The following is a 57,671-nucleotide window of genomic DNA, read 5'->3' as shown; positions in this document are numbered from 1 at the left end:
GGTGTTCCCCCGGCATGCACGCGGCCGCGGAAAGATACCCGTGCCGCCACGGACCTCGCCGAGGCGCTCGCCGCAACGGAGGCGTGACATTTCCGAAGTACCCGCGCCGCTCACCGACGACGAGATCACCACCCAGCTCGCCGATCATCCCGGCTGGACCCGGACCGGCGACGAGATCACCCGCACCTTCCGGCCTCGCTACCACGGCTTCGTCGCACTGATCGTCCACGTCGCCGACGTCGAACGCCTCATCGGCCACCACGCCGACATCGACCTACGCTGGGACACCATCCGCTTCGCCATCACCACCCACGACGCCGGCCACCGCCTCACCGCGGCCGACTTCGACCTCGCCACCCGCATCGACGCCCTCGCCACCGCCCACACCGCCACACCGATGTAAGAGGGAAGGGCCAGCGCCGCCGCGCCGGTCATGCTCATCAGCACTGCCGCGACGATCAGCTCGGTCGCCACCCGGGCCGGCCTTCGCCGAAGCGCCATCTCAGCGCCTGGGGATCAGCGTGGCTGTCGTCGGGCTTCGATCAGTCCGCGGTTCGCGAGTTGATCGGCGAGCTCGTTGCCGGGATCGCCGGCGTGCCCACGTACCCACAGCCACTCGACGGTGTGCACACTCGCGGCCGCGTCCAGGCGCTGCCACAGGTCAACGTTCTTGACCGGCTTCTTCTCGCCGGTCTTCCAGCCGTTCCTTTTCCAGCGGGCGAGCCATTCGTTGATGCCACTACGCAGGTACTGGGAGTCGGTGTGGATACGCACGACCGATGGTCGGGTGAGAGCCTCAAGTGCCATGATCGCCGCCAGTAGCTCCATGCGGTTGTTCGTGGTGTCGCCAGGCTCGCCGCCGCAGATGGTCCTCTCGTGCCTGCCATAGCGCAGGACGGCGCCCCACCCTCCCGGGCCGGGATTACCTTTGCAGGCACCGTCGGTGTAGATCTCGACAGCACCCTCGCGGCCGCCTCGCGGACCTCCACCTCCGCCGGCGACTCCGCCCGCCCGGTCGGCCGAGGCCCGGGACCGGGCGACCACAGGTGGTCCCTGCCCAGCCGCACCCACGATCTGCTCATCCCGACCAGTCAATCGCCGTCTCCAATCCTTGTGGCAGGGCCTCGCTGACGATGCGGGTCACGACATCCTGCTGGGCTTCGATGGACGCGATGATCCGTTCCCCGGGAACGCCCAGCACGTCGTTCGGCACGTACCACTCGGCCAGGTCATGTTCGCCGTAGCCGTGGGCGTTCGGCTTTGTCGCGTGCCGGCGCACCGTCTCCTCGAACGGGACGCGGAAGTAGTAGACGTGGGCCGGGTCGGGGTGCGCGGCGATGAGCGATCGCAGCATCGTGCCGTAGCGGGAGGCATCCAGGATGCCCTCGAGGATGACGTCGTAGCCACCGGCCAGACACCGCGTCACGATCATGGCGATCAGGTCGATGTTCAGCGCACCAGGCACGTCCCTCTCACGGAGCAGCTCCCGGCGGATCACGTCCTGCTGCACCACCGCCACCCCACGGCCGRCCACCTCGCGGACCGCGAGCGCAGTCGTCGTCTTGCCGCTGCAGGACGGACCGCGCAGCACCACGAACGACGGCGGCCGATCCGAGTCCCCGCGTGTCACCACAGGTAGCAGCCTAGATCGGCAACGTCGTAGAGGGCGCGGCACCGGACATGGGCTGGGCGACCGCCGCGGGCGACTACTTCGGCTGCTGGTCGCGCCTGGCCTTGTAGGCGGTGACGTCGGCGGCGAGCCAGACCCGGGTGCGCTCGCTGCCGGCGCCCATGGGCAGGGGGTCGGGGAAGTCCTTGCCGCGGGACAGGACGTCCGCCCACTGGCGTGAGACTCCAAGCAGCTCGGCCACGCCGGTGATCGTCACGACCTCTGGCCGGTTGGTCGCTGCGCCCACGTCAGCTACTCTTATCCAAGTCAACTAGCCAAGTCAGAATGACAAGTGCCCGGGCACTGGATGCGGACGAAGTCCTGAAAGTCCTGCCTCCTGGCTCGCCTCGCCTGCCCACGCACCCGCCCCGGGCGATCGCCCGTCGCCGTGATCTCGCGCCAGTTCTGGAGGACGCGATGGCCCAGCCTGAGCCACACCCCCTGCCCGCTCCCGCCCCGGTCGGGTCCGCCGCCGTACCCAGCGCACCGCTGACGCTGGCAGAGCACGCCGGACCGGCACCCACAACCAGTACGCGCCGGGCGCGGCTGACAGCGGAAGGCCTGTTCGAGGTGCTGGTCGAACCAGATGACGACGTCGCCGACGTGATCGCGACGCTGCGCCAACTCCCCGCCGCCGCCCGTTTCCTCGAGGCGCTGGGCGACGTCGAGACGACGCTCGTCTTCACGCCCGCCCCGCCACCGACCCACAGCTCCGGGCGACTCGGCGACCTGGTGCCGTTCGCCTACGCGGTCCCGGCCGGACCGGCCGGTCGGGAGTTGGTCGGCCTCACCGCCGACGACCTCGCCGACAGGCTGCGCACCGCGCTCGCCGAGGTGCCGCTTGGACCGCAGGACGAACGTGTCCTGGCCTGGCTGGCCGCCCAGCCCGCCGACCGCGCTCTCACCATCAGCAGCCTCCTGCTCCGGGCCCGGGCTCACGCGGCCTGACCCGCGGCCGGCATCCCCGCCCGGCCGCCGAACGGGTCCGGCCGGATCGGCGATGCCTGTACGGATGCCCTCGGCGATGACCCAGTTCAGCGCGATGTCGCCAGCGATGACATCCACGGTGACATCGGCGATGGCAGTGCGCTGTAYGGCCGCGTCCGGGACCTTCGCCCCAACCTCCGACGCGGGCTTCCGGAATCGGCCCGCGGATTCGCACTGCCTTAGTAGGAACCCCTACACCTCTGGTAGGCCGCCATGACCGCTCCAACCGCCGCCCAGCCCGATCTCGACCGGCCGACCGTCACGCGAGCTCACCCAGCCGAAGCTGCTGCGACGGCCACGACGACCAATGTCGCCGCCGTCCTGACCACCGGGCCGCGCGACGTGGCCGCCCTCCCGGCCGCCGGCCGCTCGCGCGGGTCGAGGTGGGGAAGCGGGGAACTCTGGATCCGTCTGGCGACCGTCGCCGCTGTCGTCACCGTCGCTCTGATCGCCGGCGCGGTGTCCTATAGACACATGGCCGGCGTCGCCCGCGAGCACGGCGAGGACCGGGTGACGGCGGCGATCGTGCCGATCTCGGTCGACGGCCTGATCGTCGCGGCGAGCCTGACCCTGCTCGCCGACAGCCGCGCCGGCCGCCGCCGCTCCCCACTGCCCTACGCCCTGCTTGCCCTGGCCTCCGCCGCGAGCGTCGCCGCGAACGTCATGCACKCCCAACCCGATCTTGCTGCCAGGGTGATCGCCGCGTGGCCCTCGGTGGCGTTGATCGGGTCGTACGAAATGCTCATGAGCCAGATCCGCAAGGCTCGTCCCCGGTCAGCTGGCCACGCCGGCATGCACGGGCCCGGCTTGGGCAGCGCCCATCCCTTCGTGCCCAGCCGCGTCCACTCGACTGGTTCGAGCCACGACCGCGGCCCCGGCGGCGCTGCCGGGCACGATGTGGACGGACAGCGCGATCTCGACGGCGGACAGCGCGCGGAACCGACCGTCGCGGCCCGCGACGGCGCCCAGCACCCGGCGGTTTCCGGCCCACCGTGCTCAGAGCCAGCCCCGCCCCCAGAGAACAGAGCGCTCCAACCGCTGAGCAGGCGCGACGTGCCCTGGTCGGGCAGCGCTACCGCGTGGGACGCGGCGCCGGAGCCGATCCCGCCGGCCGTGCTCACCCGAGCCCTGCGCACCGCCCGCCGCGGCAGCAAACGCGCCCGCCTCGCTACCCTCCTGCTCCGCGACATCGCCCCCGGCGACCCGCGCACCGACTACGCCCTCGCCCGCGACCTCGCACCCGCCATCAACCTGCACGCAGGCACCGCCCGCCGCTACCTCTCCGAATGGCGCCGCCAAGCCATCACCCAACCCACCGCCGCCTGAGCAAAGCCCGCTGGAATCAGCCAGCCAGACTTCAAGATCCAAAAAGGATAATCGGCCCGGCGACGTCCCGACCGGCGTCCGGCTCGACGGAGACGGCCGATGCTTCACCTGCTGGCGAACGTCATCGACATAGCCCTGGACCACCTTGCGGATGCCGAGGAGACATCACCGCGGACATCGCGGACACCCTCGCGACCACCACCGCGTCGCCGCTGGCGCCGAACGTGTTCCGTGAATGTGGCAGGTCCGACTCACGCGGCCCCGCGATCTCCCGGAGGACCCGCGTGCGGAGAACGGGCCTGGCACCGGTCGAGGGAAAATGTCCGCCATGGCCGAGAATTTGGCGGTGGAGGAGCGTGCTCGCCGGCGGGCCGAGGCCGCGCACTGGCGCGCCAAGGCCGCGGCGGCGCGGGCGCGGGCCCGCGCTCTCTCGTGGGAGTCCGACCCTGAGTTGCGTGCTCAGGTGAAGGCGATCCTGGCGCTCTCGCCCCTCGATCGGGTGCTGGGTCTACAGGCCGAGGCAGAGGTGTTCGCCAGGGCCATCTTGATCAGGGACCGCCCCGCTGACCCAGCCGGGCCTCGCGGAGGTACGGGTTCACGGGCTACGACCTGACGATCCGCTTCAGGGCAGAAGGCTCAGTGTCCGGTTTGCCTTGACGATGGCGAAGTGGCGTCGGTCGACGGTGGCGACCTCGTCGATGCCGAGGCGTTCGGCGCAGGCGATGACGGAAGCGTCGACGGTGCCGAGTGGGAGGTTCTGGTAGCGGCTGACGAGGTCTGCGATGCGGAGCCAGTCGGTGGGATGGACAGGCTCGATATCAAAGGCGCCAGACGCGAGGTCGCCGAGGAATCTCAGTTCGGCGCGGGTGCCGAGACGGGAGCTGAGCAGGTAGACGACCTCAGTGAGGACGAGGGTCGGGACGATCAGTGGGCCAGGATGCGTCTCCAGCAGGTCGGCGCACGCCTCGTGATGCTGGTCGTCGGCGTCGACGTAGGCATAGAGCGGGCCAGCGTCGACGACAAGGGCTACGACGTCACCTCGTTGGCGAGGATCTCCTCGATCCGCTCGGAGATGTCGTGCCGCCCGCTGTGCCCCGCGCCGCGGGCGCCCAGGACCCGCCGGCCGCCACGCGCTTCGCCGCGCTCGATAAGTTCCGCCAGACCTGCCGGCACGATCGCAGCCAACCGCCGACCATGATCGGTCAGGTAGACGACCTGGCCCGACTCGGCGGCCTCGCGGGCCACGAGGGTCAGTTGCTCGCCCTCGGGCAGCGGCATCTCGGTCATGACAACATCGTAACGCCGTCAGCCCACCGCGCCCGAGCGGTGACCGCGACGCGGAGCGGGCAAGAGGTCAGTCGTAGTGAGCCAGTGATCAGATGACGTGGCAGAGCTCGGCGAACATCGCGGCGACTCGGCGTTTGAGCTTGACCCATCAACCGCCTTTGGTCCCCATCAACCAGGGCCAGATGGATTGCACGCCGCTCATAGCGCCAGCTGCCCAGGCAACGTCGCGCTGGTGGCCTCGGCATAGTCGTCGGCGGCTGGGAGAGCATCCGGCCGGGTGCCGAGGGCGTGGACGACGGGGTCGGCTGACGCGGGGTCGGCGGGGGTGCCGTAGGGCAGGCCGAGGTGGCGGTGACGGTAGCGCTCGACCCGGCTGGCGGCCTCGTCCCAGCCCGCGGCGGCCGGGCCGCTGGCTGGCCTGGGACCGAGGAGAACGGTCAGGTAGCCGGCGGGCTCGGCCGCGGCCTGCAGGACCGCGTCGCCGATCTGACGGTCGAGGGCGGTGTTGACTCGGCCAAGCCGCGCTTCCAGGTCGGCCCGCGCACGGATCGCCCCCGCCGGCCCTCCTGGCGCGTTTCCCTCCGGCGTCTGACCGCTGGACGACAGCGCGTCACCGATGTCGAGGATGTCGGGCCGACGGGTCAGCCGATCCTCGAGGCTGCGCCGCTCGACGGCGAGCGCCGCGGTCGGGCTGGTGGCGAGATGGCCGCTTTCGGCACGGCCGAGCAGGTCGGTGACGGTGTTCCAGTCCTGCTGGGCGGTCGTCGCGGCGGGCAGGTCGTAGAGCGCCGGATCCACCCCGGCCTGGCGGCACAGGTCGGCGACACGGTGATCGAGGACGGCCGCGGCGGCGCGGACGGAGTCGACCGGATCCTGGCGCAGCGCAGCCGTGAGCGCGGCGGGAGGGTAGCCGGCGTCGAGGAGGGCGTGCAGGCCGACGACCGCCCGGTCGCGGGGCACAGCCTCGTCGGCGCTGCGGAACCGGGCACGGACGTCGGCGGGTAGGACCGCGGCCCAGGCATCGGCCAACCCGGTGGCCTGGTCGCGCAGCCGCAGCCACGGGTCGCGGACCCGGTCGTCGGGGCGGGCTCCAGGCGGAGGTCCCGGCACGTGGCTGGGGACGTCGGGCTGGTGGCGGGCATGGTAGATCGCGAGGTTGGTCACCGCGCTGTCCCAGAGCGCCCGGTCCGGCGCGGCCGCCGGCGGCGGCCCGATTCGGGCGACGAGAGCGGCCGGCGGATCGGCCAGTGCGGCGGCGCGGATCGCCGCCTCCGCGGCCAGCTCAGCGCGGCGCAGCACCACCTGGCGAGGAGGCTCTTCTGCCGGTCCGCCACCGCCGGCCGGCGCGTCCACCTCAGTGACTCGCGGCGCGGACAGCGGCGTCAAAGGCGCGAACGGCGCGGCCTGGCTCGGCGCGAACGGCGCGCCGTTGTTCGGATCGGCGCGGCGCGGTCCATCCGGCGCGAAGAGTGCCATCGGCGCGGTCGGCGCGAACGGCGCGGCCGGGTCCGGATGGCCGAGGCGGGCGGCGGTGAGGGCGGCGAGCGGGTAGGCCAGGCGCAGTTGATGCGCGGTCGCGGCGATCGGGTCGCGTGCGTCGGCGAACTGTTCCGTGCGGCTCCGGTCGAGCCTGGTCGCGAGCCGGTCGAGCGGGTCGTCAGGTCCGGGGCCGGGGGCCGCGGACAGCCAGGTCTCGTCGTCGTCGGCCTGGTCAAGCTCGTCGCGGCGGAGCAGGTAGGCAGCCAGATCCCTGCGGGCGCGCGACAGCATGACGTAAAGCCCGGCCCTGCTGGTGTCGTCGGTGACGACGGCGCGGGCGGTGTCCATAGTCGAGCCCTGTGCCTTCGCGGCGGTGAGGGCGTAGGCATGGGCGAGACCGCCGTCCCGACCGTCGTCGAACCGGTGCGTCAGATACGCCCACGGCACGGTCACGATGCCCTTGCTCGGGAAGTGGACAGTGACCGTCTGAGTGCCCGGGTCGTCCGGGTCGACGTGGACAGCGGTGACCACACCGACAGCACCGGTCCGGATGTACGCCGTGGCGGGCCGGCCGGCGGGGACCAGGGTGTGCCCCGCCTGGGTGAGGGTCACGACCTCATCACCGGCCTGGAACTCCCGGCCTGCGACGGCCAGGACAGGGCCGGTCAGGGTTCCATCGGCGGTCAGCAGCGCGCGGGCGGCCTGGTTGAGCCGTTCGACGTCGCGGTGCCGCTCGGCCATCAGCCGAACCCGGACCCGCAGCGGTCCGCCGTCCGGTTGCCGTCGGCGCCGTCCGCGGTCGGCCGGCGGGTGCGCGCCGTCGTCATCGGTCCCAGCTCTATCCGCCAGCCCAGCGCCGTCCGCGCCGTCCGCGCCGGTTGGGACGGACGGCGCGGCGCGCTCGGCGTCGAGGTGACGCCGACGTTCGGCGTACCAGTCGGCGACCGCCTGCTCGAGCAGCGCGTCGGGGTCGTCGGCGAGCCGGATCTTGCCGGCGTCGGCGAGCCGGTCGAGGGCGGCGCGCGCCGGGCTAGTCGCATCGGCGCGCAGCGCGTCGAGCGCGGCGCGGACCGCCGCCAGCTCGGGGCCGGCCTGACGGTGCGGCGTCGTGAGCGTGGGAACGTCGGGCAACTGGTGGACGAGGTGTGTGAACCAGCCACCGGCCGCGACCGAGCCGAGCTGCGCCGGGTCGCCGAGCAGGATCACCACCGTCCCGGTGCGGGCCGCGTAGTCGAGCAACCGGGCGGCGTCACGGGTTCCGACCTGGGTCGCCTCGTCGACGATCAGTACCGACCCCTGCGGCCACACCTCGGCAAGGTCGCCGGCCGGGTCGGCCGCGACGGCGTCGAGCAGCGTCAGCCAGCCCGCGACCACCCGGCCCGGCACCCCGATCCGGTCGGCGAGCTCCTCGGTCTGCCGGCCGCCATGCGCGGTCGCGAACACCCGCCGGCCGGCCGCCCGGGCGATGCCGGCCAGGACCCGCATCGCCTCCGTCTTCCCGGTGCCCGCCGCGCCGACCACGAACCGCACCAGATCCCCGTCGGCGACCAGCCGCCGCACCAGATCCGCCTGCTCCCCCGACAATGCCGGCCCGACGGTCGCGGCAGCCAGGTGGGCGTCGACGAGCCCCGGCTCGGCCAGAATGCGCGGCGCCGCACCGGCGACGACCCGGCCTTGCCGGATCAACGCCACCAGCCGCCGCTCCGCGGCCAGCAGGTCCTCGACGGTGTACAGCGGTTCCGGATCCTGCCGACGCCGCCGTCCCGGGGTGTCGGCGAGGACCAGCACCACCCGCCGGTCCGCGAGAAACCGGTCCGCGAGCCGCTCGACCGCCGCGGCGTCCAACCGGTCACCGCCCCAGGCCGCGATCGCACGGACCACGTCGCGGCGGCCGAACGTCGTCACCTTCTCCGTCACCCCTGCCGACCCCGCCAGCAGGTCGAACAGCTCGGCGACGTCGTCGTGGCCGACCGGGGCCGGGCGATGCGCCACTGGCGCGGCAAGCTCCCGGACCTGTTCGACGGTCCAGCCGGCCGCGGCGAGCCGCTCGACCTGCGCCGCATGGACGGTGTCGTCGGCCAGTACCCGCTTCGGCGCGCGCGACCGGCGCTGCGCGGCCGCCATCGTCGCCCCGGACGGTTCCAGCCCTGCCGCGACGAGCTGCGCGAACTCCTCCATCACCTCGCCGTGCCGGGTCGAAAAGGCGGCGAGCAGTTCAGTCGGGAACGCGGCCAGCTCCGCGACCCCGTTGCGCACCGGTCCCCACTCCAACCCTCGCCGCGCCGTCAGCTCATGGCGCAGCACCGCCGCCCCCACGAACCCGGCGGTCCGGATGTGCGGGAGCAGCACCTCACCGTCGACCGCCCGCCACACCCAGCCCGAACCGCCGACCCCGCCGGCGCCAGCCGCCGTGCCCTCCTCCGCACCCCACCTGTCACCCTGGACGCCATCGGCCTGCTCACCCGGCCGACCAGCCGCGTCGCGCGGAACACCGTCGGCGTCCGCGCGCACCGCGACCGCGTTGATCACAATGTTGTGGACGTGCAGGTGCGCCTCGACGCTGCGCGACACGTCGTGCAGGTACGACGCCACCGCCAGGCCCAGCGCCGGCCGGTTACGCCAGCCGACCATCCCGAACGCCGCATGCCGCTCCAGGTAGCCGATCGTCGCGTCGACCGCCGCATCCAGCGCCGCCGCCACGTCCGCCCGCGTCGCCGCGTCCCCGAACGCCCACAGCAGGCTCACCGACTTCGGCGCCGCGCACACCACGTCGTAGCCGAGCACCGTCGCCGGTGCGACCCGCGCGGCCATCCACCGCTCTAGGTCTTCGCGGTGCACCCGCCACCGCCCGTCCGCGCCCCGCTCCCCGGCCAGCAGCCGCCCATCCGGCGGACCAACCGCCTCGGCACTGTCGGCCACGCCGCGCGGGCCGACGACGCCCGCGCTCTCCGGCGAAAGGTCCGCCATCTCGCCGGCCTCGCGTTGCCCCGCTGCTCGGGCGGCCTGGCGGACGCGCAGCCGCAGCAGGTCGACGCTCACGCCGGCGAGTACCGCCGCCTCCGCCAACGTCAACAGCTCGTCGCCGTTGGCCGGCGTCGCCGCGTTCCTTCTCGCCTGGCCAGATCCCGTCCCAACATCCCAGCCGCCGGCCAGCCGACGCCCGCGCGGCCCCGGGCCGTCTCCCAACAACGGTCTGTCCGTCACCGCGTGCCGGCCCTCCAACAGCCGCATCAGCGCCTCCGCCGGCACCGCCCCGCGCAGCCCAACCAGCCCGGCGAGCCGCCCCCTCGACCGGCCCGCCGCCCGGCCGTAGTACACGGCAACCGCAGCGGCCCCCGGCTGTCCGCCCTCCACATAGGCGACCACCGCGCGCGCCGCCCGCCCGACGTCGCCTGGCCTCCGCACGCGCAGCCGCAGAACCCGCGCCGTCGCGATCACCGCCCATCGCCCTGACCAGCAATCCGGCGGCGACCGAGCAGGCGTGTGGGAGGACGATGACAGAAGCACGGCATGAGGAAGCTCCACAAGGCGACGACCGACGGCCCCGCTGAACCGGAAACCGCACGAACAGCCCGCCATCCTGCGAACCGCAGTCACCGCCACAGCCCTCGCGCACGACACCGTGCACGCTCCATCCCACGCCTGGAAACATCGCCACCGCACACGCCCAGATGATCGACCAATGGAAGCACGAGACGTCCTTCGAGGAGAAGTCATGACCGAGGACACCCCGGCGGGCCAGTCGAGGTTCGTTCGCGGCAACGACCATCTCGACCGGCTCCTCACCGATCCCCTGCTCGCGGCCRACGTCGCCGAAGCGGCTCAGGTCTATCTGGAGCAGCCCCACGAGGAGACCGCCCAAGGGACGTTCGCCTCCATGCGTGCCCTCGACGGCTCCCTCTCGGCGAGCGTCGCGGCGCTGACCGGGCTGCCCCCGGAACGGATCGAGCAACTCGGCGGCGCCGGAGACTGGGAAGCCTGATCCCCCTGCCCGTCCACCCCACCCACGCTGCATTCGCGAGGGTCTGCGCAGATCAGCCCAAGGCCAGTACCCCCGCTGGGCTCGTTCCACAGATTGCTGCCCCCGGCCTACAGCCGCGGAACCCGACCGCTCCGCCTCAGCACGACGCGACCGCTGACACCGCTCACCCGCCGCAGGCCCATCTCCTCCGGCACATGTGGAATTCCTGGCTTCGCCAGGAATTCCTAGGGACTCCTGGACCGGTACACCCCACACCGCCCGCACCGTGACCGCCTACCTGCGCCCCCACTTCGCGTCCGGCCCGGTGCCACATGACCAGTCGTCACCTGACGAGCGCGGATTCCACGATGTGTGGCGAACCCGTATGGTTGGCTGGGCTCGCTGGCGCGGCCGAGTCAATGGACGACAGGCGAGGCGGCCGTGTGCGGACAGGTGCTGATCGGCGGCGAGCGCGATCTGCCGCAGTCCAGCGCGGCGAGACCGCGTTCGCCGGCTCACTGGGCCTGACCCTCGCCGCCCGGACAACGGCAGACGCAGTCCCGAAGCCGGCACGCGGGGGAGGCGCCGGAGGACCACCGAAGCCCGAGTTTCGAGATGATCTCGCTGGGGATCGGCAGCGGCGGGGTGGGCAACCTTACCGGCCCGTCACGTGCCCCAAGTGCTCCTGCCCGCTGCCGGGTAGAACGCTCCACCACGGAGGACGCGGTCACGAAGCCAGTTGAGTGGAACGCGAAGATGGCTGTCGTGACGGGCCCTGCCGACGACCAGATCCGCGAGTTCGCCAACCTGTTCTTGACCAGACCGCGGCGCGACAACTGCTCGCACGGTCGGACTTCGAGTTTGGCATGCAACCACCATGGGGCCCCAGCACTGCACTGACGTTCTGGCGCGAGGTGTTCGGCGCTCTCGATCGCGGAGCGGTCGTCGACGGCCTGCGGAAACTCCTACGCAACGCGCGTCAGGAACTCCCTGCCAACAAGATGCTGATCGAGATGGAAGCCGCACTCGACCATGTCGAGAAGCCGACGCTCGCGATGGAGCCGTCGTCCAACGACGGGTCGCGCACTAGGACGCCGACCGCGGCCGTTGGTCGCGAGCACGASAGAAATCGCAACGCTCAGCCCACTCCGGCCGCGCCGGATCCGATACTCACCKACTCCGAAGTACTCGACTGGGAGGATGCCTGGCAGTTTCCGAATAGTTTGATTCAGGTCTGGGTCGACGGCGCTGAAATCGCCTGGGCCGCATGCGCCTGGAGCAAGCTCACCGAGGCGGGTCTGACTCGCTACCGAACCGAGGACGACCGCATCAACTGTCTTCTGCGCGCAGTCGCCCTCGCCGCGTTCTACCGAGACTTCTGCTCCCAAGCCTTCGATGAGGGCCACCTCGGCGGATGGGACGACCTGGTGAACATCGACGTCATCGGTGATTACCCGTTCGACGACTTCACCCTCGGCCAACTGGCCCAGCGACACGACATTGAGATCGACAACCAGTACGACGACGCCCCAGGCATGGTCCTAGCCCTACTCGTACGCAGGCAGTACTGGGTCGTCGCGGGTGCGCTACGCGCCACCTGGGGCGACGCCTACCTCTTCGCCACTCTGTACCACACAAAGAATAGTCTAACCACCTACCCGCTGACCGRCGAGCAGTTCCACGATGCCGTCAACCAGGACGTCACGATCGACGACCCCCGAATCCCCACCTACGACTGGCTCGCCAATCTTCCGTCTCATTGAGGCGAGGGCGATGAATTCTATATCATGYCCCCGATGCCGTTCCTGTTCCACGGCCCCGCGGACCGGTGAACCGCGCACCTTCTCACCTCACGTCGCAGGAGATCTGCCAGGGAATGGCCCCCCCATGCGGGTCCTCGACGGCTCCCTCTCAGCAAGCGTCGCCGCGCTGCCCGGGCTGTCCTCGGAACGGATCGAGCAGCTGGGCTGCGCCGGAGACTGGGAGACTTGACCCCATGCCGGCCGACCTACCCTGCGCTGCCTCCGCGAGGACCTGCGCGTGCCTGCCCCACCGGCCAGCACACCTCTCGCCCAGGTCAACCACCAGCTCCTGCAAGGCGACCGAGCAGTTCGCGGACCCGGATACCCGCACGACGGATCCGCGCCATCGACGACGTCGTTCTCCTCAAAGTAAAGGTCGGCCGTCAACGACCGTATTTACGAGTGACGCCCGGTCGGACAGGGCAAGATTGGCTTGGAGGTCACGAATAATCGTGCCGAGTTGACCTGATGTGAGGAGCCCGGGTCCGAGAGGACCTGACCGATTCTCGCCGACAGGCGGTAGGGCGCGTAGGGCGGCCCGGACCTCCGCCGTCATGTGATTGAGCTGCCAACGGGTCTCGTCGCGGACGGCTCCAGGCCGGCCGGGGGCCGCCAACCCGGCCGCCTTGGCGGCATACGCGGCGGCGCCCAGCGCGTGCGCGCCCATGTGGCAGACGGCTACGGCTTGACCGGCGGCTCGGGCAGCGGCAGCTGCCGCGGGAGCCTTCACATCGCCGGCAGCAACGCCACCCGCGAATCGACGGCGGATCTCCTCGGCAGTGTTCAGCTCYCCCCGAGCGAACGCCCGGCTCCGGGCAATGGCAGCGCGAGGGCGGTCATCCTGGGGAGCTTCGGCCTCAAACAGCCCCAAAACCCGCTCTGCACAATCGGCGGCCCATGCGGCGACAAGACGCCGATCAGCTTCGCTGAGCGTCTGCGGAGATCCCACCACCCCGACTCTACATAGCTGATCAGCGCCACCGAGCGTCATCTCCCAGCAGGCTTCTTGGCGACAGCCGCCACCCCGAGCGACGACGCGGGCCGCCAGTGGGCAGATCCTGGTGGCCACCCACACGCGCCCGTCCGGGAGCACGGCCCGACCGTTCCTGCGGTATCACGGACGGCGGTCTCCGGACTCCCGCAACTTTCCAGAAGCAAGGCGATGCCTTCGACGGACGCGGAATTTCTCGCGATGACGCCGCGAGTGGCTGGCGGGGTGACTGCGGGGACGCATGCGGCTTCGACGCTGCGTCTGTGCGCGTCACCGCGCACCGGTGCCGGTCCCTTCTCGGCTGTGCCCCTGCGGGCCGGTGCCGCCGCGAGGCCACGCGACCCCTGGCGGGTCGACGGGCGGGGATGGGAAGGACAGGTGGTCGGGATGGCGGAGCCGGCGGCGGGCGAGGGGCGGCTGTGGACCGTACCCGAGCTCGCAACGTTCCTGGGCGTGCCGGTCGCGACGATCTACAAGTGGCGGACGACGGGAGACGGACCGACCGGGCTGCGCATCGGCCGGCACCTGCGTTACCGCGAGTCAGACGTCCTGGCGTGGCTGGAGATCCGACGGAACGTGCCCTAGATCATATGCAGGGCCAACAAGAGCGCGCATCCGGTCTTTTGCCAGGTCAGGCCGGGTGCGCGCCACAGGCCAGCAACGCAAAAGATCTTCGTTCTCAAAGTGCGGGGTAAGTACGGGGTGATCTTAATGACCAAGATCGGCCGATCATGAAAAAAGCCCTGCGTTGCAGGGCTTTACGGGTGCGCCGCCAGGGACTTGAACCCCGAACCCGCGGATTAAGAGCTCCGCAGATTTGGTGATAGGTGGTGACACCCGATGACAACCGATGCCGTTCTGCCCGCCCAGCACGGACCCAACCTGCCAGCCGGTACCAGACTGTGCCAGACCTGCCTGACCGGTCCGGGCACACACCGGGCACACCAAGTTGATTCAAGCCGGGCCTCGAGACAGGTCGTCCCGACCCGGCACTCCCCCAGGCCATTTCCAGCRCCCAAGGCTCAGCGCCGATCAAGAGGACCCCGCTATTCGTCGCGTCGCGTCGGAGCAGCCGCGGCGAGGGCCGAGCGTCTGGTTCCGGGTGATGCCGGATGACCACCATCGCCTCCGCCATCCCCCGATCCAGGAGACCGACACACGCCCACAGCGTCGCGTTCCGCGCCGTCACGACGATCATGATCATCGTGATCGGACTGACGTTCACCTTCGGCTTCGGCAACGTCTGGCTCCTCGCCCTCCGCCTCGGCGTACCCGCCTACGTCGCACCCCTCGTCGCACCCGCCGTCGACCTGTCCATCCTCGGCCTGCTCATCGCCATCCGCGAACTCGCCGTCCAAGGAGCAGCCGGCACGGACATCCGACCAGCGCGACGGTTGCTCGTGTTCGCGAGCCTTGTCACCCTCGCCCTCAACATCGCTGAACCCCTCGCCGGYGGCCAGTACGGGAAGGCCGCGTTCGACGCGGTCGGCCCACTCCTCCTGATCGGCTGGGCAGAAATCGGACCCGACCTCCTGCGCACCATGGCAGAACACCTGCCAGCACATGCTGGCCCGGAGGAACCAGCCCACGTCGACAACATCACTGGCACGCTGATGCCTACCGAGCCAACGTCCGAGGCAACTGCAGCCGATCCGGTGCCAGCACTCAAGACCGGATCCGGTGGCACCGAGGCCTTCGTCGGAGAGCACGCCACGGATCGCCGACCAGTCCCTGCCCAACGGGACGAGAGACTGCTAGCGCTGGCGCGCACGCACGACGCCCACCACTGGGCACAACACCACCGCCCGATCTCCGCCGAAGCACTCCGCAAACGCCTCAAGATCGGCGCCGAACCATCCCGAGCCCTCGTCGCGCAGATCCGCGCCGAGACCAGCCACCAATCGCAACTCCGGCACGCTACCGACGATCCGACAAGGACGAGCGAGGTCGAGGCTGGCACCGCTGATTGGACCGCGAGCGGCGCGACCCCGGCCGCACCGGCGCTCGCAAGTCCGGCCTCGGGCGCGGACACGCAGGGATCCTGATCATGGTTCCAGCACGCCGACGTCCGCGCCACCGTTGCCGAGCATCGCCGCCCACCCGACGGCACCGGTGCTTCCTGAGGAACCTCCGCCTATCGCTGGACCAGCTCCTCAATTTTTCAGAACGCGCTCACCTGATCACGTGGGGTGCGTACGCTAAGTGCTGCGTTTGTGTTCGCCGACGGGGAGCGATGGCGTGGCGCAGTCAGGTGGCGGTCAGTCGGAGTGGCAGCGGCGCGCCGCGGCACAGCGAGCCGAGAAAGAGGCCGCCGCCGCACGCCAAAAGCACGAGCGTGAGGTGGCAGCGCGCGCCAAGCAGGAGGCGCGGGAGGGTCGCGAGCAACGCTCGGACGAGCTGGAACGCACCGCCGTGGAGCAGAACGCACAGACCGCTTCCCGCATCGAGGACCTGGGCAGAAATCTGCTACTCAGCGTCCTGAACCTTCCGGTCTTCACCATCCACGCCTTGGAGGTCGCGCCCGAACGGCCGGTCTTCCGGCCAGGAGCGCTGACGGTGGCGGGCACCGCGCCGGACTGGGCGGACTACGAGCCACCTCCTCCTAGCCGCGTTGGCCGGCTCGTCGGTGGATCAGGCCGATACACCCGAGAAGTCGATGCGGCCCGGGTCCGGTGGGAGGCCGACACCGCCGACTTTGAACAGGACGAGGCCGATCGGCTGCGGAAGCTTGCCGCCGCCCGATCGGAACACGACCAGCATGTCGCCGCAGCCTCCGAGCGGGCCGCGGCGCACAACACCAACCTCGCCGTGCAGTGGACGAAGTGYGTTGAGGGAGACCCGGAGGCCATCGAGTGGTTCGTCGGCCAGGCTCTGGCCGCCGCGCCCTATCCGGACGGGTTCCCCCAGACACGAAAGATCGCCTACCGGCCGCAGGAACACGACATCGTCATCGAGATCGACTTCCCTCGACGGTCTGTGATACCCGAGGTCCGGGAATACAAGTTCTACAAGACCGTCCCAGAGATCCGGCCCGTGAAGTGGAAGGAACCCGAAGCCAGGAAGCTCTACGCGCAGCTCGTCGCCTGGATGACCCTGCGCGTCGTGCACGAGGTGTTCACAGTCACGAAGGCCCTCGACCTCGTCGACGTGGTCGTCTTCAAYGGCACCGTCACCGACGTCGACCCCGCGACCGGCAAGGACACCCTGTACCACCTCATCAGCCTCGAACCCGAACGATCTCTCTTCGAAGGAAGCCTCGAGCTCGACCGCGTCACCGACCCGATCCGCTGCCTCCGGGGACTGGATGCGCGTGTCTCGCCGAACCCCTACGACCTCGAAGCCGTCCAGCCGGTTGTCACGTTCGACCTCAGCCGGTTCAGACTCGCGAACGACTCCACAGAACTCGCCGACCTCGACTCCCGAACGAACCTGCTCCAACTCACCCCCACCGAGTTCGAGAAACTCATCGAGAAACTCCTCAAGGCCATGAAATTCGACGCATACCGCACAGTCGACTCGAAGGATGACGGAATCGATGTCGTGGTGACGAGGAACGACGTCATTTTCGGCGGAGTCTGCCTCGTCCAGGCCAAACGCACGAAGAACCGAGTCGAACTCTCCACCGTCCAAGCCGTCGCCGGAGCCATGGCCGACCACAACGCCGCAACCGGCATGGTCGTAACCACCTCCTGGTTCGGCCCCTCAAGCATCGCCTTCGCCAAACGAAACCGCATCACCCCCGTCAAAGGCGCCGAACTGAAACACATGATCAAAAGATATCTCGGTATAGACGTCATCCCGGGCGTGGCCGAACCCCGAGGACGGCGCGCGTCTGAAGGGCGCGAGTAGACGGTTTCGCTGGTCAGTGTCTGCCGAGGTCTCCTGGCGTCGGCTCCGCGAACATGACTGTCCGGCTGAGTGCGTTCGCGCGCTGACTCCCGTCTGGCTATGCAGGTCAGAAGGTTGCCGAGACGTGCATGCTGTCAGCCGTCGGGACCGGAGGCGATCGATCCGTCGGGGTTGAGTCCAAACCGTCGTAGACGCTCCGCGTCGCGTGTGCGTCCTCGGCGAGTGAGCAGGCTGGCGAGTTCGTCACCGGCGAACCTGAAACCCGCATTCGCCACGGCGTGAAGGATCCGCTCAGCTCGCCCGTACTCGCCGCGCCCGGCCAGCAGCCGAGCCAGTTCGCAGGCGGCAGCCTCATCCTCCTCGGCCAGATCCTGCAGCTCATCGAGGTCACCACCCTCGGCCCGTACGTAGATCAGGAGAATCGCCGCGAGATCGTGACCGGCATCGGCCAGGTTCCGCAGGATCTGTTCCGCCTCCTGGAACTCGCCACGCGCAACCAGCAGATCTGCCAACTGCTCCGCGGCGAACATGTCGCCAACCTCGGTGAGGCCCTGAAGGCTGTCGAGATCACCATTTTTGGCGAGCAGCCGGGCAAGGCCGTCGGCGATCTCCCAGTCACCCGCCTCTTCGAAAGCCCGCAGGACTCGTCCGATCTCCTGATAGTCACCGGCCTTGGTGACCCAACAGGCGAGCGCGTCGGCAGCGGACTCGAAGCCGTCGGCGGCCAGTGCCCGCAGGCTGCCGAGATCGCCCCGCTCGGCACGAAGCTGGACAAGCTCGAGACCCGCGTAGTCATCACCAGCATCAGCAAGGATCCGCAGGATCTGCTCGGCACGGTCGTACTGACCCCGTTCATCGAACAGTCTCGCCAGCCTTACAGCGGAAGCACAATCCCCCGCGTCCACCCGAGCCTGCAACTCGTCAAGATCACCCCGCTCGGCGAGGAGCCTKGCCAGCTCGACGGCAGCACCCCACTGGCTGTCCGCGCGGGCCCGTAGGCCATCTACATCACCACGCTGCACCAGCAAACGAGCCAGCTGCACGGCCGCCGCCAAGTCACTGGAGTCTGCCCGCACTCGCAGGCCATCCAGGTCACCGCGCTGCGCGAGAAGATCCACCAGACGGATCCCGGCGATTGGGTCACCAGCGTCAGCGCGAGCCCACAGCTCCTGAACGTCACCACGCATGGCGAGTAGGTCGGCAAGCCGGGCGGTGGCCGACGGCTCGCCGGTAACAGCAAGGCTGCGAAGGAGCTGCTCAGCTTCCCCGTAGTCGCCCCCTTCAATGAGCAATTCAGCCAGCCGCTCGGCGGCCAGGCGATCGCCGACGCAGGCACGGGCCCGAAGTCCGTCGAGGTCATGACGCCCGGCAAGCAGACCGGCAAGCAGACCAGCGGCGTTTCCATTCCCCCCGTCCGCAGCCCGCCTGAACAGCGCGATCGCGTATCGGTCAAGCAGCCGGCCGTGGGCATACGCGGCCAGGGCGGCCGCATCCGTCGACGTAGCGTGGGCAACCAGCGCGTCCCACAGCGACGCGGGCGCGCGACGCCCACGCAGGGTGCCGCGGGCGTGATGCTCGAGGTATTCGGCGAGCCAGTAAAAAGGCTCGGGAGAGATGATCTGGCCTGGGCGGGGGCGGATACGCCGGACAGGACCCGGTGCCCCCCGGCAGGGCTCACCTGTGTAGGTGAGAGCCTGGTCGAGCCAGTCGTCGGCGAGCGCGTCCCACTGCTGATCGGTGAGGTAACCGGGCGCAGCATCTTCGAGCAGCCCACGGGGCAACGACGAACTGTGACCGAGAAGACGGGCATCCATCGCAGCCTCGATCACCGCCCTGGCCGCTGGTGGCGCGTTGTCATAACGAGCAAGCAACTCGGGCCCACCAGCCAGATACTGGGTGATCTCCCCGTCGAGCGCGCGGGCCTCCGCCTCCGCCAGCCGCGGATCACCCATCGCTGCGACACGCAAAGCTTCGCGCGCACCCCCGGTGAACGCGTAGGGCAGAGAGATCACGTCATTCGTGATGAGCGCACGGGCCTGAGCATGCGGATCGGGCCTACAGGGGCGAGGAACGGTGCTTAGGACAGCCCAATACTCGGGCCAGACCGTGCCCAGCACCAAAATCGGCCGGCGGTCCGGGTCGCGAAGGAGATCACGGAGCCCAGCGGCCACCCGGTCGCCGAGGTCTGTCGGCTTGGTAAGCAGATAGCGATGGGTCTCGTTGAGCCACACCACAGTGCGCGGCCCAATCCTCGTCAGTTCCTCGAGCGCGGCCTCGGGCCGACCCGGGTTGATCGGGTGCCACAGGCACCAGTCCTCCGGTAGCGCCTGGACTGCCTCCCAGCAGGCTCGGCTCTTGCCCGTCGACGATCCGCCGACCAGCACGGCAATCGCGCTGGCGCCCTCAACCGCCCGAGCGACAACCGATCGCAGGCGAAGATCGTGCTCACGCGCGACATAGGTCGGCAGCGGTGACAGACCCGCCGCAGCCCCGGCATCGATCGCCGGATGAACCTCCAACGCGAATGGATCAACCACCTCCCGGATCGGCCGGCCGACCCGCTTCCCCGCGGACAGGAGACGCGCGGGCGCTGGACTACCGAAGATCGGATGGTGAGGGAACCTACTCCGCAGCACCTCGAGCAGTCGATCACGGCCATGGGCTGTCACACCGGACGCCAGCTCGGCTGACACCGCCACCCAGAACTCCCGCGGGTTACAGGAATTCCACGGCAAGGCCGCAGCTGGCACCCCAGCCTCGACCACCAACTGACACGCCTCGGCCGGAACGGTCACGAGCCCCGCCAACGCCTCGATCAACTCACTGCCGAGCCCTTCCACCACAACGCCCCCGTCACGTCCAGACCGGCCCCGACCTGAATAAGACCACTCGCCGTCGCGCTGCCACCCAGTCGTCCTACTGGGTCTGTTGCGGACTGTTGCAGCCGGCAATCCCAGTGATCGACGCTGCGAACCGGCATGATCGTGTGGTGRCTCGAGGTGTCGTGCGCCCACCGGTCCCGGCATCGGAGTTCGTCGGGTTCCGGTTCCCGCCGGAGGTGATCGTTCTGGCGGTCCGCTGGTACCTGCGGTACGCCCTGTCCTACCGGGACGTCGAGGAAATGCTGGCCGAGCACAGCATCGAGGTTGATCATGTGACTGTGTACCTCTGGGTACAGCGCTTCACGCCGCTGTTGGCCGACGCTGCCCGGCCATGCCGGCACCGTCCCGGCAGCAGGTGGTTTGTCAACGAGACCTACATCAAGATCGCCGGTCGGTGGCGCTACCTGTACCGGGCCGTTGACCAGCACAGACAGGTCATCGACGTCCTCGCCAGCGAACGACGCGACCAGCTCGCGGCCCGCCGTTTCTTCCGCCAGGCTCTGGCCCACGGCCGCCGGCCGGTCGAGGTCACGACCGACAAGGCGTCCGTCTACCCACGGGTCCTCGATGAGTTACTGCCCGAGGCCTGCCACGTCGATGCCCGGTGGGAGAACAACCGCATCGAGTCCGACCACAGCAGACTCAAAGCCCGGCTGCGGCCGATGCGCGGACTCAAACAGCTGCGCTCCGCCCAGACGATCAGCACCGGACACTCGCTGGTCCAGAACATCCGCCGCGGCCACTACGAACTCGGAACCGACGTCGAACCCCAGCGCCGACTTGCCGCAGCGTTCACCGAGCTCTCTCACGCCATCTGATCACCAGGCCAGTAGCAGCTCGGCATGCCCCGGCTCCTCACGATGCAACAGTCCCTTCGCGAGGTGCTGCGCACGCGGTACCTGACTCGGYAGCACCGTTCGGTCGCGCAGCGATGAGTTGTCGCGCGGCGGCCGGTCTAGTTTCAGGTAGGCCTCAGCCGGAGTTGGATCGGGCCCAGGCTGGCGGCGATTCGGCCGACCTGGCGGCTCGACGAACCGAAGGGATGGAAAACCAGCCATGTCACTTGCCCGCGTCCAGCACTTCTCGGTCTCGCTCGACGGTTTCGCCACCGGCGAGGGCCAGAGCCTTGAGGCGCCGTTCGGCCACGCCGGCGAACGGCTGCACACCTGGATGTTCGACACCAGGTGGGGCCGCGCGATGCTGGGCAAGTCCGGCGGCACGGGCGGCGTCGACGACGCCTTCCTGCGGCTGTTCGCTCCCGGGGTCGGCGCCGAGATCATGGGTGCCCACAAGTTTGGCCACCCCGGCTGGCACCAGGACCCGGAGTGGAAGGGCTGGTGGGGCCCCAACCCGCCGTTCCACACCCCGGTCTTCGTCCTCACCCATCACCCGCGCCCGTCGATCGAGATGGAGGGCGGCACGACGTTCCACTTCCTCGACGCCTCGCCCGCCGACGCGCTCAAGACGGCCCGCGAGGCCGCGGCCGGCCAGGACGTGCGCATCGGCGGGGGCCCCACCGTGATCCGCGACTTCCTGGCCGCCGGGCTCGTCGACCACCTGCACGTCGTGGTGGTCCCGATCCTGCTCGGCCGGGGCGTACGCCTCTGGGACGGCCTCGAGGGCCTCGAGCAGGACTACGAGACCGAGGCCGTCTCGACACCCAGCGGAGTCACCCATGTGACTTTCGCCCGAAAGGGCCTGTGAATCCGGGCCTTTTACGACTCCGTTTCGTTACTGCGGCGACCCGCAGGCCTGTGCCCGATACTGGGTCCGGTCAGGCTGCCTGCTGGTATTCGTGGATGAGGCCGCCGAGCCGGTCTCGTCGGATCACTGCGGTCGGGGCGTGCGGCGGCGGGCCGGTCGCGTCTGGTGGTTGCTGGTGGAGTGATCGATGTGGTCGGTGAGCGTTGTAATGATCGACATAGTCCGCGGGCACGGCGGCCAGGTGGCGTTCGCCAGTGATGAGCAGGTGGTCGAGGCATTCACGGCGGACGGTGCCGACCCAACGTTCCACGTAGGCGTTCGCGACCGGCGCCCGCACGGGAGTACGCAGGATCGTGATGTCCTCGGCGGTGAACACCGCGTCGAACGCCGCCGTGAACTTCGCGTCCCGATCCCTGATCAAGTAGCGGACCTGGGAGGTCCGCTGGTCGAGGTCCATGAGCAGGTTACGGGGCACTGTTGCGTTGGGCCGGCCCGAGGCACGGCAGGGTCAGGTTGGCGGCCTGATCAGATGGCCTGCGCGAGCTCGGCGAACGCTGCCGCGAGCCGGAGATGGGGCTCGGCATCGACGCCGAGTTCGTAGTGGCCGCGGCGAAGATTCTGAACGAAGGCGTGCCCGGAACCGATCACCTGGGCGGAGCGCAGCCGTTTCAGCCCGCGCATCGGCCGCAACCGTGCCTTCAGCCGGCCGTGATCGGCTTCGATCGTGTTGTTCGCATACCGGGCATCCACGTGGTGGGCGGCCGGAAGCTGCTCGTCAAGGACCCGCGGGTAAGCCGCGGCCCGATCGGTGGTCACCTCGACCGGCCGCCGCCCGTGTGCCAGTGCCCGGGTAAAGAACCGGCGCGCCGCCAGATCGCGTCTTTCGGAGGCGAGGACGTCGATGACCTGGCCGAACTGGTCGATCGCCCGGTACACGTACGTCCACCGACCGGCGACCTTCACATACGTCTTATCGGTGAACCACCTGTCGCTCGGGCTGTGGCGGCACGGCCGGCCCGCGTCGATCAACAGCGGCGTGAACCGCTGCACCGCGAGGTAGGGCGTTGGCGAGGTACTTCTCAGTCCTTTTCCAACGCCCTGTGGGGTGCAACTGGACGGTCAGGGGCGCTGCCGAGCTGGGCGAACAGGGCGGCAGGGACCATGGCGGGCATGTTGTCAACGGTTGTGCTCATGCTGGTCCGTGGGCTGCTCGGTGCGGCCGGTCTCGGGGGCCGTCCGGACGAGAAGGACGTCGAGATCGCCGAAGGACGTCGAGATCGCCGTCCTTCGCCATCAGCTGACGGTGCTGCATCGCCAGGTCGCCCGGCCGCGGTACACCCCGGCCGATCGGATGCTGCTGGCCACCCTGGCCCAGCTCCTGCCGCGTCCGCGCTGGTCGGCGTTCCTCGTTYCCCCCGCCACCCTGCTGCGCTGGCATCGCGAACTGGTCCGCCGCCGGTGGACCAATCCGCAGCAGCGTCATGGTCGCCAGCTGGAGGAGGCGACGGTACAGCTGGTCCTCCGGCTGGCCCGGGAGAACCCGCGATGGGGCTACGTACGCATCGTCGGGGAATGCCGCAAGCTACAGGTCCAGATGTCGGCCACCTCGGTCTGCAACATCCTTCGCCGCCACGACCTGGGCCCGGCACCCCGCCGCGGAGACGGACCGAGCTGGTCGCAGTTCCTGCGCAGCCAGGCGCGCGGCGTACTGGCCTGCGACTTCCTCACCGTCGAGACGGTGGCTTCATACTGCTGCTCCTGATGTGGCTTTGTCTGTGTGGGTCAGGCGTGGCGAGCGTGAGGTGATCTTTTGGCAGGTGGCTTCGGTGTTCTGGTTCCAGGGGATGAGGATTCGCCGGTTCGGGGCGCGGCGGACGTGAATGCGGCCTTTGTCGATCCAGCGGTAGACGATCTGGTCCTGGACGCCGAGGCGGGTGGCGGCCAGCAGGGGTGCGCCGCCAGGGACTGTGACAATTGGGAGTCTCAACTGACCGAAATAGCGGAGAGTGTCGAGGTCGATGCAGTGCGCTCCCCCGCTCCTGCTGCCGATCCGCACGTCGACCGGGCCTGGCCTGCCAAACCAGGAGACGTTGACCCAGGTGACKGGACCCGAGAGGACCGCCTGCGACTTCTTCAGTACCAGCGGCAAGTGTGGAGCGAGATTAACCGGGACCGCAGCGCCAGGGTGGCGGTCGAACTAGCTGAGGCGAAGGAGCGGCGAACCAAGATCGACACATACTGGCGGGCTCATAGAACCAAGGTCAAGAAGCGGTGGGCTACTCGTATTGGCAATCGGGGCCAGACGACGGTGGCGGACATCCCCGAGGTCGCGGCGCAGTGGAGCCGAGCCAATCCAGTGCCGTCGGCGAGCGTTTCGGCTACCGCCGAGGTCCATTATCTATGGCGTTGTCCCTTGGACCTGGGTCACCCCATCTGGCCCGCCTCACCCAAGGATCGGATCCGTTCCGGGACGCGGTGCCGAGCATGTACGAGTTCAATCAGGCTCTGCGATCTGCCGATGCTCGCCGAGCAGTACCGCGRGTCCGAAGCCGCCAACGAGATCACGTTCGGCACGAACCAGGCGGTGCCGTGGGCGTGCCGGACCTGGGCGCTCGACCCCGAGACGGGCAAGTGGTACCCGGTCGAGCACAAGTTCGACGCGGTCGTGAAGATGCGAGCCGTCCAGCAGGACGGCTGCCTGATCTGCGCGGGCTACCAGGTGGACCGGACGAACTCGCTGCTGACCTGGTTTCCGGAGATCGCCGAAGAACTTGACGATCCGAAGCTCGACGCAAACCAGTTGCCGACCAGCAAGCACCACGCCCCCCGGAGACGTGCCACCGACGCACCGCCGACGGAGCTGGACGCCGAGTATGCGCGGCTGCCTTGGCGCTGCCGGCATGGCCATCCGTTCGAGGCGACGATCCTGAACCGCGTCTACGGCACGGGTTGCGGCGACTGCTCCCGGTCGGGGATCTCCAAGGAGCAGATCCGGCTCGTGGCCGAACTCGGCACCTGCCTCGACCTCGTTCCTCCCGACGCTCGCGACCCCCGCCTACCCGATGGGGTGCCCGATTTCGACTCCCATCAGCTCCAGCTCCCGGATGAGTACCGGCCGCCGCACTGGCGCCGGAAGGCAGTCGAGGTCGATGCTCTCTTCCAACTCCCAAACGGGCAGATCGTCGGCTTGGAGTACGACGGCGAGTTCCACCATTCCAACGCTCGGCGCGACCGGCTTGCCTTCGACGAGGAGAAGGGCCGTGTACTGATCGTCGCGGGACTAGTCGACGCGCTCGTCCACGTCCGAAGCGGCGACCTACCCGAACTGGCMCCAGCCTCGCCCGACGTCCTCGTCGTCGCGGTATCTACGCGCGCACCCCACAAGCAGGCACTCGCCGTCCTGGAAGCACTCGAGCGCCGCTTCCCTGACTGTGTTCTCGGACTTGCGGCCTACCGCTCGCCGATGCGAGCCAGCCAGCAGAAGATCGCCGACGCCTATATAACTGCGACTTGGGGCTCAGCCCGCCCTCCGCGGCCCAAGTCTCCGCCCGGACCGCGCAGGCCACGCGCGCTGACACCGACAGAGCCACATCCAGAGAGCAGCCTCCGGCCCATCGGCGAGCCATACCGCAACCCGGACAAACCTGCCGAAATCGTCCGGAACTACGCGTGCATGTGCGGGCAGCAGTGCACCCGTGTGCAGTCGCAGGTAACCTCCGGAAACACCAAAAGTTGCGGATGCCTCGTCGACCAAACCCGCAGGCGAAGCCGCGTTCCCATACCACGCGAAGGCACCCGGGAGGCACGCCTATGGGCGAACGCTCGCGGAATACCCATCGGAGGAAAAGGAAAGCTGAGCGACCAGATCATCGTCAGTCACCGGCTGTATTGCGCGAATCGCATGGATCTTCTCAACAAGGCCGGCCTCCTTGAACCTGAGCCCGTGCTCCGATGGGCGAGCGCCACGGGCAGACCACTCGGCGCCCGCGGTCGACTTACCTCCGAGACTTGGCACGCCTACGCCGACGCGCAGCTCGCTCTGCCAGCACCGTGAGATCCAGCAGCAACCACGTCAGGATCGCTATGCCACATCGGCGTGGGCAAGCTGGCCGGCGCCACGATCGTCGTTCCGTCGCTGGAGGAACAACGGCGGCTCATCGACCAGCTTGTCTCCGATCTCGCGGCAGCTGCGGAACATTTGGTGCGGGCGGCAGCACTGCGCAAGGACGCGTCGACCCTGATGTCCCGGGCACTACGCGGCTGACGGGCGTTCCGACAAAACCAGGCGTTGCGATCCATGCGCAGCCGCCACTGGTCATCACAGCGAGTCAAACACCACATCCCCGGCGGCTGCGAGCAGGGCCAGAAGCCGCTGGCGATCGTTGTCACCGCGGGGCAGCGCGGCGACAACCCCCAGGTCACCACGGCGCTGGAACGGATCCGGGTGCCCGCCCCAGCACGGGACGGCCCCGGACCCGGCCAACCCGGTGCCGGCGGACAAGGCCTACAACTCCAAGGCGAACCGGGCCTACCTGCGCCGGCGCGGGATCCGGTGCACCACCCCTGAGAGGCCGATTAGGTCGCGCACCGCAAGAAGCGTGGGCCCAAGGACGAGCGCCCCCGGCCTTCGACCGCGAACGGTACAAGCTGCGCCACGCGGTCGAGTGCGGCGTCAACCTGAGCTCTGTAGTCTCAGGTCGGCGAGTTGAGGGAGTGGCCAGGTGGCTCGTGAGGTCCAAAATCGGGTACTTGACTTGATCGAGTCGACCGGTGCACAGCTCGAGCGGGAAGCCTGCCCGACGTGRCTCCGACGGCCCGGAAGAGCTGAGTGCGCACAACTGTGGCCAGTAGTCGTTCAGACGTACACCGAGCTCACTGGGCTCGATCTACCAGAGGCGATGCCGCCACGGGAGCGAAGATCGCTTGACGCGCTCTGGCACCACGACGACGGCACTGTGAGGATTATTGAGTTCGACGAGGCGCAGCACTTCAACCCGCATCGCGCCCGGACTTTCGATTTCTACCCGGCCACGGCGATCGTCGCGTTCGACCTTGCGACATGGCGCCACCACAGCCAGCAAGCTATCAAGATGCGGGGCGGCGGGTGGGGGAAGCCGAAGCCGCCGCTTTTCCCTGCGCTGGGAGGACGCCACCTCCAGCGTGCGTTTCGGGATCTCCTCGCCGATCTGTTACCGCCTATGAACGGACTGCGACCGACATTGCGAATCGGTCACTTCGAAGTCGAGCTGTGGCTCAGCTCCGCTGACGCCCAGGAGCGGATGCGCCTCCTGCTTACTCGCAAGCTCACAGGCCGAGCCTGACCCCGGTTCGCCGCTGCGCGCCCTCCGTGACGCCCGCTCATGCCACCCTGAGTGCGTCTGCATGGCGCACAAGCGTGTGGTCGCCCGTTGCCAAGCTCTTACCCCGGCACGCCGATCATCAGAAGCACCAAGCCGGTCTGGCCCTCGGGCCCTACCCGTCTCACAGGTCCGGGCCGAGACCAGCCGCCAATCCCAGCTTCGAAAAGCCATCGACGACATCGGCGAGAGATCACCGAATCCCACGGTTGCGGCCGTGAGCTAACACCACAAGGGGCGGTTCACGGAGGAGCGGACGAATGCGTCTGGTTGCGTTCGTGGAACGCGATGCCGCAACTCGTTCCAAATCCGGGCAGTCCGATCCGAGGCGTCGGCCGTCTCGGCCATGCGGCCGGACTTGCTCGGACGTCCTTCTCAGCAGGTACGGTGTTAGAGTTCTATTTCTTGCACCGCATCGGTTCCGAGTCCCGACACCATGATCAGCTGGGGTCGGCGAAGTGGCCCCCACCCTGGAAATCCCGTCACGACGTTTGCCACAAGACGTCCAGCGCCTTCGCTCCATACGGGTTTTTCAGTRGCAAATAGCAGCCGATCCACCCGCAGCCTCGCCGCAGCATCGCATTTCTTCGCAACCTCGCGTCTCCCTGCCTTCCCGACCATCTTGTCGGCAGAACTTTTACATTCCGCTATAGTGAGGACATCATCCGAGTACGTCACCAGGTCAAGTTCCACCTCTGGGCCATCTGCAGATTTAAGCTCAACTTCCTCCACATCGTCGAAAAATCTGGCACCCGTTTTCGCTTGACGGCGCAGGTATGCCGACAGTAATGCCACCGTATCGCCGTTCTGGTGCAAAACCTCGCGGCCAGCCGGGTGCAGATCGTAGAACCACTTTGGCTCGGCGAGCGGCGCCCGCCACGCGGGCGCGTCCAGGTCGTTCCCCGCATCGCAGCGCAAGCAGATCCACCGCTGACCGATTCTGTCGACTGTCTGGAACTGTTTACGCCCGCAGGTGGCGCACTCGAGCACCAAACCTCGCCGAAGAACCCCCGAGCGTAGAGCCGCGTCGAGGCGTTCACGTACGCCTTCCGCTGCCACGGCAGGAACACGGCTGCACATACCGACGAAGGTCAGGACGCCTTCCGCCCGCGACATCGCCACGCCTTCTTCATCCGGGTAAGCCTCATCGCTGCGCGCGCTCGTCGGGAACATCGCTCGCAGCCCGGGCAGGAGAGACCCGCCGAACAGCTCGACGTACTCCCTGCGTCCGCCGAGCATCGAGGCCAAGAGCGCCGCCCGGCGTCCGGCGTCGCTGCGCTGCGCGATGATCCCCTGCTGTCTGCATTTGGCGGCGATCCAGCTCTCGAGACTCAGGTCGCGGAGTGCGGGTCTGGCGAGCTTGTTCTCCGGTCGTATGCCCACTGCCACAAGATCGACCTGCGCGGCCTGGTAGGACACTCCGTCGCGACTGCTTCGCACCGATGCAGACGGAAAGGGGGTGGGCTCTGCCAGGAGCTCGTGACCGGCGACGTCACGTCGACGAACTGCTCGGCCTGCTGCCCAGCGGACATCGACATGCCAGTTCAGACTCGGGACCGTGCTCAACTCGGGGCTGGTCAGTACGGGTGGGGGAAGCGGCGCGGCCATGACCGTCGTGCCGGTCCGGTCGACGGTGACCGGAACGGTCACGGCGCTGTCCCACTGATCGCGTATCGCGAGCGCGACCGACGTGGGCTGCTGCCAGGACAGTTCCGGCGCCGGAATGACCTTCAGTGGCTCCGTTCGCAGCGGTGGGCGCCTTGGCATCGATTTTCGGTCGTCGTCACCGGCGATCTTCTTGTCTGGCCAGGAGACTGAGATGATCGGATTGGGCGCCATTAGGCGCTCGCGGGCCGCAGCAAGCTCATCGGCTGTTTGCGATATCGAGGTGACCGTGAGTCCATCTCGGGACCGGCGAAGGGTCTGGGCGAGATGGGCGACGCCGTACCCCAGCGCCCACGGCAACTCGCCGCGGTCGAAGCCTAGGGCCGACGGCAGCCAACAGGCCACGCCGAACGTCTGTTGCCACAGGCCCGCAAGCGCGAAGTCCTCCGGCTCGTCACCCAGCACGAGTAGTCCGGAACGCCCGTAGCCGGTCCCCGTCAGGATCGGCTCGATATGGCTCATCGTGCGCTCGTGTGCACTCGTCGCGGTTCGCGTATCGATGCCCCCGGCGACTCCTGGGTACCAGACCAACTCGTCAGGTGCTCCGGCAGCGGCGAGGCCGCTGCCGAACAGCCGGTCAATCAACCGGATCAGTGTCTCGTCGTCGAGGTTCGGCTCCACCGCGTCCCGCAACGGAGGCTCGGCGACGCCGGCCTGCAGCGCGACCGCGGCACCGACCAACCCACCCCACCCTGAGGGACAGCCCAAGACTGCGCCAGACCAGGTACCAGGAACATCCTCGATATCCACAAAATGGCCGGCGGCCTCGTCGCCGATCGACATGAACTCTTCACCGATCGACGTGACGTCCTCGCCACCGATCCCGTAGACTGAGCAGACCTTCGCGATCTCGTCGCGGGCGGCCTCGTCGGACTCCGAGTCGATCTCGTCGTTGCGCATCGACTCAAAGGCGCGGTCCCGCTCTTCGGCCTTCAGCAGCGCCCCACCTTCAGCCGCGGCTTGGAACCAGCCCGGCGTGAAGTGCTCGCGGTCCTCAACCGTGGGGCTGTAGGTCACGACGAAGTCCGGATCGTATGCCTGACACGCGCTCAGGAGGATCGGATCGACCTTGCCCTCACGGTGCGGCACGACCACGAAGCCGCCGCCTCCCCAGATGCGGCTCGCGCGGTAGAGCGCACGGCGAGCCCAGTAGCTCCAGTGCTCACCTCCATCGATCACGATGATCACTCGGGAGGGGCGCAGCGTCAGCCTCACCGAGGTATACGAGAACGGCGCGGGAGAGATCACCGGCCCAATGAACCACAGAGATCCGACAGACCAGCAGTCCAGATCGGCGCTGCTATGTCCGCAGCCTTCACGGCCCAGCGCAGTAGCTTCGTCAGCCCATCGTCCCTCGCAAGCCACTCATCGCGGTGGGCTCAGACCGCTCGCGTAGGCGCTTCGTCGACGCGCTCGCGCTGCGCCCCACGATGCGCGTCCTGGAGCTCGGCTGCGGGACAGGACTCGTGAGACCGGCACCGCCATCACCGCCGTACACGGCTCGGCAGCCATGCTGGCCCGCGCGCGGCGCCGGGCCGCGGGCACCCGGTTCCTCGAGGAAGACCTGTCGACCTGGCGGTTCGCGCCCGACCAGTTAGACCGTACGACTGCGTCGTGCTGGCCTTCGTGCTCCACAAGCTCACCCCTGCCACCCGCATGTGGACACTCATCGAAGCAGCGCGAGCCATGACGCGAGACAGGCTGGTCAGCGTGCTCGACTGCCAAAGAGGGCCAAACGGTCCGAGGCCGGCGCTGAGCCAGATTCGGCACCCTGACCAGGCCGCCTCTCGACGCATAGGCCCCGGAAGGTGCGTCTGTCGACGACCGAGGCTTAAGAGCCGATCTTGCTCGTAGACCTTGCTGTGATCAAGCCGACCGCAGCCAGCCACTCAACCTCTTGAGCCTTCAGACCTAGATTCGCCAGTAGTGCTGTTGAAGATCGCGGCGGGCTTCTGGATTGATCGATATCGGGTCTGGGGRCGTTCTGGTCGTTTCCGCGCGTGCCGGGAGCCCGGATGCGCTCCGGGTAGGCGGGTCCAGGTCCTGTCGGGCTTGGGAGAGCGGCGGTGGTGTCGGTCAGGCTGTGACCGGACTGGCCGTGCGTAGCGCGGCGAGGGCGTCGGTGAGCCGGTCGCCGCGGCCGGGTGGCAGTCGCAGGAGGAGTTGGCCGGCGTGGCGGACGAGCCGGCCGGGGACGTGGAGCAGGTCGTGGCGGAACCGGGCGGCGTGCGCGCGGCCGGCGTGCCGGTCATAGCCGGAGATCGCCTGTAGGAGCGCGGAGATCCAGCCGGCGAGGATCGCGGCCCACATCCAGACCCGGTTGACCGCCGGGTCGGCGGATGGCAGGTGGCGTAGCCCCGCGCCGAGCTTGTGTTCCTTGATCCGTGTCTCGACGTCGGCGCGGMCGCGGAACCACCACTCGACGGCGACGATCCCGTCGGGTTCGTCGGCGGGGAGGTTCGTGACGATGAAGCTGACCGCCCAGCCGTGGTCGGCGACGCCGTCGAGCATCAGCGCCAGCTGACCTTTCGGGATCGTGCGCCGCCGCCGGGAGCGCGGGTCGGCGGAGACCTCACCGGCCGTGACCTTCACGCGGCGGACGATCGTGTAGGTCCCGGGCGGGGCACCGGCCGGGGCGTAGCCGGCGGCGGCGACCTGCGCGCCGCGCATGTCCCGGGCGTCGGTCCAGGCGTTCTCGGGACCTGGGCGTGAGCCTGTCACAGCGCCGGGCTGCGCGGCGCGGCGATCGCGAAGTCACCGCCGGCCGCGACCACCGCACGCATGAACCCGGCCGAGAAGAAGCCGCTGTCGGCGCGGAACAACGGCGGCGCACGCACCGCGGCGGGCAGCACCGCCAACGCCCGCCGCATCAGGTCGACCACGAACGGCCGCGGGTCCTGATTCCCGGCGAGCAGCTGGGCGGCGAGCGTCAGCCCGGTCGACGCCCAGCTGATCAGAAGCGGCCTGCCTGCCTTCTTCCCGTCATGGGTATAGGCGACGCCGCGCTTCGCCCGACCGTAGACCTCCACATCGGTCGAATCGCAGTCCAACGTCGGACGGTGCGCGACGAGGTCAGCGCGGCGCTGCGCCGGCAGGAAACCCATCATCCGCTGCCCGACCGTGGCCAGGCCGGCCTCGATCCCAGCGAGCTGGCCAGGACCGAACCGTCCGGCAAGCCGGGCCGCGGACCGCGACGGCGCGAACGGCAYCGGCGCCAGCCACGCCCCCGCCCGATCCGCCCGCGACCGGTCCAGCCCGGCCAACGACGACTCGCCCCCAAGCTGGCTGACCGCGATCCCGACCAGCAGCTCACCGTCACTCAGCCCCCGGTCACGCTGTTTGATCCGCCCGATCCCGCCATCGAGCGCGCCAACGACATCGAGCCGGTCAACGAGCTCGGTCACCGCGACCAGCCCCGCCGACCCCGTCACCGTCGGATCCGGGGCACCGATCCGCGCCCGACCCCGCCCACCGCCCGACACCACCCCCGGGGCCGGCTTCCGTGCCGACGCAGCGCTGACTATCCTGACCACCTGACGGGTGCCTTTCGCCTGGGCTGATCGGTTGGCTTCGCAACCCCGATTCTCCCTGCGCGACAGGCATTCGATCACTTTCTGGAGTCAACAGCCCGCCAACCCCGCACCGCTACTGGCGAATCTAGGTCAGACACGTCGGGGCGGTTCAGAGCCGCCGCAGGCCCCCAGCAAGGCCCGCGAACAAGACCTACTCCACCGAGCACGAGCCGAAGACGTCCTCCACTGGCAACACCACCAACGCCCCATCTCCGCAGAAACCCTACGCAAACGACTCCGCGTCGGCGCCCCAACCTCGCGCAGACTCGTCGCACAGCTACGCACCGACACCCACACCCAGATCGAAGACACCACCAAACCCATCGACGGCCAGCCCCGGCAAGACTGATCGAAGCGCACCGGCGATCCCGTGCTCACCGCTACCCCAGCGAGCGCGGGATCGCCGCGAGCACAAAAAGCTGCCCAGCTTCAGCGATCGCATGTTCTATGGACGGCGCGACCCCGAGGGGTGACGCGAAGGGCAGGAAGTCCAGATGGCTGCTTCAATGATCTACCGCCCGGAGGACGGCGCGACACGGGACCTCGGGTCGACGTCGTGCGTGCGGGCGACGCTTCGATGATCATCCGATGGTCCCTACGAACGCAACAGCACCCCTTCACTTCGCTGCGCGCMGCCCCGACATTTCCGCGGCCTTGCCGCCGGCCGATGGGTCGGCGGCTCGAGGATCCGACTCGCAGTGTGTGTTCATACGAGTACGATCTGCCGCATGGCGTCGGGATCGCGTCTCACGCTCTGGACGAGACTCGTGTTGAGGGATTGAGCTGTGCCGTACCTGGTGTGGGTCAACTTGGAGTTGGCTGATCGGGATGACGACCATGGGTCGGCAGATGAGCAAGTTCCCGAACTGATCGGGGACTTGCTCGAGGCCGGTTGGGAAGTCCTCGTCCGTCGGGTCGCCGACGAGGAGGACGACGGTGTTGAGGATGACGTCTCGCCTCCGGAACTGCTTGATGTGCAGATCCTGGCCTACCCGCAAGGTGCCTACGTCGGCCTGATCGTGGACACCGCCAGCCTTCGTGTCGCCACCGCGGTCGGCCTCGGACTAGGCGATCATCTGACCGATGCGGCGCCGGTGTTGATGGGCTCGACGACCCGGTCGCTGCGTGTGGACGAGGTGCCCGAAGGCCGACGCTTCGAGCCTCCCCAGCCCGACGCGGCTGTCACCCGGCCACGTTTGCGACTCGCACAGTATCTACCTCCTAATCTTCAGACGCTGTGTGCGCAGTTCCTGATCGCCGGGGCGATCCGTGGCATCAACGACCCGACCGAAGGGCGCCCGGAAACCATTGACCCGGTCGACGTCGTGGCCGCGACCGTCACCGAGTTCCCATGGCACAACGAGATACCCACCGAGCTGGCCACACTTCTTGTCGCAGCCGCTCGCTACGAGGCGCAGTACGGGGAACCTCGACCGTTGACCGGTCGAGGCGAAGGCGACGCAGCCATCGGCGAGGCCCTCCTCGAGACGGTACGAGCGGATCAGGCCACCCCCGCTACCGACTATGACGACGACGACCGGATGCGGGGGCACGTGCTCCTCCACCAGTTCGCGGAGGAGCGCGAGCTCGACTGGACGCGCGTCGATCCCGATCTCGAGCGAGACGCCAGCGACGCCCGCAACGACGAGCGACTCCGCACCGTGCTGTGGGCCGGGCTGCGCGCTTTGGCAACCATGACCCAGAGCTTTCCCCCAACCGCACGCACACCATGGCTTTGGCTCTCCCACCTCGACACCGAGGCGGTCGATGTGATCGCCAGCACTCTGGCCGAGCGGGACGAGGAGCGCGTCGAAGAGTCCGACGAGGACACCTCAGCCGCGGTGTACGGCAGCACCCGCGCTCTCCTACTGATCCGCATCTCGCTCCTGCACCCAGAACTGATCGAATCGGATGCCGTCGGAGAGCTATGCACCTCGATGGGGCAGCACGCGACTGGGGCCGACCCGCTGATTCACCTCCTCTTTCACGTCATGGGAGCGCTGGGCACCAAGCACCTGCGCGCCGTGCCTGACTCGCCAGAGCATCCGGCTCGCGGAAAGGCAGCAGCCAGTCTCGCCGTCGCGGTGCAGGCGCTCGAGGACGAAGAGCCCGACGCCATGGATGATCTCTTCGCGGTCCTCGAAGAGATCATGACGCAGGCTGACGACGCTCCCCGGGTGCTTCTCGATGTCATCTGCCAGGCGACCGAGGCGGCGGGCTCCCAGCTCGCGAGAGAGATCGCGGACGAGCTGATGGAGCATCCGTCCGAGCTCGCCTGCGTCATCGTCGACGACCGACGCATCGACAGTCACATCAGGCGACACTTGCTCGCCGAAGCCTGCCTCGTCAGCCCCACGGTCGCCGCTGACGTCGCGGCGAGTTTCCCCGAGCTCGCGAGCGCCGACCCTCGAGCCGAGCCCGCGATCCGCCACGAATTCCTATCCTGGTGGACGAAGACCACCACGCTCGCAAAACACGAGACGCTCACCTCAGCGATCACCGAAGCGATCGATCTCAGCCCACCGCGCGGCAAATCCCTACTCCAAGCCATCGCGGACGGCCACGGCACCGACAGCCCAGCCCCAGTCACCACGTCGACCCGCGACCTCGCCGCTGCAGTGGCAGAAGCGATATCAGCCCTCACCCTAGCCGCCGACGCAACAGACCTACCGCTCGWGATCCTTACTTAGCCGCAGCGCACGACAAGCGTCAGAGACAGGTCTGTGTCTTGAGGGCGCACCCGAACGTGCCGGGGCGGGCTACCTGTGCTGTAGACCTGGGTCCTGCGACAGCAGGCTGGACCCGTTCTACACATCAAGATTGACAGTTCTCTATGGTCGGCTGATGTCGAGGATGTAGGGGCGGATGTGAAGCTCTCGCCCAGCTTCCTTTGCCTGGCCGCCGAGTTCCTCCTGGAGTTGGYGGATGGTCGGCGCTTTCGTGCGTGACCAGCCTGTTGGCCGTTGATCCGGGGCGATCCAGTAGACGAGGTAGATCCCGTGAGTGAGCGTGCTAGGAAGTAGGTATCGCTGTATTAGTTGGCCGTGCATGGCGTCCCGAAGTTCGTCATTGTTGACGAGCTTCGCCTCGATCACCGTGCGTGCCGTTCCTGGTGGATGTGTGTTGGTGGGCGTGGTGGCGGTGATGTCGATGCGAGTGCCGATCCCGTGTTGGTGGCGTCGCTGGACCTGCACCTCGCGGTCGACTACCAGATCACGGTCGAATTTCATCCCAAGGTTTCGGCGGATCCAGTCAGATATATCGTCTTCGCTCTTCGGCTTCGCCCCGCCCCACAGGTCACGGAAGGCGCCGTCGTGGGTAATTTTATGTTGGAGGATGCCGAGCTGTTCGATGATGACGGTGAGGAGATCGTCGTCGTTCCGGACCAGGCGCGCGTCGGGGCGGCGGAGCAGTTCGAGGAGGTCGTGAGGTCTCGTGGCCGCGATCGACAGGTCGGCTTGCCGGATGCGGGCGACTCGTTCGTACCGTCGGAGGACCTGTTCGTCCAGTGGCGGTCGCCCGGCTCCCAGCGAGGCGATCTCTTCGCGGGCGCCGACGTCGGCGAGGCGGCGAAGCGCCTCGTTACGGGCGCTCCGGGCGGCGCCGGTGGGATCGACACCCCATCCCGACTCCGGTATTGGATCCGAGTCGTACGGGAACCCGTCGAGGAGGACGCGGATCGCCGTGGTCAGGCGCGCTTGGTCCAGGCCCGCGATTCGCAGGTATCCGGCCACGACGGCGAGCTCGGTCGGCGGCGGGGGGTCGGCGGCCCAAGCGTCGACGGTGCCGTTGGGGTCGAGAGCCGCGAGATGGTGAACGGCGCGTGCTGCCAGCGGGGCGTCGGTGTCGGCGGCGAGTACGCGGCAGACAGGGAGCGCGGTACCCGGTGCGGTCCTGGCGAGCAGGTCGAGCAACCAGATGCGGATCCCGCTGGTGTACTGGCCGCCGACAAGGCGCTGGGCTATGTCGGACGCGAGATCGTCCGCGAGGTGGGTGTATACGGCGTCGGAGGGAAGGAGATCCGCGTCGGCGGCGTCGAGGACATCCAGGTGGTCAAGCGCTGCCTGGATGATGTGTGCTCGGCCCGGGCGGGGCGCGGAGTCGATAAGCCGTAGGCGCAGTTCGCCGTCACCGCCATGCCCGCTGTCCCAGGCGGCGACGATCGCCGGTGCCCATCGYGCCCACACGCCGAGTTCCAGTGCGGCCAATTGTTGAGGTGCGTGGCAGGCCAGGGTGGCCATGAGGAAGACGCCGGACCAGTCGGCCAGAACCTGGCCGGGGCTGACCGTCCTGGAGCCCGACCATGTGCTGGAGGTGGGCTGGTGCGAGCTGACGTAGGCAACACCCGTGCGCAGCACGAGGTGCTGGTCCTCGAGAGTGAGGACTGCCCACCCGGGCCGTTGTGTCAGGTCGTAGCTGACAGCGTGGGGCCCGGGGTCGTTGTCCTCGTCGAACGCGAGCAGGTGCGCGATCTGGGGCCATGACTGGATGTCAGTTTCGACCCGACGCAGCGCGGAATCGAGATCAGAACGCACCCTGTCGGCTATCTGCGACTGCTCTCGTCGATAGGCCTGTTCCTCCGCCGCGGCMGTCGCCATCGGGGTGACGCTCTCCGAGTCCAGTTCGACGGACCCGCGGAACCATCGCATCGCCTCGTAGGCGGGGTGTTCGGGTGGCATGCTGAGGATTCGGTCGGTGAGACCGGCGGTCGGCGTCTCCACGAGGCGAGCAAGGCACTGCGCGAGGACCGCTGCGGTATCCGCCGGAAGTGCCGGGAGTTCGTCGAGTAGCCACTCGGYGTCCTCCCGAACGAGTAGCTGCAGGAACAGCAATACGTACCAGGTGTCTCTGGCGAGGGGGTCGGCGACCGCGAGCGCTAAGCTGCGTCGCCGGGCTGTGTCGCCGTCGCTCCACGGGAGCGGTTCTCTGCGGGTTTCGTGGGTCGCCCAGCGTCCGGCACGCGCAGCCTGCGTCACGAAAGCGGCTAGGGTCGCGCGGACCGAGCGGGAATCCGCATTTTCCCATGCTCGACGGACCAGCCCCGTGAGCAGTCCTCCGAAAAGGCGATCGTTGGCGAAGTCTCGGCCGTGAGCCGCTCCCCACTCGAGGAACATCGGAAGATCTTCTTCGGGGATGCGGTCGGCGAGTGCCTCCAGCGTCCTCCGATAGGCGCCGAAGAAGGCCGGTGATTGGCGGGGCCTCAGCACGCGGGTGAGTTCTTCGGTCCCCACGATCCCGGGGTACAGGGCGTCAATCAGCACCGCGAAGATCTCGTCGTCGGGATCGTCGGTGGGGGGCCGGTCAAGTAGATCGCGCAGAGCGCGCCGGTCATTCTCGTCGCCGAGATCGGCGACGGCGCTGACCGCGGCACAACGCGCGTAATCGCTCCACGACGAGACGCGGGCAGCCTCACCGAGCAAGGAGCACAGGCGTCGGCACCTTCCCGCCGCAGCGAGACGAGCGATCCACCACAGCTGCGAGGAGGTTGCCGGGCCACCAATCAGTCGGGTTTCGAGCAGGTCAGCGAGGCCAACGTGGACCAGCGCGCTGAGGTCGATCCCCCAGTCGGGATCAAGGTCCTCGGCGGCGGCCTCGAGCAGCCCATCGACTACAGCCGCCCGGGCCCCGTCCGAGGGCAGTTCCACGGGATACGACGCGAACATCGGCGCGTTCTCGGCCAGCAGGCCCGCGACCAGCGCCGGTCGCAGCGCGGCGAGCCATGCCGCGACCCCAATCCTCTCTGTGGGCAGCAGCCCGTTGGCGTGAACGCCCAGCAGGGCCGGGATATGAGCCTCGCTCACATCGCGGTGCGCCAGATACACGGCCGCCAGATACTCGGCGTACTGCTGGTGACGGAAAATCACCGTGCCGGAGCTACCCGCGTCGAACAGCGCCGTACCCACGACGTCCCCATAGTCCTGCGGGAACACCATCCCGGACTGGTCCGGTTCCGGGTCGGAAGGAAGATCCGCCACGCCCACAACTCCGGGATCACACTGATTTCCCGTCGTCAGTAGATGCACGCCGGAGAACGTCGCGAACGCCCCCAGCCGCTCCGCTACTCGCGACGCGCGGTCGCGCGGCAGGCGTTGTAACCTACCGTCGTCAGTTTCTTCCAGAAGGCGTCCGACCTCCCACTCGATCGCCTCCAGCTGACTATCAGGCAGCCTCTCATTGGACTTCCAATATCGGGCGAGTCGACCCAGCTGCTGCGGAGACGCCGACAACCGCCCCAAGCCGGCCGCCACCAGCGCATCGACGAACCCGGAGCCGTCCACACCCGCCGCCGCCGCGAGCCGTCGCGCCGATTCCTTGTCCAACGGAAGAAGTTTCAGTTCCTCGAAGGCCGCCAGTTCGTCGCGCAGAGTCGAGGCGAGCGACGACCGCCACGCGGCCGCGCGACACCCCAGCCTCCACAACCCGCGCCGAACCGCGGACGCGGTGAGCTCCTCCCCAAGAACCTGGTAAAACCGGGAGTTGGCAATCGCCGCCTGGTCAAGCGCGTCGAGATACAGCGGGACGCTGGCGGAGCCTGCCGCCCTGATCTCGGACGTGAGCTCCTTCAACGTCACCATGGCCGCGTCCACATATCGCGCGCCTGGCTCCAGATCTTTCAGCGCCCGCAACGTCGTCGTCTTCCCCGCGCCGCCCGCGGCGAGAAGCGCAAAACTTGCCGAACCGGCGAGCAACTCCGCCGCATGCCGCGGCTGCGTCTCCACGCCGGCCCACCACCTACCATCCGAAGGAGGAAGGAGGAAGCCCTCGTCATCCAGCAGCACGGCGCGACCGGAGCCCAAGACGAACCGATTCACTCCGTCCCACGCGGACACGACACTCCTCCCGACCAGCTAACCGGTGCACAGGCTCCTCGTCTGCACAGGCGCCCTCGCGGCGCCTCCGCGTCGCTCGAACGTACCGGCCCACTGATGGCCCGTAGGCGTTGCCGGCCTCAACCTGTACTTCGACGGCCTGCCCAGCTCCCCCAACGAACGCCACCTGGCGGTCGCCCTCATCGACGCCGGCGCCACCTCCGGTCACGTCGGCGTCAATCAGGGGGTCGACGGGGTCGACGGGGTCGGCGATCGAGCGTCAGTCGATCCCTTTCGCACACCACGTGCACCCTCCCAGAAGGTCTGCGGCGCCTCTCGGCGTGGACCGACTCGGCCCATGCGCCAGGTCGGCAGACCGGTGGATGGACCGTCCGTGGAACCGTAGCTGGCCATCGGCCGGCTCCATGAGGTCTGGGCTTGATGCCATCGTTGCCCCGAGGGATAGATCCATTTGTGGAAGCTGGTGGAATGGTGGCGGGCGCGGATATACACCGGTCGGCAGGTGCGCCTGTGATGCGACCGACTGGACGTTGCGGTCCCATCCTCGCAGCGTCCCGGACGATTTCGTTCAATGGCTAGGAGGGTTGTGCCGGGACCAGGCGCTCGGCGTTGGAAGGTTTCCGTTGACAATGAGGATAACGACCAGGCTCGGCGCCTCTGGGTTGACAAGCCCGTGCAACCGCGGCTCTACTGTGAACAGGTAGTTCTCTGGCGTGCCGACGGGAAGTGTCTTTGGGCTCATGTCGAGGATGGTGAGGATGGATAGCCGTGTTCCGTCGGCGGCGGCGTACTGCGTTGGTTGGCCCATGTACTTCGGTGCGGAGGTGTGGGTGACGGGGGTCCTGCGTTCGACCTTGAGCTCGGCTGTGATGCCGTCGTGGCGGACGTCGAGGTAGCCGAGGGCGAGTGGGCTACCGCGCTCGATGCGGCCGCCGAGTTCGGGATCGGCAACCAGCGCACGGTGAAGGTCGTCATGGAACTGCCGTTCGCTGACCTTGGTRCCGCGTCGGTATCTCCTGTCCCAGGTCATCCGGAGGCCGACGCGGCAGATACTCGTCAGTAACCGGCAGAACGCCTGGAGCTGGTCGGCGTCGTGGCCGGCGCGGGCGAGACGGTCGTAGATGTCGAGCAGTCGTTCGTCGAAGACCGGGTAGTCGGTGGTGCGGTCGCGGGTCGCGTCGTACGGGCGGAGCCTCAGCTCGCGATGGCCGGTGACGTCGAGCTTTTGGGTCACCGGCTCTCCGTCACGGTGCCCGCGCCAGACGAGGCGTACCAGCAGTGGCGGTGCGGGTTGCCCGGGGCCGAGCGCGAATCGAAGTACCAGCGGCCCTGCTTTCTGGTACGTCTCGCCGTCGCCGGAATGATCGGGACGACTCCAGGTGAACTCGGGTGTTGTGATTTCGGCGGCGGTCAGGTGGGTGAGCAGTTCGGCGTCGAGCCGGTCAGCCCATTCGGGCCATGGGCCGGTCTGTGCCTCCAGGCTGAGGTCATAGACACGGCCGCGCTGAAGGACCTCAGGCCCGGTAACGAGCTGGCCGTCGAGTGAGGCGAGGACGACCGCTACTGGCGCCGGATCCATACGGTGGTGCGCCTGCGACTGGCTGCCGCTGGCTGCGGACGACGTGGCGCCAGCACGGGCGCTGCGCAGGCGACGGCCGGCGACAATCGGTAATGGGATGGGCAGGGTGGCCCAGTCCACGAGCACGGGTGCCGCAGGAGCACCGGGCGGGATCGCCGTTACCGCACTGAGGTGCGCGAGCAGCGGCGCGGCCAGAGGGTCGTCAGCCGCGAACCGGGTCTCGAGGTCGTGGACGATCAGCCCTACACGGCGGGCCGCAGCGGCTGCATGCGCGGTGACCCCGTCACGATCGGCATCCAGTGTGGCGGCGTCGGCGCGCAGCAGGTGGGCGGCGACATTGCACGCCGCTGCGAAGGCGCGCAGATAGGCGCCGGTGTCCGTCGCGTGCAACGAGGCGGCGGCGAGCGCGTCGCCGGCGGCCATCATGGCATCGGCGCGGGTGCGTGCCGCGTCGGCAGGATCGGCAACGGTTGGGGCACCGATGCTCGCGAACAACTGCCGAATCTCAACCGCAGCCGAGGCGGACGCGGCCAGYCCGCGTCGCACGTCGCTGGTCTCGCCTTCGTCTGACGTCAACGCCGCGACAGCAGCCGTGATGCGCGTGGCTTCCTGGTGCCAGTCACGCCCCTGGCTTACGGCGGCATCGCCTTCAGCGGCGAGCCGGATCAGGTCCATGACGAGGCGATGCGATCGGAACGCGGGCTGGTCGGGCGTCGCGGCGAGAGCCGCAGCCATGATGGCCGCCGCCGTAGCCGGCCGGCCTGCTCGCCAAGCGACCTCCGCGAACCTGCCCGCGGCGAGTATCCACAGCGATGCGTGCCTGAGCGCGGGCCTTGTGAGTTCGGCATCTGTGAGGTCAGCCAAGCCAGATCCGCAGGCCAGAAGCGCGCACAGCTCGGCTTCATCTCGGCCGCCACTGATGCGTGGGTTGGCCGCCTGCCGGAGACGCAGCCGTGCCATCTGCGGCGACCGGCTGGTCTGGGGCAGCCAAGGCGACCGCAGCACGTCACGGAGATCGTGAGCGTCGAGGGCCGCCGCCTTCTCGAGAATCTTCAGCTCGACGGAGACCCGCCCTGACTCGTCGGCGAGCTGCGAGAGGCGCATCGCCGCCCAGATCGCATCCTTTACGATCTCGGCGTGCGACTGCGGATCAACGCCGTCTAACAGAAGCAGCGCATGGTAGAGCAGGCGCAGCTGATCTCCCGGCGACCAGTCGAGTTTGGCAGCGGCGCGGGCGACGGCGCCCGCGACGACGACTACCGGGTCTTTGATCAACACTGGTAGTAGATCGACGAGACTTGACGGGACCTCGTGGGCCGTGGCGATCTGCGTCCAGGCATCGATTGCCCGGGCGCGCAGGAGCGCATCTCCATCGACGAGGTAGCGGTGCAGTGTCGGCAGGACGATCCGAAGTACGCCTGGCGCGTCGCCGTGCCTGTGCGCGATGCGGCCGAGAGTCCCCAACAGCCACCAAGCGAGGTCACTGCCGCGCTCCGCGTCACGTTCATCAGTGATGAGGTCAACGAGCGCGGTACACACGACGGCGGCATCGGCAGTAGCCACGGACTCGATCGCATCGAGCACACGCCCGATCGCCCCGTTGATGGAGCTCGTGCGGTTCAGCTGCTCCAAGACCTGCAGCGCGGCTGGTTCGTGGTTCAGCACCTCCAGTCGGCTAGGAACTGGCGCCCGCTCTACGTTGATAAGACCCAAAACGGTGCCAAAGAGCACCGTGGTGTGCTGGAGCATCGCCGACGGCTCGTGCTTCGCGAGAAGCTCCAGCAATTCAGCTCCGTCGACGCGTAGCTGATCGCCCCAGTCGCCCCCTGTACGAGCTGCCGCAGCCGCGACAAGAGTGTCGCGAACGGCAACTCGACGCGCCGTGGCCGGAGTTGGATCCCCCGGCTCACGCCACCGGTAGTCAGGCGCGATCATGAACACGGATACCGACAACACCTCAAGCAACGTTCGACGATGCTCGTCATCGCCGTATCGGCCGGCGGCGTTGACCGATGCTGCCACGTCGCCGATACCGAGAACCAGCAAGATAGCCAGCGTCCGCTCGATCGCCGGCACCTCCAGGTCGTCGTACCTGTCGTCCGCCGGCACCGCCAGATTGAGGACGAGTGCATCGATCAGGCCCGCGGCGAGGGCTGGCGACGTCCCTGCCAGTGCACGGATCGCACCAGCCGCCGAGCCTCGGTCGTGTGGAGATGGAGAACGCGGTGGCGGAGCGCTCGGCGGCAGCACCAATCCGCTAGGCACCGCAGGCGGYGGCAGCATGGACCGCAAAACCCGTCCTACGAGGTCGGGTAGGGCGATAGCGACCGCCTGGAGACCAGYTGGATCGTTCGCTCGGCTCGGGTCCGAATGGCCGATGTGGTCAAGCGGGGGCGCACCAGCCAGCCGGACAAGCGAACGGCAGACCTCCTCGTCAATCGATTCGAGATCAACTTGTTCGATCAACTCGGCGACGCACGGCCCAGCCCACGTGGCGTGCCCGCTTCGCAACGCGACGACAGCGGCATGAGCCGTGGCCACAGCGAACTCCGGTCGCCTGCGCGCGAGCCGGCGCAACGCGTCCAACAGCTCGTGGCCCCGCCCGGCCTCCTCGATCAGCTCAACCGCAGCACCTACGACGCCTTCGGTGAACAGACCGGGCGCGCGATCGGCGAGCATCGCGATCCGGACCCGCGCGGCGTCACCCTCCTCGTGTGACGTCAGCGAGGAGGGGTCACGGTCCAGGATGTCGACATCGCGAAGCACCCCCGCCATCGCCTCGCCCGACGACGCGCCCAATGATCGACGCTCCTCAGCACGCCGTTCCCAGTCCATTCGTTCCCGCGCCAGCCTGGCCTGTTCCTCAGTACGGGACGCTGCCGCGGCCGCATCGGCCTCCTCCGCCTTGGTCGCGAGGTTCGGCACTTCACCTGTCGGCCGACGACGCCCGCAGCCCTCACAGTGCTCCCGGTAGAAAGCCATCGCGATCCACGGCACGTTCACCCCCGCGCCCCCGAACGCGACAGGACACCGGACCTGGCGCATGCCTATCGGCAGCCCTGTCTCTGCCTCGACCATCCCGAGGCCGCCACGCGGAATGAACTCCATGTCGAGGCAATGCCTGCGCGCAAGCTCGATCATCTCCTTGTTGCGAAGACCTGTCTGCACCGCGTCGTCCCACAGACGATCTGTCGAACTCGTCACGCCACAATTGTCGACCCCCCCACCGACAATCCAGACGACGACTCGTTGATCGACAAGATCGCCGAGCCCGCCGAGGCGACGTGGGCGGTGACCGACATGGGCGGCCGACCGGTCACCTGCGGTCTGCGTCTTCTGAGCGACCGTACCTATGAAGATCCGGTCGCCGGACGGGATGTCATGGCCGCAGCCGCTGCCCCACGTTCAGCCTGTGGCTCGCCGAGCACGCCATCGCGGAACACCGCCTACCGGGCGGTGCGCTCCAGAAGGGTCTGGCCGATGTAGGCGCTACTCCGCACCTCCTTGGAGCGGACGACGATCAGCCAGCGTCGGCTCGGCGGGGGCCTTGACTCACTGGGTTTCTCGCCGGGCGGATGGTCGTCGGTCTAGAAGCGAGGTCACCTGGCCGCCGTCACGAGGCGGCTCGCCTTCGTGGTCTGAGTCGACGTCGTCAGGCTGCGCGCTGACAGGTGTGCGAGCGGTGACGGTGTGGAACAGGTCTGCTGGTACGCGGCACTGTGTGATCAGCTGTGTCTCGTCGATCCCGGCCTGGGTCAGTAGCTCGACGGCTCTTGGCAGCAGTGATGGCTGTTCGATGATGGTCATCAGCCCGGGCTCGTCGCGTCGCCAGCCACGTGCGGAGATGGTCATCATGGCGTTCCGGTAGGACACGTCGCTGAGTCGGCCGAGCCTTCGCGCGCGGTACAGCAGGGCCTGGATGCTGACGCCCCACTGTTCCTTCAGACGGGCCAGGTCTCGCCAGACGTGGCCGCCCATCGTCGCCGGAAGGAGATCGAAGATCTGTCCGGCGGGTGTCAACAACTCGGCCGCGAAGCGGTTTGCCTGATCTTCGACGATCTGGCCGCCGGGTTCGGCATCGCTGTGCATGACGAGGTGTCCAAGCTCGTGCGCGACGTCGAACCGTTGGCGGTAGTAGTCGTGCTTGATCGGATTGAGGATCACGACTGGGCGAAGCCGGCTGTCGAAGGAGTAGGCGTCCACCGTCGCCGTCTTCGGCGGGCTGAAGACCACCAGCACGCCGTGGTTCTCCAAGAGCCGGACGAGGTGGCCAGCAGGACCGGCCCCGATCTCCCATTCCTTCCGGACAAGGCCGGCGGCCCGCTCCGGACCGTCGCTGTCACGGTCGTCGACCATCACCGGGTAACTGGGAACGTCCCGCTTGGGGAGTTCGACGTGCTTCTCGAGGCTGGCGGCGATGTCCACCGCCAGCTGCCCGTACGCCGTCGCCTGATCACGGACGAGTTGGCTGGTCGAGCGCAGCGAACGGAAGTGCGGCGTGGTACTGGACGCAGAGACATCCTGCGGACGGACCACGAAGAAGCCTGGCTCGACGGCGAGGCTGAGCGCGAGTTGGGCCACCGTAGCGGCCGAGGGCCGCTTGGCTCCCGACTCCCACGCCGCGACCGCGGTAGGGCTCTTGTCGACAAGGTGCGCAAGATCGGTCTTCCGTAGGCCAGCCAGGCGCCGGGCCAGAGTCAGACGGGCGCCCTCGAAGAGCGCGGCCGCGTCGGCCGCCGGCGAGTTTGAACTCACTGATCACCACTGGCTGGCGCCCGGCGCGGCTCGGTGTCCGTCTTGCGCAGGAACACGTGCGCGTCCGGCACGTTGTTCGGCCCGGTAGGCCACGGGGCGTCGTCGGTACGGCGACCACCATGCGCAGGCGGCGTGCCCAGCAGATCCTGCCTCCAGTACCAGGCCGCGCCGCCTCCACGGTTCAGACGAGGACGGCCGAGAACCAGCTCGATCTGCTGGCTGACCGGATCCAGGCTGTGCGCTACGACGAAGGTCTCCAGGTCCAGGCTCTCGCCGTCCGCCAGCGCTTCCAGGCCGCCGAACTCATCCTCGTCGTCGAGACCGGTGAACAAGGAGGGCTGCGGCGGCTCAGGGCTGGGCTGCCGGGCCACGCGTTGCTTGGTCGGGCTCTTCTGCGGCCACGGCAACGAGTCCAGCTTGCCGAACGCGCAGGAGGCCAGCAGGATCCGACGTCCCCCGTGGCGCCATCCTGGGCTGCCATTGAGGTCGGCTCGGACTACCAGGCCGGAGGGCAGCTTCGGCATGGAGTCGATGTCCTGATCGGAAAGCTCGGCGTACAGCACGTCGAGATCCGCCTCGTCGTCCTCGGACCTGATGGCATACCGCCCACAGGCGAAGACGCGGTCCAGCCGGTTCCGGAAGTAAGTGAACCTGGTGTTACCCAGCCACGCCACGTCGAGTCCATCGGGCTCTGAGTAGCTCTCCAACGACCGAGTCACGGCGGAGAGGTTCGCCYAGCACACGCCAGCCAGGACCCCGGCCTCGCCGAGTTCCGCCATCACCTCATGTTGTTCACTCACAGGACGAAAGTACACCCAGGGCCAGTAGATCCCGTCATCGACTGAACCAGATCGGCGTGTCGCGGCACGTGGGCCGAACTACGCCGAGTCGACAGACGAGCTCGGATGCCCGGGTGTCACGTCAGCGCGTCGGTGCCTGGCCGATCCGCCGCACGTCGGCGAGGGGGCGCTGTCGCACAGGCTGGCGTCATGGTCCACTTCGGTGGTCGAGACATGATCGAGTGGTGTCTCGCTTGTGGGGTGCAAGTGGACGGTCAGGGGCGCTGAGCTGGGCGAACAGTCGTCGGGGACCATGACGAATCATGGTGTCGACGGTGGTGTTCCTGATGGTGCGCAGGCTGCTTGGCATGGCCAGCTTGGGCGGGCGGCCGGACGAGAAGGACGTCGAGATCGCCGTCCTGCGCCATCAGATCGCGGTGCTACGTCGCCAGGTCGCCCGGCCCCGATACTCACCGTCCGATCGGGTGCTGCTGGCCAGCCTGGCCCAGCTCCTCCCCCGCCCACGCTGGTCGACGTTTCTCGTCACCCCCGCAACCCTGTTGCGCTGGCACCGCGAGCTGGTCCGGCGTCACTGGACCCACCCGCAGCGGCGTCACGGTCGCCGGCTCGAGGGCGCGACCGTGCAGCTCGTGCTCCGGCTCGCCCGGGAGAATCCCCGCTGGGGCTACCTCAGGATCGTCGGGGAATGCAGGAAGCTACAGGTCCTGGTGTCGGCCACGTCGGTCCGCAACATCCTTCGTCGCCACGGCCTCGGCCCGGCACCCCGCCGGGACGCAGGTCCCAGCTGGTCGCAGTTCCTGCGCAGCCAGGCCCGCGGCGTGCTTGCCTGCGACTTCCTCACGATCGACACCGTGACCCTGGCCAGGCTGTACGTCCTGTTTTTCGTAGAGTTCGACCGCCGCCACGTCTGGCTCGCCGGCGTCACCGCCCACCCCACCGCCACCTGGGTCACCCAACAAGCCAGAAACCTCACCTACCATCTCGGCGACGCCGGGCCGTACAGGTTCCTCATCCGAGACCGAGATGCCAAGTTCGTCCGCGGCTTCGACGACGTCTTCGCCGACGAGGGCATTCGGATCATCAAGACACCGGTCCGGGCCCCGCGGGCGAACGCCTACGCCGAACGCTGGGTCCGCACCGTCCGCTCAGAATGCCTCGACTGGACCTTGATCTGGAACCGGCGCCACGCCGAACAGATCCTGTCGACCTACGTCGAGCACTACAACACAGCCCGACCCCACCGCGGCATCGACCTCGGCACCCCCGACCCGCTGGCCCCAACCGGCGATCCAAGYGGGCCGATCAGACGCATCGACCGCCTCGACGGCCTCATCCACGAATATCAACATGCCGCTTGACCAGCAAAACCGTCTACTTGCACCCTTCACCATGMTCGTGCGCATCACGCGACTGCTCGTGACTGGGTTCCGAGGCTGGCGGCAGCTCGAGCTGCGTCCACGGGAGCATGTGCTCTTGGCAGGGGTTCCACGGGCCGGCCGCAGCGACATCATCGCCGCGCTTGCCCGGGTTCTGGACCCAGCAGCTAGGGGTGCCCGGACCACCGCRGCAGATTCTGCGCCCAGTCAGCTCTGTGGCGGGTCTGGAAGCGGAACCGACCGCGGCCGAGACGACGGTTGCCGATGGTGCATCGGTGCAGGACGGGTGTGCCGAGATCGAGGTGACGCTGGCCGGTTTCGACCCTGAGGTCGAGCAGATGTTCGATGGATACATCGAGGCGTTGGACCCGTCCGGGGTAGCCAGTCACGACCCCTACGCCGACCCGTCCCTGCCGCAGTGCGTCCGGATCGCATGCCGCGTGAGCTATGACTCCGTGGCCGATGAGATCACGACGGTTGTCTACTACCCATCGCGTAGCAACCCTGCGCTGGGAGACTTCGCCCGCGTGCCCGCAGCCACACGCCGTGCCCTACCGGTCGTGGTTCTCGACGCGGCTCGCCCGCTGCAACTCCGCGCGGGCGGCAACCTGCGCCATATCGTTGATGCAATCGATCCCGGCGGCGCCAAGGAGGCGTTCGCATCACTGAGGAAGTCGGTTTCCGCTGCGGTCGACAGCCTCTCCGCCGAATCAGTGATCACCTCGTCGGTCGGAGCTGTGCTCGGTACCGACGGCGCGGCCGTTCGCATCGGCGAGCCCGTTGTGGCCACCGATGTCGGATTCGTCGCTGAGGACGGTACGGTCGGCTCCCTACTACGCGCCCTGCAACCAGCCGTCAAACTGGACTGCGCCGGGCTGTTGCCGTTGTCCAGCCACGGAAGTACGACTACCGCCGTCTTCTCAGCGGCCGAGGCCATGCTGGTAGCCAGCGTTCCCGGCGCGATCGTGCTCGCCGACGACTTCGGTGGCCAGCTCGACACCACCGCCACCGAGCACGTCGCGGCCATGCTACGGGCCCGCGCCGGACAGGTCTGGCTGTCCACCCGACGGCCAGAGGCCGCTCGCGCATTCGACCCGGCAGACCTGGTCCGTCTCGTGCGCCCCGGAGGCATCCGCAGCCATCACCAGCTGGAACGCATCACGGACCGCAAAGCCCTCGCCGCGAGGGGCTGGCGAGTGGAACGCCGCCAGGCAGCTGGCCGAGTTGTTGGCCGCGGATGGCCGAGCCGGCGAGGCGATCGACCTGTTGCGGGTCTGCGTCGACGCTGGCAACTGGGACGTCGCTACCCGGCTGGCCACGTTCCTGGCCGAGCAGGGTCGCGTTGGCGAGGCGATCGACCTGCTGCGGCCCCGTGCCGCCCGCGACGCGAACGCCGCCAGGCATCTGGCCGAGCTGTTGGCCGCGGATGGCCGAGCCGGCGAGGCGATCTGCCCCACAGCCTGGCGACCAGGCCGACCTGGTACCGCTGGCCAATGCAGCCGGCCAGCAAGCCGTCGGGCACCGCCCGCCCATCCCACAACACCTGATAGGACCTTGACTGCGGACGTCGACGACGAGCACACCGGCAGGCTGAGCAGCGCCAGCTCGCGACCAGGACGGCTATGCAGATCTGCTGGGAGCCGACACACAACGCCCATCGAGCAAGGGCGGACCGCCGGATTCGGACACCACTGTCCGAGCGCGGGGCGCGACACCGACACCTTGCTGGCTATGAGCGATTCGATTGGATCTACCCTGGCGCGGGTCTTGTGGTGGCGCCTGCCGCGACGCGACCTACCAGTCGTGGCCGGTCCGTCGATCGCGGATCCCGGTGGCGGTCGTGTCCCCGCTAGCCAGCCAACCGGACGATCCGACCTTGTCAGCAATCGTGCGACGCCGCTACCCAGCTCTCGACACGGCTCGGCGAGGTGGACCAGGACAGCGGTCGCTGCCGCTAGGCGACCTCAAGATCGCGTAGGTATGCCCTGAACGCTCGCACGCTCTCGCGACCCAGTTCGGTGGGCGGCACGGCGGTGGCCACGTCACGGCTCACCTGGACGATGGGGCTGTTGTACTGGGCGCGCGGCAGGCCGGTCATCGCGTTGTACGCCTGGTCGATCCCGCCGTCGATGTCTCCGCTGCGGACCTGGCACAGCGCACGCTGGAGCTCGACCAGGACCGGCCCGCGCCGGTTCTCGACGGGGAACAGATGTGAGGCGGCGATCTGGGCCCCGTCGGCGCGGGTCCAGTCGCCGAGGTGGGAGTAGGTGTAGCTCTCGGCGAGGCGTAGGGCGCGTTCGGACCACCCGAACCACGAGTCGGTGTCCCCGGAGACCTCGGGCGGCAGGCGTTCGAAGTTGATCTGTACCTTGGCCAGGACGCTGCGTGCTTCGTCGTCGCGTCCTGCCCTGACGAGAACGCGCGCTTTCCCGTCCAGGTAGTCCTGCACCGCTGCGGGCGGYGCGTTGACGCTGGCGGCGATGGCGGCGGCCTCGGCGACGAGGCCGAGGACGTCCGCAACGGGTCGCTGTTCGTACAGGGCGCGGACGATCTCGCGCCCGCGGGTCCACAGCCGCGCGTGGACATCGCCCGAAGCGTCGGCCGTCCGCTTCGCGGTGCGCCACCAGCGACGAGACGACGGCAGGTCGCCGACGTCCGCGGCGGCATGTGCCGTGAAAGCTGCCAGGAGGGCCCCGATGCGCCGCAGCTCGCGTTCGACCGTGCTGTCCGTCTCGCCTCGCACGACTCCGCTGAGTACCGACAGGTCAGCGTCGAGTCGCCGCAACAGTTCGGCGGCAGGGTCGGTGCCATAGTTGAGGCTGTAGTCGTGCACGATCGCTCGCCACTCGTCAACTCCCGGTACGCCGTCGTCGGGCGCGAGCGATGTGGTCACCGTGTGGCGGGTGGGTTCCATCGCCGCGAGTGGAGCGAGCAGACCGGCTCCGGCGATAAAGCCGCGCCGGTCTACGGGCACGACAACCACCCCATGGGCACTGCGGACAAGCTCGCGATCTGTTACGTCCAGGCTACCGTCACGTGGCCCGCCAGTGAGCCAAACGCCAGACTCGCCCCGGATTTCAGAGATGGTGGAGCGCGGCGTCGAGGTCGGCGTGCCCGGCCCGGTCATGGTGCTCAGGACGAGGCGATCGGCGGCCGTGTAGTTCTCGTGGTCCTCGAGGTCGAGTAGACCGCCTACCGGAGCGCCGTAGGCCACCGCCAGCAGCGCGAGAACGCGCGGGGTGGGCCGCGTCCTGGATTGGGCCGGCCATTTCTCCAGTTCGCACAGACGCGGCCCGGTCATCGAAGCCCGCCCGTCCTCGTCGTATCCGGTGCGCGCGGCGGCATCGTTGACCTGGCGCGCGRCCTGGCTCAGCGTCCAGCCATGGGCATGCCGCCACGCCGCACGAGGCCGAAACCGGTAACGCCTCGCGAACTCGGCCGCGATCTCAGCGTGCCCCATCCCCAGAGCCCGCATACGAGAACGAAGATCGTCCTGCTCCTCGCGCAGGCTCATCCGTGCCGTCGCCATCTCCACCCACTCAGTTCTTGGTCCGCAGCGCACCGCTATCGGCGCAGACTAGAACTCTTGGTAACGCTGTCTATGCGTGTTGTGTATGCCTGCAYCGCCTTGTGCAGGACCGACGCTCGGGGTGTTCAGGCCTGGGTGTGTCGTCCGGGCACCTTCGTGACCGCCGCCCGAGCCCACCTTGGCACCGCGAAGGCCCATCGGCGGGTAGCGATGGCTTGGGCCTTTGCGGCGGCGCGGGACCTCGAGCTCCAGGTTGGTCGCCCAGCTGGCCAGGTAGTCGTTGTCGCTGAGGATCAGCGTCCGCTCGCCGTGCGCATGCCAGGTCCGGGCGGGGCCAGCGGGCACGTCAGCGATCCAGACAGGCGGCCGGCGGCGTGCAGCTGGACGTGCGTCCGGCGCTATGACGGTATGCCCAAGCCCAGATCTTTGCGCGCTGAAGCCTGCGGTGTCTATGCGTGTCCCGCATGGCCTGCTATCGGTTCTTGGCATAGTCAGGTTCCTCGCCTGGACGGATGCTTGGGACGCCGTGTCGCTGCGTGAAAGGACGGTTCCTTGTGTCCAAGTGCGCCCGCTCGCCTGATCTCTCCCCGTCTTCCCGATGAGCATCGCCGACCGTGCCGAAAGGGAGGAGATTTTTCCTGCTGGCGCGAATGTGRCATTCGCTGGCCTGACCGCTGCGGGCAAGACCACACACGCTCGGTTGTTGGCCAGCGAGTTGGGCTATGGGTATGTCTCGGCTACTGATGTCCTGTTGGACATCCTCGGCATGCCTGTCACGGCAGAGAGGGCCTGGCTGGAGCGGTACGACGAGGTCCAGGCGGCCCGAGCGGGTGATGCCGCGGACGAGGAGTTGGACCGGCGGCTGTTGGAGCTGRCTGCCAGCCGGCGGCGCACGGTCTTCGACATGTGGGCGCTGGCCTGGCTCGCGCCGGGTCCGCTGGTGCGGGTCTGGATCGAATCCGACCCGCCGTCGCGTGCCCGCAAGTGCCTCGTCTCGCAGACGCGCACCCACCTGTCCTTGGCTGAGTGCGACGCACTGGTCCGGGAGAAGGACTCCCATACCCGCGATTCTTTCGCACGTCGTCATCGGTTCGATCTTTATGCGGACCGCGATCGCTACAACCTCGTTCTATGTAATTCGCATCTGATCCCGGCCGCGGATCGGGAGTCCGCGGATCGGGGTATCGCCGCGTTCGCTCCCGTCGTGCGCGACACCGTCACCGCGCTACTGGCGGACTGGCCGCCCGAGGAACTGACTCGGCTGAAGAGGCTGCACCCAGCCGAAATTCTACATATCGGTCAGCGCCCCACATCCCGCGCTGCGGGTACCAGGTGCCACGCGCCTTTCTGATTCGGCTATCCCTCGTTCGTTCGAAGGACGAACTCTCCGGAGGTGTCCGCGATGCGCGTCGCCTTGCTCTACCCCGAGGTCTACGACATGGCTCGGTTCCGGGAACGTCGCCGCGAGTTCCCGCCGTTCGGAGCGCTCTACCTGGCCGCGGTGTTGGAAGACGCCGGCCACGAGGTGGCGGTCGTCCAGGTACGGCCCGACGAGCCCACCCTCGACCTCACCGGCTTTGAGGCGGTCGGGTTCAGCCTCGCCTCCTCGGCGACCTACGGCTTCATGGCGGCGGCCCGCGCGCGCAGCCGGATCGACCCGGGCTCGCTGGTGATGGTCGGTGGCGTACACGCCAACTTCTACCCGGATGACGCGCTGCGTGACTTCGCCGCGGACGTCGTCTGCGTGGGCGAGTCCGAGGAGACGATCCTCGACCTGCTGGCCCGCGCCAGCGCCGGCCAGCCGGTCACTGGGATCGCCGGGACCCGCTGGGCCGAGGACGGCCAGATCCGATCCGGGCTCCCACGTCTGCTGATACGGGACATCGACCGGCTACCGCTGCCGGCACGACACCTCCTGCCCGTGGAGGACGTCGTAATGACCGACCGGCTCGCCGGCCATGACGTGCGGATGGCACACGTGATGTTCAGCCGGGGCTGCCCGTTCCCATGCTCGTTCTGCGCCGCCGGCCAGACCCGCATCCAATATCGCTCCGGAGCCAGCGCGTACACCGAGCTGGCGCACCTCGTGGACCGCTACCGCATCGGCGGGTTCGCGATCGTCGACGACAACTTCGTCGTCAACAAGCGGAAGGTCGCAGACATCTGCGACGCGGTCGCCGACCTGGACCTGTCCTGGTCGGCGCTGTCCCGCGTCGACACCGTCGATGCGGCCCTACTGAAGACGATGGCCGCTTCGGGCTGCATCGAGATCAAGTACGGGGTCGAGTCCGGCAGCGAACCGCTCCTGCGGGCGATGCGCAAGAACACCACCCGCGCCGAGATCAAGGCCGCGTTCGCCGCGACCGCCGACGCCGGGATCGGTGCCAAAGCGTTCATCATCCACGGCTTCCCCGGTGAGGACCGGCAGACGACCGACGAGACGATCAGCCTGCTCGGCGAACTGGGATCGTCACTGACCCGTGTCTCACTGTTCCGGTTCGTCCCGCTGCCCGGAACCCAGGTCTACGCCGACCCGGATGTTCACGCCCTGCGGGGCCTACACACCCAGTTCGACTGGGACGGGGACTGGTCGAAGTTCCACATCCACCACAACGACCGCCACTGGTGGGGCAGCCCCGACCAGTGGGCCGAACTCGAGGACTCCTACCACAGGCTGCGCGGCTTCGTCGAAGACCACTGGGGCGCCCAGGGGTGACCACCGGCCCACTTTCTGCCCGCTGTTACGGTGCAACGGTGATCAACCGGCGCCCGCGCACCGTCGGGACCGTCACCCTGACCGACGTCCAGGCACGTCGACTGTGGAACTGGACCCTGTCCCGACAAGGGCTGCATCCACACCGCCGGCTGACGTCGGTCGCGCAGATCAGCCACGCGACGCTCGGCCTGCACGCCGCCCGCCTACCGTCCCCGTTCGCCACCGTCCTCGCACGTGCCGACGGCCCCGACGCGGCACTACCGATCCTCGGCCGACCCCACGGGCTCATCACGCTGCGCTGCATGCGCCGCACGCTGCATCTCCTACCCCTGGACCTCGCCGCCGCCGCGCACCGGGCCACCGTCCACTACCGCCTACGCGACGCCACCCGCCGCGCGTCCAACGCCGGCGTCCCCGACCAGCTGCTCGCCCAGATCCGCGCGCAGCTGCCAGGGCTGCTCGCTGACGGGCCGCTACCGCACCGACGCATCGAGGACACCCTCGCCCCCACTGGCACAGCCGCGGTCCGGGCCGCGGTCAAGGCCGCCTGGGAAGCAGGCACGCTCACCTACCTGAACGCCTCCGGCTGCTGGAACGCCGAACGCCGCATGTTCGGCCTGACCAGCCAGTTGCACCCCAGCCTCGATCTCGACCTCGACCGGCGGACCGCCACTCGGACGCTGCTGCGGGCCTACTTCGACCGGTACGGGCCGGCAACACTCGGCGACGCGATCTGGTGGTCCGCCCTCTCCCGCGCCGTCGTTATCGACGCACTCGACGACCCCGAAGCCCCGGTGGTAGAAGTCGCCACACCCTGGAGCCCCTCGCCGGCCTACATGCCTGCCAAGCGCTACGAACAGTTCACCGCGGCCGACCCCGACACCCACACCACTGGGCTGCAACTGCTCGCCCACGAGGACGTCGCTCTCAAGGCCTACGCGGAGACGCGCGCCCGTTACCTCGGCGACCTCGCCCCGCGGCAGGCTTTCAACCAGATCGGTGAAGCCCTCCCCACGGTCCTCCTCGACGGCCAGGTATGCGGCACCTGGATGTGGGAACCGGCCAGCCAAACCGTCGTCGCGACCCTCCTTCCTGGCCAGGCCACCACAACCATCCGGCAGGTCATAGCCGCCGCCAAACGGCACACCGAAGCCCTGCGCGCCGGCTGGCGACCACGCACCCCTCCCCCGTCCCGACCCGACCCACGACAACTGGCCCTCGCCCTCTGACACCGGCCACCCAAGCCGAACGGACGAAAGGACGCCCGTGCAGCCCCTCGCCACCGACGCCAGCCTCGCCGACCTGCAGCGCTACGTCGCCGAGATGGAAACCGAACGAGGCTTCACCGACCGCACGGTCCACGACCAGACCTGGCGCCTCATGGAAGAAGCCGGCGAACTCGCCCGCGCCGTCCGCAAGAACAACGGACAACGCACGCTGACTGGCGAGCTGGTCGGCAGCGTCGACGAGGAACTCGTCGACCTCCTGATCTTCGCCTGCTCGATCGCCAACCGCCTCGACATCGACCTCACCGACGCCATCCGCGCGAAGGAAACCCTCAACGAGACCCGAACCTGGCCCGGCACACACCAGCCAACCCCGGTCGCGGTCCCATAGCAGGCATCGAGGGACCCCGTGACCGGCGCGCGCACCGAGCACGGCGTCGCGAGCTCGCTTCCCGGATGGCAGACGCCGCAGCCAGTGTCCGCAGCGCCGGCTGGCCTTTCCGGCCGGATCTACCGGAAGATGCAAGAAGCCGCGTTCGAGCCGCAGAGGAGCAACATGGCCGTTCACGAGACCACGATGTCGATGCGGACTCTGGATGGTCTTCGACTGGCCGGCACCCTCGCGCTTCCGGACTCGGCCGTGGACCAGGCCGTGGTCCTGGTCCACGGCGGCGGGGTGACCCGCGAAGAAGGCGGATTCTTCACCCGCCTGGCCGCCGGTCTCGCGGACGCGGGTGCCGCCTCACTACGATTCGACCTGCGCGGCCACGGGGACAGCGAGGGCCTGCAGGAGGAGACCACCCTGGCATCCCATCTGAACGACATCCATGTCGCTCTGGCCCAGCTGAGAGCGGAGTCCGGTGCCGACGCGCTGCACCTGCTGGKCGCAAGCTTCGGTGGAGGGCTGACAGCCTACTACGCGGCGAAAAGACCGAACGATCTTTCGCGCCTGGTGTTGCTGAACCCTCAGTTGGACTACAAGAACAGGTACGTCGAGCAGAAGCCGTACTGGGTTGATGACGTCTTGGACGACGAAGCAGCCGAGCGGCTGGCGCGTGACGGATTTCTGCAGCACTCGCCGACAGTCCGGCACGGCCGGGCGATGCTCAATGAGGTTTTCTGGATTCGGCCTGTTGAGGCTCTCGGGGAGATCGCCGCTCCGACCCTAGTCATCCACGGCACGGCAGACACCTTCGTGCCGGTGGACGCATCGAGGGCAGCGGTCAAGCGGCTGCGGGCGCCCCACCGGCTGGTCGAGATCGAGGGAGCGCAGCACGGCTTCGCCGTCCACGACGACCCCACCTACGCCCACCCGCGCAGCCAGGAATGGCAGGCCTTCGTGATCCGAACGGTCAGCGACTGGGTGTCAGGCGAGCGTGATCTAGCTGGAGGCCTGGATCGCCAGGCGTAGCTCGCGAGGTCCGCGGTGGCGTTGCCACGGTGTAAGGATGCGAACGACGCGGCGTACCTCGCGTCGAGTGCGCTGAGAACTGGTGGTGTCGGCGACCCCGAGCGCCGCGAGCCCTTCCCGGGAGGCATCGTCGGGGTCGCCTGCCAGCGCGCAGGCCACAGCCCGCCGAGCCCGGTAGTAACCCTCATCGCGTCGGGTCAGCGTTCCCCTCGCAAGTACCTCGGCGTATAGCTCGGCCGCCAGTCGGGGCTTGCCCGCCTCGATGTAGCAGGTCGCCGACCGCAGCAGCCAGGTCCCCTCGTCGTAGCCAGGACCCAGTGGTGCCACCGACTCCGCACCGGCGTCGCCGAGTAACGCCCGGGCCTCGTCAAGTTTGCGTTCCGCAAGACCGATTGGTTCGCCGGTCATTGCCAGCCCACGCGCCTCCTGTTGGAGAACCTCTGCCTTCACGTGGGGTGGGAGCTGCCATGGACCGGCCCCTGCCCCTATCCGTCAGGATGAGATGAGTCAGGCAGTAGCTATCATCTTGTGACCTGGGCGGGTAGGGAGAGGAAGATCGTGACGATGGCAGTGCCGGCTGGGCGGGGCCTGGTCGATGATGTCCGTGTGGACGAGCGTGAAGGTGGTGGCCGGCGGCCGGACCCTGAGGTCGAGCCGAAGGCGCGGCGGCGGTCGTTCTCGGCGGCGTACAAGCTGCGGATCCTGAACGAGTACGAGGCGGCGCCGGACGGTCAGAAGGGCGCGATCCTGCGGCGGGAGAATCTGTACTCGGCGCATATCGTGGAGTGGCGTAAGGCCCGGGAGGCCGGGGCGTTGGCGGGCCTGTCGAAACCGAAGGGCCGCCCTCCGGTCGATGACCGGGACAAGGAGTTGGAGAAACTCCGTGCGGAGAAAGCCAAGCTGGAGAAGGAGCTGGCG

General features: G+C 68.4%; 41 protein-coding genes and 4 pseudogenes. 25 read left to right on the top strand and 20 right to left on the bottom strand.

From position 1 onward, the window contains the following. Positions 1-88 precede the first annotated feature (88 nt). Entirely contained in the window at positions 89-403 is a 315-nt protein-coding gene (locus tag BL253_RS27810) for a 4a-hydroxytetrahydrobiopterin dehydratase (protein WP_076820281.1), read from the top strand. Between the two features lie 113 nt (positions 404-516). Here BL253_RS27810 and rnhA read toward each other — a convergent pair whose 3' ends face one another. The 3 genes from rnhA to BL253_RS27795 all read right to left on the bottom strand — a co-directional run bounded on the left by rnhA (position 517) and on the right by BL253_RS27795 (position 1,916). Then, positions 517-1,071 (bottom strand): ribonuclease HI, encoded by a 555-nt coding sequence (rnhA, locus tag BL253_RS27805; RefSeq protein WP_241835215.1) that lies wholly within the window; start codon positions 1,069-1,071, stop codon positions 517-519. A gap of 7 nt (positions 1,072-1,078) precedes the next feature. Beyond that, positions 1,079-1,633: a kinase gene (locus BL253_RS27800; protein ID WP_198946420.1), complete on the bottom strand. Its 555-nt coding sequence runs from the start codon at positions 1,631-1,633 to the stop codon at positions 1,079-1,081. 73 nt (positions 1,634-1,706) lie between these two features. Continuing rightward, the gene (locus BL253_RS27795; protein ID WP_076820260.1) at positions 1,707-1,916 is read right to left on the bottom strand and encodes a helix-turn-helix transcriptional regulator; all 210 of its coding nucleotides are present in this window, start codon (positions 1,914-1,916) and stop codon (positions 1,707-1,709) included. 170 nt (positions 1,917-2,086) lie between these two features. Here BL253_RS27795 and BL253_RS27790 point away from each other — a divergent pair, with 170 nt between their 5' ends. Together BL253_RS27790 and BL253_RS27785 are read left to right on the top strand one after the other, a co-directional pair. Further along, positions 2,087-2,617 (top strand): hypothetical protein, encoded by a 531-nt coding sequence (locus BL253_RS27790; protein WP_076820259.1) that lies wholly within the window; start codon positions 2,087-2,089, stop codon positions 2,615-2,617. Between the two features lie 252 nt (positions 2,618-2,869). Continuing rightward, on the top strand, positions 2,870-3,982 hold the full coding sequence (locus BL253_RS27785; RefSeq protein ID WP_076820258.1) for a DUF2637 domain-containing protein: 1,113 nt from the start codon (positions 2,870-2,872) through the stop codon (positions 3,980-3,982). 622 nt (positions 3,983-4,604) lie between these two features. Here BL253_RS27785 and BL253_RS27775 read toward each other — a convergent pair. The 3 genes and pseudogenes from BL253_RS27775 to mobF form a co-directional block, all read right to left on the bottom strand. After that, positions 4,605-4,991: pseudogene (locus tag BL253_RS27775) on the bottom strand (type II toxin-antitoxin system VapC family toxin); the annotation flags it as partial. A 17-nt stretch (positions 4,992-5,008) separates the two neighbouring features. Further along, positions 5,009-5,269, bottom strand: a complete 261-nt coding sequence (locus tag BL253_RS27770; RefSeq protein WP_076820256.1) for a hypothetical protein — start codon at positions 5,267-5,269, stop codon at positions 5,009-5,011. Positions 5,270-5,467: 198 nt separating this feature from the next. Next, complete coding sequence (gene mobF, locus BL253_RS27765; protein ID WP_076820255.1) at positions 5,468-10,186, bottom strand: MobF family relaxase; 4,719 nt, start codon at positions 10,184-10,186, stop codon at positions 5,468-5,470. 277 nt (positions 10,187-10,463) lie between these two features. On the opposite strand from mobF, the gene BL253_RS27760 reads away from it, so the two are divergent. Together BL253_RS27760 and BL253_RS27755 are read left to right on the top strand one after the other, a co-directional pair. Then, positions 10,464-10,730, top strand: coding sequence for a hypothetical protein (locus tag BL253_RS27760; protein ID WP_076820254.1), 267 nt, complete (start codon positions 10,464-10,466; stop codon positions 10,728-10,730). Positions 10,731-11,452: 722 nt separating this feature from the next. Beyond that, a complete protein-coding gene (locus BL253_RS27755; protein WP_131831594.1) occupies positions 11,453-12,472 on the top strand; it encodes an effector-associated domain EAD1-containing protein in 1,020 nt (339 codons plus the stop codon). A gap of 403 nt (positions 12,473-12,875) precedes the next feature. Here BL253_RS27755 and BL253_RS45525 read toward each other — a convergent pair whose 3' ends face one another. After that, positions 12,876-13,502: a putative immunity protein gene (locus tag BL253_RS45525; RefSeq protein ID WP_476644127.1), complete on the bottom strand. Its 627-nt coding sequence runs from the start codon at positions 13,500-13,502 to the stop codon at positions 12,876-12,878. 387 nt (positions 13,503-13,889) lie between these two features. On the opposite strand from BL253_RS45525, the gene BL253_RS27745 reads away from it, so the two are divergent. The 3 genes from BL253_RS27745 to BL253_RS44080 all read left to right on the top strand — a co-directional run bounded on the left by BL253_RS27745 (position 13,890) and on the right by BL253_RS44080 (position 17,351). Continuing rightward, positions 13,890-14,087: a helix-turn-helix transcriptional regulator gene (locus tag BL253_RS27745; protein WP_076820277.1), complete on the top strand. Its 198-nt coding sequence runs from the start codon at positions 13,890-13,892 to the stop codon at positions 14,085-14,087. A gap of 527 nt (positions 14,088-14,614) precedes the next feature. Next, complete coding sequence (locus tag BL253_RS27740) at positions 14,615-15,547, top strand: hypothetical protein (RefSeq protein WP_076820252.1); 933 nt, start codon at positions 14,615-14,617, stop codon at positions 15,545-15,547. 193 nt (positions 15,548-15,740) lie between these two features. Continuing rightward, entirely contained in the window at positions 15,741-17,351 is a 1,611-nt protein-coding gene (locus BL253_RS44080) for a restriction endonuclease (RefSeq protein ID WP_131831593.1), read from the top strand. A 134-nt stretch (positions 17,352-17,485) separates the two neighbouring features. Here the strand turns inward: BL253_RS44080 and BL253_RS27730 are convergent, their stop codons facing one another. After that, positions 17,486-20,194, bottom strand: a complete 2,709-nt coding sequence (locus BL253_RS27730) for an effector-associated domain EAD1-containing protein (protein ID WP_076820251.1) — start codon at positions 20,192-20,194, stop codon at positions 17,486-17,488. A 146-nt stretch (positions 20,195-20,340) separates the two neighbouring features. Between BL253_RS27730 and BL253_RS27725 the strand changes: the two genes are divergently transcribed. Both BL253_RS27725 and BL253_RS27720 read left to right on the top strand, forming a co-directional pair. Further along, the gene (locus BL253_RS27725; protein WP_076820250.1) at positions 20,341-21,051 is read left to right on the top strand and encodes an IS6 family transposase; all 711 of its coding nucleotides are present in this window, start codon (positions 20,341-20,343) and stop codon (positions 21,049-21,051) included. A gap of 238 nt (positions 21,052-21,289) precedes the next feature. Then, complete coding sequence (locus BL253_RS27720; RefSeq protein ID WP_076820249.1) at positions 21,290-21,937, top strand: dihydrofolate reductase family protein; 648 nt, start codon at positions 21,290-21,292, stop codon at positions 21,935-21,937. Positions 21,938-22,007: 70 nt separating this feature from the next. On the opposite strand, the gene BL253_RS27715 is transcribed toward BL253_RS27720, so the two are convergent. Further along, positions 22,008-22,412, bottom strand: coding sequence for a transposase (locus tag BL253_RS27715; RefSeq protein ID WP_241835214.1), 405 nt, complete (start codon positions 22,410-22,412; stop codon positions 22,008-22,010). Positions 22,413-22,462: 50 nt separating this feature from the next. Continuing rightward, positions 22,463-22,996, bottom strand: a pseudogene (locus tag BL253_RS27710) (DDE-type integrase/transposase/recombinase); the annotation flags it as partial. A 154-nt stretch (positions 22,997-23,150) separates the two neighbouring features. Between BL253_RS27710 and BL253_RS27705 the strand changes: the two are divergent. The 4 genes from BL253_RS27705 (at position 23,151) to BL253_RS39640 (ending at position 27,258) form a co-directional block, all read left to right on the top strand. After that, positions 23,151-23,699 carry a helix-turn-helix domain-containing protein gene (locus BL253_RS27705; RefSeq protein WP_131831592.1) on the top strand — a complete coding sequence of 183 codons (549 nt, stop codon included), beginning with the start codon at positions 23,151-23,153 and terminating at the stop codon, positions 23,697-23,699. A 756-nt stretch (positions 23,700-24,455) separates the two neighbouring features. Beyond that, on the top strand, positions 24,456-25,991 hold the full coding sequence (locus BL253_RS27695; protein ID WP_076820246.1) for a zinc-ribbon domain-containing protein: 1,536 nt from the start codon (positions 24,456-24,458) through the stop codon (positions 25,989-25,991). A gap of 42 nt (positions 25,992-26,033) precedes the next feature. Continuing rightward, positions 26,034-26,201 carry a restriction endonuclease subunit S domain-containing protein gene (locus BL253_RS42495; protein WP_158230430.1) on the top strand — a complete coding sequence of 56 codons (168 nt, stop codon included), beginning with the start codon at positions 26,034-26,036 and terminating at the stop codon, positions 26,199-26,201. Positions 26,202-26,892: 691 nt separating this feature from the next. Next, positions 26,893-27,258, top strand: a complete 366-nt coding sequence (locus tag BL253_RS39640) for a hypothetical protein (RefSeq protein WP_081438754.1) — start codon at positions 26,893-26,895, stop codon at positions 27,256-27,258. A 426-nt stretch (positions 27,259-27,684) separates the two neighbouring features. On the opposite strand, the gene BL253_RS27680 is transcribed toward BL253_RS39640, so the two are convergent. From BL253_RS27680 to BL253_RS27670, 3 genes are all read right to left on the bottom strand, one after another. Continuing rightward, positions 27,685-30,207, bottom strand: coding sequence for a hypothetical protein (locus BL253_RS27680; RefSeq protein WP_076820243.1), 2,523 nt, complete (start codon positions 30,205-30,207; stop codon positions 27,685-27,687). An 828-nt stretch (positions 30,208-31,035) separates the two neighbouring features. Continuing rightward, entirely contained in the window at positions 31,036-31,680 is a 645-nt protein-coding gene (locus BL253_RS27675; protein WP_131831591.1) for a transposase, read from the bottom strand. Then, positions 31,677-32,390 (bottom strand): transposase, encoded by a 714-nt coding sequence (locus BL253_RS27670; RefSeq protein WP_158230429.1) that lies wholly within the window; start codon positions 32,388-32,390, stop codon positions 31,677-31,679. Before BL253_RS27670 ends, BL253_RS27675 begins: the two co-directional genes overlap by 4 nt. Positions 32,391-32,664: 274 nt before the next feature. Between BL253_RS27670 and BL253_RS44075 the strand changes: the two are divergent. Together BL253_RS44075 and BL253_RS27660 are read left to right on the top strand one after the other, a co-directional pair. Then, positions 32,665-32,880 (top strand): annotated as a pseudogene (locus BL253_RS44075) (hypothetical protein); the annotation flags it as partial. Between the two features lie 436 nt (positions 32,881-33,316). Beyond that, on the top strand, positions 33,317-35,221 hold the full coding sequence (locus BL253_RS27660; protein ID WP_076820240.1) for a hypothetical protein: 1,905 nt from the start codon (positions 33,317-33,319) through the stop codon (positions 35,219-35,221). Between the two features lie 141 nt (positions 35,222-35,362). Here BL253_RS27660 and BL253_RS40520 read toward each other — a convergent pair whose 3' ends face one another. Both BL253_RS40520 and BL253_RS27650 read right to left on the bottom strand, forming a co-directional pair. After that, complete coding sequence (locus tag BL253_RS40520; RefSeq protein ID WP_076820239.1) at positions 35,363-39,361, bottom strand: hypothetical protein; 3,999 nt, start codon at positions 39,359-39,361, stop codon at positions 35,363-35,365. A gap of 568 nt (positions 39,362-39,929) precedes the next feature. Further along, on the bottom strand, positions 39,930-44,144 hold the full coding sequence (locus BL253_RS27650) for a hypothetical protein (protein ID WP_131831590.1): 4,215 nt from the start codon (positions 44,142-44,144) through the stop codon (positions 39,930-39,932). A 45-nt stretch (positions 44,145-44,189) separates the two neighbouring features. Between BL253_RS27650 and BL253_RS27645 the strand changes: the two genes are divergently transcribed. Next, the gene (locus BL253_RS27645) at positions 44,190-44,426 is read left to right on the top strand and encodes a hypothetical protein (protein WP_076820237.1); all 237 of its coding nucleotides are present in this window, start codon (positions 44,190-44,192) and stop codon (positions 44,424-44,426) included. A 66-nt stretch (positions 44,427-44,492) separates the two neighbouring features. Here the strand turns inward: BL253_RS27645 and BL253_RS44070 are convergent, their stop codons facing one another. From BL253_RS44070 to BL253_RS27635, 3 genes and pseudogenes are all read right to left on the bottom strand, one after another. Then, complete coding sequence (locus tag BL253_RS44070; RefSeq protein ID WP_241835213.1) at positions 44,493-45,179, bottom strand: ImmA/IrrE family metallo-endopeptidase; 687 nt, start codon at positions 45,177-45,179, stop codon at positions 44,493-44,495. Between the two features lie 312 nt (positions 45,180-45,491). Next, positions 45,492-45,695 (bottom strand): annotated as a pseudogene (locus BL253_RS45520) (helix-turn-helix domain-containing protein); the annotation flags it as partial. Continuing rightward, on the bottom strand, positions 45,692-46,258 hold the full coding sequence (locus tag BL253_RS27635; RefSeq protein ID WP_198946419.1) for a hypothetical protein: 567 nt from the start codon (positions 46,256-46,258) through the stop codon (positions 45,692-45,694). The gene BL253_RS27635 and the pseudogene BL253_RS45520, both read right to left, overlap by 4 nt. Before the next feature lie 539 nt (positions 46,259-46,797). On the opposite strand from BL253_RS27635, the gene BL253_RS27630 reads away from it, so the two are divergent. Continuing rightward, the gene (locus tag BL253_RS27630; RefSeq protein WP_076820234.1) at positions 46,798-47,853 is read left to right on the top strand and encodes an integrase core domain-containing protein; all 1,056 of its coding nucleotides are present in this window, start codon (positions 46,798-46,800) and stop codon (positions 47,851-47,853) included. A 233-nt stretch (positions 47,854-48,086) separates the two neighbouring features. Next, positions 48,087-49,418, top strand: a complete 1,332-nt coding sequence (locus BL253_RS41905) for a hypothetical protein (protein ID WP_131831589.1) — start codon at positions 48,087-48,089, stop codon at positions 49,416-49,418. 407 nt (positions 49,419-49,825) lie between these two features. On the opposite strand, the gene BL253_RS27625 is transcribed toward BL253_RS41905, so the two are convergent. Beyond that, positions 49,826-50,845, bottom strand: a complete 1,020-nt coding sequence (locus BL253_RS27625) for an NsdA family TPR-like regulatory protein (RefSeq protein ID WP_131831588.1) — start codon at positions 50,843-50,845, stop codon at positions 49,826-49,828. 1,153 nt (positions 50,846-51,998) lie between these two features. On the opposite strand from BL253_RS27625, the gene BL253_RS27620 reads away from it, so the two are divergent. The 5 genes from BL253_RS27620 to BL253_RS27600 are packed head-to-tail and all read left to right on the top strand — an operon-like array spanning position 51,999 to position 56,753. Further along, positions 51,999-52,751 carry a cytidylate kinase family protein gene (locus BL253_RS27620; protein WP_076820232.1) on the top strand — a complete coding sequence of 251 codons (753 nt, stop codon included), beginning with the start codon at positions 51,999-52,001 and terminating at the stop codon, positions 52,749-52,751. A 51-nt stretch (positions 52,752-52,802) separates the two neighbouring features. Next, positions 52,803-54,116 carry a B12-binding domain-containing radical SAM protein gene (locus BL253_RS27615; protein ID WP_131831587.1) on the top strand — a complete coding sequence of 438 codons (1,314 nt, stop codon included), beginning with the start codon at positions 52,803-52,805 and terminating at the stop codon, positions 54,114-54,116. Between the two features lie 38 nt (positions 54,117-54,154). Then, positions 54,155-55,345, top strand: coding sequence for a DNA glycosylase AlkZ-like family protein (locus BL253_RS27610; protein ID WP_076820230.1), 1,191 nt, complete (start codon positions 54,155-54,157; stop codon positions 55,343-55,345). Between the two features lie 37 nt (positions 55,346-55,382). After that, positions 55,383-55,733: a MazG nucleotide pyrophosphohydrolase domain-containing protein gene (locus BL253_RS27605; RefSeq protein WP_081438752.1), complete on the top strand. Its 351-nt coding sequence runs from the start codon at positions 55,383-55,385 to the stop codon at positions 55,731-55,733. Between the two features lie 18 nt (positions 55,734-55,751). Next, entirely contained in the window at positions 55,752-56,753 is a 1,002-nt protein-coding gene (locus BL253_RS27600) for an alpha/beta hydrolase (protein ID WP_241835212.1), read from the top strand. Here BL253_RS27600 and BL253_RS39630 read toward each other — a convergent pair. Continuing rightward, positions 56,724-57,161 carry a hypothetical protein gene (locus BL253_RS39630; protein ID WP_198946418.1) on the bottom strand — a complete coding sequence of 146 codons (438 nt, stop codon included), beginning with the start codon at positions 57,159-57,161 and terminating at the stop codon, positions 56,724-56,726. The two genes, BL253_RS27600 and BL253_RS39630, sit on opposite strands and share 30 nt — an antisense overlap. 120 nt (positions 57,162-57,281) lie before the next feature. Between BL253_RS39630 and BL253_RS27595 the strand changes: the two genes are divergently transcribed. Next, a partial coding sequence (locus BL253_RS27595) for a transposase (RefSeq protein WP_206745135.1) occupies positions 57,282-57,671 on the top strand: 390 nt, incomplete at its 3' end.

The organism is Pseudofrankia asymbiotica (assembly GCF_001983105.1).
Lineage (GTDB): Bacteria > Actinomycetota > Actinomycetes > Frankiales > Frankiaceae > Pseudofrankia > Pseudofrankia asymbiotica.
This window is presented reverse-complemented; position numbering and strand designations above follow the sequence as displayed.

Coding starts and splice junctions, on each gene's coding strand:
- BL253_RS27790 (WP_076820259.1), top strand. CDS start 2,087: ATGGCCCAGCCTGAGCCACACCCCCTGCCCGCTCCCGCCCCGGTCGGG.
- BL253_RS27770 (WP_076820256.1), bottom strand. CDS start 5,269: ATGACCGAGATGCCGCTGCCCGAGGGCGAGCAACTGACCCTCGTGGCC.
- BL253_RS27745 (WP_076820277.1), top strand. CDS start 13,890: ATGGCGGAGCCGGCGGCGGGCGAGGGGCGGCTGTGGACCGTACCCGAG.
- BL253_RS27720 (WP_076820249.1), top strand. CDS start 21,290: ATGTCACTTGCCCGCGTCCAGCACTTCTCGGTCTCGCTCGACGGTTTC.
- BL253_RS27615 (WP_131831587.1), top strand. CDS start 52,803: ATGCGCGTCGCCTTGCTCTACCCCGAGGTCTACGACATGGCTCGGTTC.
- BL253_RS39630 (WP_198946418.1), bottom strand. CDS start 57,161: ATGACCGGCGAACCAATCGGTCTTGCGGAACGCAAACTTGACGAGGCC.